This is a genomic window from Aeromonas simiae (assembly GCF_014892695.1).
Classification (GTDB): domain Bacteria; phylum Pseudomonadota; class Gammaproteobacteria; order Enterobacterales; family Aeromonadaceae; genus Aeromonas; species Aeromonas simiae.
This window is the reverse complement of sequence record NZ_CP040449.1, coordinates 2182046-2238203: the sequence shown is the minus strand read 5'-3', so window position 1 is coordinate 2238203 and position 56158 is coordinate 2182046. Positions and strand designations below refer to the sequence as shown.

The 56158-nt window shown below is 63.0% G+C and carries 55 protein-coding genes, 1 riboswitch and 1 other annotated feature (2 of these 57 cut by a window edge); of the genes, 36 read left to right on the top strand and 19 right to left on the bottom strand.

Annotated features, from left to right (window positions below; all coding sequences use genetic code 11):
* Nucleotides 1–57, top strand: partial view of a lipopolysaccharide assembly protein LapB gene (gene lapB, locus FE240_RS10595; RefSeq protein ID WP_193000806.1) — the 3' end only. 1110 nt of this gene lie to the left of the window's left edge; 57 of the gene's 1167 nt are visible here — the last part of the coding sequence; its start codon lies beyond the left edge, outside the window; the stop codon is at nt 55–57.
* Nucleotides 58–77: 20 nt separating this feature from the next.
* Entirely contained in the window at nt 78–782 is a 705-nt protein-coding gene (pyrF, locus tag FE240_RS10590) for an orotidine-5'-phosphate decarboxylase (RefSeq protein ID WP_193000804.1), read from the top strand.
* Here pyrF and rrtA read toward each other — a convergent pair.
* Entirely contained in the window at nt 754–1326 is a 573-nt protein-coding gene (rrtA, locus tag FE240_RS10585) for a rhombosortase (protein ID WP_193000802.1), read from the bottom strand. The genes pyrF and rrtA overlap by 29 nt on opposite strands.
* Here rrtA and FE240_RS10580 point away from each other — a divergent pair.
* From FE240_RS10580 to FE240_RS10560, 5 genes are read left to right on the top strand one after another with little or no spacing between them, the layout of a single operon-like run.
* Nucleotides 1217–1924, top strand: coding sequence for a tRNA-uridine aminocarboxypropyltransferase (locus tag FE240_RS10580; RefSeq protein ID WP_193000800.1), 708 nt, complete (start codon nt 1217–1219; stop codon nt 1922–1924). The two genes, rrtA and FE240_RS10580, sit on opposite strands and share 110 nt — an antisense overlap.
* A 1-nt stretch (nt 1925) precedes the next feature.
* Nucleotides 1926–2618, top strand: coding sequence for a 7-cyano-7-deazaguanine synthase QueC (gene queC, locus FE240_RS10575; protein WP_193000798.1), 693 nt, complete (start codon nt 1926–1928; stop codon nt 2616–2618).
* Nucleotides 2619–2653: 35 nt separating this feature from the next.
* A complete protein-coding gene (gene queE / locus FE240_RS10570; protein WP_226799137.1) occupies nt 2654–3325 on the top strand; it encodes a 7-carboxy-7-deazaguanine synthase QueE in 672 nt (223 codons plus the stop codon).
* Nucleotides 3325–3549, top strand: a complete 225-nt coding sequence (locus FE240_RS10565) for a DUF3820 family protein (RefSeq protein ID WP_193000794.1) — start codon at nt 3325–3327, stop codon at nt 3547–3549. The genes queE and FE240_RS10565 overlap by 1 nt, the downstream gene beginning before the upstream one ends.
* Complete coding sequence (locus tag FE240_RS10560) at nt 3546–4106, top strand: cob(I)yrinic acid a,c-diamide adenosyltransferase (RefSeq protein ID WP_193000792.1); 561 nt, start codon at nt 3546–3548, stop codon at nt 4104–4106. The genes FE240_RS10565 and FE240_RS10560 overlap by 4 nt, the downstream gene beginning before the upstream one ends.
* A 46-nt stretch (nt 4107–4152) precedes the next feature.
* Here the strand turns inward: FE240_RS10560 and FE240_RS10555 are convergent, their stop codons facing one another.
* Nucleotides 4153–4557 (bottom strand): H-NS family histone-like protein, encoded by a 405-nt coding sequence (locus FE240_RS10555; protein ID WP_193000790.1) that lies wholly within the window; start codon nt 4555–4557, stop codon nt 4153–4155.
* 301 nt (nt 4558–4858) lie between these two features.
* Nucleotides 4859–5030: riboswitch (Lysine riboswitch) on the top strand.
* Nucleotides 5031–5115: 85 nt separating this feature from the next.
* Between FE240_RS10555 and FE240_RS10550 the strand changes: the two genes are divergently transcribed.
* The 3 genes from FE240_RS10550 (at nt 5116) to mltB (ending at nt 8572) form a co-directional block, all read left to right on the top strand.
* Nucleotides 5116–6690, top strand: a complete 1575-nt coding sequence (locus tag FE240_RS10550; RefSeq protein ID WP_193000788.1) for a Na+/H+ antiporter NhaC family protein — start codon at nt 5116–5118, stop codon at nt 6688–6690.
* A 76-nt stretch (nt 6691–6766) separates the two neighbouring features.
* The gene (locus FE240_RS10545) at nt 6767–7351 is read left to right on the top strand and encodes a thymidine kinase (protein ID WP_193000786.1); all 585 of its coding nucleotides are present in this window, start codon (nt 6767–6769) and stop codon (nt 7349–7351) included.
* Nucleotides 7352–7495: 144 nt separating this feature from the next.
* Nucleotides 7496–8572: a lytic murein transglycosylase B gene (mltB, locus tag FE240_RS10540; RefSeq protein ID WP_193000784.1), complete on the top strand. Its 1077-nt coding sequence runs from the start codon at nt 7496–7498 to the stop codon at nt 8570–8572.
* Nucleotides 8573–8631: 59 nt separating this feature from the next.
* On the opposite strand, the gene FE240_RS10535 is transcribed toward mltB, so the two are convergent.
* The 10 genes from FE240_RS10535 to hisG form a co-directional block, all read right to left on the bottom strand.
* Entirely contained in the window at nt 8632–9603 is a 972-nt protein-coding gene (locus tag FE240_RS10535) for a pirin family protein (protein ID WP_226798788.1), read from the bottom strand.
* A complete protein-coding gene (locus FE240_RS10530; RefSeq protein ID WP_193000782.1) occupies nt 9604–9942 on the bottom strand; it encodes a GlpM family protein in 339 nt (112 codons plus the stop codon). It lies immediately after the preceding gene.
* Nucleotides 9943–10178: 236 nt separating this feature from the next.
* A complete protein-coding gene (hisIE, locus tag FE240_RS10525; RefSeq protein ID WP_042044666.1) occupies nt 10179–10796 on the bottom strand; it encodes a bifunctional phosphoribosyl-AMP cyclohydrolase/phosphoribosyl-ATP diphosphatase HisIE in 618 nt (205 codons plus the stop codon).
* Nucleotides 10797–10807: 11 nt separating this feature from the next.
* Nucleotides 10808–11581 (bottom strand): imidazole glycerol phosphate synthase subunit HisF, encoded by a 774-nt coding sequence (gene hisF / locus FE240_RS10520; protein ID WP_042044667.1) that lies wholly within the window; start codon nt 11579–11581, stop codon nt 10808–10810.
* On the bottom strand, nt 11581–12327 hold the full coding sequence (gene hisA / locus FE240_RS10515) for a 1-(5-phosphoribosyl)-5-[(5-phosphoribosylamino)methylideneamino]imidazole-4-carboxamide isomerase (protein WP_193000780.1): 747 nt from the start codon (nt 12325–12327) through the stop codon (nt 11581–11583). The genes hisF and hisA overlap by 1 nt, the downstream gene beginning before the upstream one ends.
* Nucleotides 12328–12332: 5 nt before the next feature.
* On the bottom strand, nt 12333–12935 hold the full coding sequence (gene hisH / locus FE240_RS10510) for an imidazole glycerol phosphate synthase subunit HisH (RefSeq protein WP_193000778.1): 603 nt from the start codon (nt 12933–12935) through the stop codon (nt 12333–12335).
* Nucleotides 12936–14045, bottom strand: a complete 1110-nt coding sequence (gene hisB, locus FE240_RS10505; protein ID WP_193000776.1) for a bifunctional histidinol-phosphatase/imidazoleglycerol-phosphate dehydratase HisB — start codon at nt 14043–14045, stop codon at nt 12936–12938.
* Nucleotides 14046–14054: 9 nt separating this feature from the next.
* Entirely contained in the window at nt 14055–15113 is a 1059-nt protein-coding gene (hisC, locus tag FE240_RS10500; RefSeq protein WP_193000774.1) for a histidinol-phosphate transaminase, read from the bottom strand.
* Between the two features lie 13 nt (nt 15114–15126).
* On the bottom strand, nt 15127–16413 hold the full coding sequence (gene hisD / locus FE240_RS10495; RefSeq protein ID WP_193000772.1) for a histidinol dehydrogenase: 1287 nt from the start codon (nt 16411–16413) through the stop codon (nt 15127–15129).
* A gap of 4 nt (nt 16414–16417) precedes the next feature.
* Nucleotides 16418–17314 carry an ATP phosphoribosyltransferase gene (gene hisG, locus FE240_RS10490; RefSeq protein ID WP_042044675.1) on the bottom strand — a complete coding sequence of 299 codons (897 nt, stop codon included), beginning with the start codon at nt 17312–17314 and terminating at the stop codon, nt 16418–16420.
* 24 nt (nt 17315–17338) lie between these two features.
* Nucleotides 17339–17465: a sequence feature (His leader region), on the bottom strand.
* A 222-nt stretch (nt 17466–17687) separates the two neighbouring features.
* Between hisG and FE240_RS10485 the strand changes: the two genes are divergently transcribed.
* The 7 genes from FE240_RS10485 to rnd all read left to right on the top strand — a co-directional run bounded on the left by FE240_RS10485 (nt 17688) and on the right by rnd (nt 25113).
* On the top strand, nt 17688–17951 hold the full coding sequence (locus FE240_RS10485) for a hypothetical protein (RefSeq protein ID WP_193000770.1): 264 nt from the start codon (nt 17688–17690) through the stop codon (nt 17949–17951).
* Nucleotides 17952–18082: 131 nt separating this feature from the next.
* Complete coding sequence (locus FE240_RS10480; protein WP_226799134.1) at nt 18083–19933, top strand: ATP-dependent DNA helicase; 1851 nt, start codon at nt 18083–18085, stop codon at nt 19931–19933.
* A 12-nt stretch (nt 19934–19945) separates the two neighbouring features.
* Nucleotides 19946–20635 (top strand): tRNA (adenosine(37)-N6)-threonylcarbamoyltransferase complex dimerization subunit type 1 TsaB, encoded by a 690-nt coding sequence (gene tsaB / locus FE240_RS10475; protein WP_193004530.1) that lies wholly within the window; start codon nt 19946–19948, stop codon nt 20633–20635.
* Nucleotides 20636–20671: 36 nt separating this feature from the next.
* Nucleotides 20672–21214, top strand: a complete 543-nt coding sequence (locus FE240_RS10470) for a Slp family lipoprotein (protein ID WP_226798787.1) — start codon at nt 20672–20674, stop codon at nt 21212–21214.
* Nucleotides 21211–22053, top strand: coding sequence for an alpha/beta fold hydrolase (locus FE240_RS10465; RefSeq protein WP_193000766.1), 843 nt, complete (start codon nt 21211–21213; stop codon nt 22051–22053). The genes FE240_RS10470 and FE240_RS10465 overlap by 4 nt, the downstream gene beginning before the upstream one ends.
* Nucleotides 22054–22249: 196 nt before the next feature.
* Nucleotides 22250–23929 (top strand): long-chain-fatty-acid--CoA ligase FadD, encoded by a 1680-nt coding sequence (fadD, locus tag FE240_RS10460; protein WP_193000764.1) that lies wholly within the window; start codon nt 22250–22252, stop codon nt 23927–23929.
* Between the two features lie 77 nt (nt 23930–24006).
* The gene (rnd, locus tag FE240_RS10455) at nt 24007–25113 is read left to right on the top strand and encodes a ribonuclease D (protein WP_042044684.1); all 1107 of its coding nucleotides are present in this window, start codon (nt 24007–24009) and stop codon (nt 25111–25113) included.
* A 67-nt stretch (nt 25114–25180) separates the two neighbouring features.
* Here the strand turns inward: rnd and FE240_RS10450 are convergent, their stop codons facing one another.
* From FE240_RS10450 to dusC, 4 genes are all read right to left on the bottom strand, one after another.
* Nucleotides 25181–25549: a TraR/DksA family transcriptional regulator gene (locus tag FE240_RS10450; protein WP_193004528.1), complete on the bottom strand. Its 369-nt coding sequence runs from the start codon at nt 25547–25549 to the stop codon at nt 25181–25183.
* Between the two features lie 80 nt (nt 25550–25629).
* Entirely contained in the window at nt 25630–26598 is a 969-nt protein-coding gene (locus FE240_RS10445; RefSeq protein ID WP_193000762.1) for a DMT family transporter, read from the bottom strand.
* A gap of 78 nt (nt 26599–26676) precedes the next feature.
* The gene (locus tag FE240_RS10440) at nt 26677–27501 is read right to left on the bottom strand and encodes an AraC family transcriptional regulator (RefSeq protein WP_193000760.1); all 825 of its coding nucleotides are present in this window, start codon (nt 27499–27501) and stop codon (nt 26677–26679) included.
* Nucleotides 27502–27557: 56 nt separating this feature from the next.
* Complete coding sequence (dusC, locus tag FE240_RS10435) at nt 27558–28502, bottom strand: tRNA dihydrouridine(16) synthase DusC (protein WP_193004527.1); 945 nt, start codon at nt 28500–28502, stop codon at nt 27558–27560.
* A 109-nt stretch (nt 28503–28611) separates the two neighbouring features.
* Between dusC and FE240_RS10430 the strand changes: the two genes are divergently transcribed.
* From FE240_RS10430 to FE240_RS10360, 15 genes are all read left to right on the top strand, one after another.
* Nucleotides 28612–28986 (top strand): YbaN family protein, encoded by a 375-nt coding sequence (locus tag FE240_RS10430; RefSeq protein ID WP_193000758.1) that lies wholly within the window; start codon nt 28612–28614, stop codon nt 28984–28986.
* A gap of 104 nt (nt 28987–29090) precedes the next feature.
* Nucleotides 29091–29636 (top strand): adenine phosphoribosyltransferase, encoded by a 546-nt coding sequence (gene apt / locus FE240_RS10425; protein ID WP_193000756.1) that lies wholly within the window; start codon nt 29091–29093, stop codon nt 29634–29636.
* A 212-nt stretch (nt 29637–29848) separates the two neighbouring features.
* Nucleotides 29849–32278 carry a DNA polymerase III subunit gamma/tau gene (dnaX, locus tag FE240_RS10420; protein ID WP_193000754.1) on the top strand — a complete coding sequence of 810 codons (2430 nt, stop codon included), beginning with the start codon at nt 29849–29851 and terminating at the stop codon, nt 32276–32278.
* Nucleotides 32279–32389: 111 nt separating this feature from the next.
* Nucleotides 32390–32719 carry a YbaB/EbfC family nucleoid-associated protein gene (locus FE240_RS10415; protein ID WP_193000752.1) on the top strand — a complete coding sequence of 110 codons (330 nt, stop codon included), beginning with the start codon at nt 32390–32392 and terminating at the stop codon, nt 32717–32719.
* Nucleotides 32720–32897: 178 nt separating this feature from the next.
* Nucleotides 32898–33380 carry a molybdopterin-dependent oxidoreductase gene (locus tag FE240_RS10410; RefSeq protein WP_193000750.1) on the top strand — a complete coding sequence of 161 codons (483 nt, stop codon included), beginning with the start codon at nt 32898–32900 and terminating at the stop codon, nt 33378–33380.
* A gap of 1 nt (nt 33381) precedes the next feature.
* On the top strand, nt 33382–35292 hold the full coding sequence (locus tag FE240_RS10405) for a putative bifunctional diguanylate cyclase/phosphodiesterase (protein ID WP_193000748.1): 1911 nt from the start codon (nt 33382–33384) through the stop codon (nt 35290–35292).
* A gap of 71 nt (nt 35293–35363) precedes the next feature.
* Nucleotides 35364–35966, top strand: a complete 603-nt coding sequence (recR, locus tag FE240_RS10400) for a recombination mediator RecR (RefSeq protein WP_193000746.1) — start codon at nt 35364–35366, stop codon at nt 35964–35966.
* Between the two features lie 160 nt (nt 35967–36126).
* Nucleotides 36127–38037 carry a molecular chaperone HtpG gene (gene htpG, locus FE240_RS10395; RefSeq protein WP_193000744.1) on the top strand — a complete coding sequence of 637 codons (1911 nt, stop codon included), beginning with the start codon at nt 36127–36129 and terminating at the stop codon, nt 38035–38037.
* 210 nt (nt 38038–38247) lie between these two features.
* Nucleotides 38248–38892 carry an adenylate kinase gene (gene adk / locus FE240_RS10390; protein ID WP_193000742.1) on the top strand — a complete coding sequence of 215 codons (645 nt, stop codon included), beginning with the start codon at nt 38248–38250 and terminating at the stop codon, nt 38890–38892.
* An 84-nt stretch (nt 38893–38976) separates the two neighbouring features.
* On the top strand, nt 38977–39951 hold the full coding sequence (hemH, locus tag FE240_RS10385; protein WP_193000740.1) for a ferrochelatase: 975 nt from the start codon (nt 38977–38979) through the stop codon (nt 39949–39951).
* A 31-nt stretch (nt 39952–39982) separates the two neighbouring features.
* Entirely contained in the window at nt 39983–40366 is a 384-nt protein-coding gene (locus FE240_RS10380; RefSeq protein WP_193000738.1) for an MAPEG family protein, read from the top strand.
* A 152-nt stretch (nt 40367–40518) separates the two neighbouring features.
* A complete protein-coding gene (locus tag FE240_RS10375) occupies nt 40519–41823 on the top strand; it encodes an inosine/guanosine kinase (protein WP_193000736.1) in 1305 nt (434 codons plus the stop codon).
* A gap of 152 nt (nt 41824–41975) precedes the next feature.
* Entirely contained in the window at nt 41976–43607 is a 1632-nt protein-coding gene (locus FE240_RS10370) for a methyl-accepting chemotaxis protein (RefSeq protein WP_193000734.1), read from the top strand.
* Between the two features lie 108 nt (nt 43608–43715).
* Nucleotides 43716–44081, top strand: coding sequence for a DUF2750 domain-containing protein (locus FE240_RS10365; RefSeq protein WP_042044707.1), 366 nt, complete (start codon nt 43716–43718; stop codon nt 44079–44081).
* Between the two features lie 101 nt (nt 44082–44182).
* Nucleotides 44183–46561 (top strand): DNA polymerase II, encoded by a 2379-nt coding sequence (locus FE240_RS10360; protein ID WP_193000732.1) that lies wholly within the window; start codon nt 44183–44185, stop codon nt 46559–46561.
* A gap of 5 nt (nt 46562–46566) precedes the next feature.
* On the opposite strand, the gene FE240_RS10355 is transcribed toward FE240_RS10360, so the two are convergent.
* On the bottom strand, nt 46567–46845 hold the full coding sequence (locus tag FE240_RS10355) for a peptidylprolyl isomerase (RefSeq protein WP_042044709.1): 279 nt from the start codon (nt 46843–46845) through the stop codon (nt 46567–46569).
* A gap of 57 nt (nt 46846–46902) precedes the next feature.
* Nucleotides 46903–47271, bottom strand: coding sequence for a hypothetical protein (locus tag FE240_RS10350; protein ID WP_193000730.1), 369 nt, complete (start codon nt 47269–47271; stop codon nt 46903–46905).
* 231 nt (nt 47272–47502) lie between these two features.
* Here FE240_RS10350 and tamA point away from each other — a divergent pair, with 231 nt between their 5' ends.
* The 3 genes from tamA to FE240_RS10335 all read left to right on the top strand — a co-directional run bounded on the left by tamA (nt 47503) and on the right by FE240_RS10335 (nt 53576).
* A complete protein-coding gene (gene tamA, locus FE240_RS10345) occupies nt 47503–49308 on the top strand; it encodes an autotransporter assembly complex protein TamA (protein ID WP_404800082.1) in 1806 nt (601 codons plus the stop codon).
* Nucleotides 49305–53012 (top strand): autotransporter assembly complex protein TamB, encoded by a 3708-nt coding sequence (tamB, locus tag FE240_RS10340; protein ID WP_193000728.1) that lies wholly within the window; start codon nt 49305–49307, stop codon nt 53010–53012. The genes tamA and tamB overlap by 4 nt, the downstream gene beginning before the upstream one ends.
* An 84-nt stretch (nt 53013–53096) precedes the next feature.
* Nucleotides 53097–53576 (top strand): VC2046/SO_2500 family protein, encoded by a 480-nt coding sequence (locus FE240_RS10335; RefSeq protein ID WP_193000726.1) that lies wholly within the window; start codon nt 53097–53099, stop codon nt 53574–53576.
* Between the two features lie 54 nt (nt 53577–53630).
* Here FE240_RS10335 and hpf read toward each other — a convergent pair whose 3' ends face one another.
* The gene (gene hpf / locus FE240_RS10330; protein ID WP_193000724.1) at nt 53631–53993 is read right to left on the bottom strand and encodes a ribosome hibernation-promoting factor, HPF/YfiA family; all 363 of its coding nucleotides are present in this window, start codon (nt 53991–53993) and stop codon (nt 53631–53633) included.
* Between the two features lie 608 nt (nt 53994–54601).
* Here hpf and FE240_RS10325 point away from each other — a divergent pair.
* A protein-coding gene (locus FE240_RS10325) for a putative bifunctional diguanylate cyclase/phosphodiesterase (RefSeq protein WP_449696244.1) crosses the window boundary here: on the top strand, nt 54602–56158 show its 5' portion. 1035 nt of this gene lie beyond the right edge of the window; only the first 1557 of its 2592 coding nucleotides appear in the window; the start codon lies at nt 54602–54604; its stop codon lies off the right edge, out of view.

Sequence of the window (56158 nt, the reverse complement as noted above, 5' to 3'; positions counted from 1 at the left end):
CCCTCCTGCCGGCAGTGGGGCACCATCAAGCCAGTCCGCGGTCTGGACGGCGAATGACAATACCCAAAGGAAGAGAGATGAACGATCCGAAAGTAGTGGTCGCGCTGGATTTTGCGCGCGAAGAGGATGCCCTGGCTCTGGTGGCACGCCTCTCCCCGGCCGAGTGCCGGCTCAAGGTGGGCAAGGAGATGTTCACCCTGTTTGGACCTGCATTCGTGCGTCGCTTAGTGGCGCAGGGGTTTGATGTTTTCCTCGATCTGAAATTCCACGATATCCCCAACACGGTGGCCAAGGCCATCGCCGCCAGTGCCGAGCTGGGGGTGTGGATGGTCAACGTGCATGCCAGCGGTGGCCGGCGCATGATGGAGGCTGCCAAGGCAGCATTGGCCCCCTATGGTGACAAGGCTCCCCTGCTCATCGCGGTGACCGTGCTCACCAGCATGGAGCAATCCGATCTGAACGAGCTCGGTGTGACCCTGAGTCCGGCCGAGCAGGTGCTGCGGTTGGCACGGCTGGCCAAGGATGCCGGTCTTGACGGTGTGGTCTGCTCCGCTCAGGAGGCTGAACTGCTCAAGGGTGAGCTGGGCGCCGGGTTCAAACTGGTGACGCCGGGCATCCGGCCGGCTGGCAGCGAGCAGGGTGATCAGCGCCGCATCATGACCCCCAGCCGCGCCGTGGCTGCGGGCTCCGATTACCTGGTGGTGGGCCGCCCCATCACTCAGGCGGCCGATCCAGCTCAGGTGTTAGCGCACATCAACGGCGAGCTGGCCAGCTTAGGCTGACCAGAGCGAGCACTAACCCCGCCATGCTTCCCAGCAGGTGGGACCCCACATGCACCCGGGCGCCGATCAGGGCGGCGCTCGGGCTATTCTCCCCGCCGCCCTGCCAGTCAAGCAGCAACTTGATAGCAAAACCCAGCAGCAGTAGCCGGGCGCCGCGCCGCTTGAAATAGAGATCCCGCACCAGCCCCCAGACAAACAGGCCGTGCAGTGCACCGGAGAGACCCATGTACCACTGGGTTTGCGGGCAGAGCAGCCAGATCCCGATGGTGACGCCCAATGCACCGCTGCCGAGTACCAGCAGAAGGCGGGCTGCATCGAGATCGCGACTAAACAGGGTGACCAGCACCCAGAGGCCGCAGAGGTTAAGTAGCAGGTGCCAGCCGTTGGTGTGAGCCAGGTTGCCTGTTATCATGCGCCACCATTGCCCGCCGGCGATGGCGGAGCGCTGGAACGAGATTGCATCGTTCGGCACCCAGATCCACAGCACCCATAACAGCAATGAAAGGGCGGCGGCTGCCACCCATCCGGATTTTTCAGTGAACACGACGCAAGGCTCCCGACAGGCTTCCAGCCGCTACTGTACCGATTGTCGGCGCGCACTCAAGGCTTGCCTGTGCGCGCACTTGCCCCGTATCGATAATCCGACGGCGCTGCTGGTGCTACAGCACCCCAATGAGGCGACCCACCCCAAGGGGACGGCGCATCTGCTGACGGGTAGTCTGCGGCGGGCCGAGCTGCGGGTGGGGGACGACTGGGAGCGGGATAATGCCCTGATGGCGGTGCTGACCGCGGCCCCTCACTATCTGCTGTGGCCGGATGAGACGGCGCAGCCGCTCAGTGCGCTGCCTGCCGAGCCGGCAGCCCGTTTTGTGCTGCTCGATGGCACCTGGCGCAAATGTTACCGGATGCTGATGGAGAACCCGACGCTGGCGGCGTTGCCACGGGTTGCGATTGCGCCCCGCCGCGGCCACTACCAAATTCGCAAGGCCCCCTTCAATGGGGCCCTTTCCACCCTGGAGGCGGGCTATCATCTGCTGTGCGAATGGGAGGGTGAGCCTGCACGTTATGCACCGCTCTGGCACCTGTTCGAGCGTTTCAATGCCCAGTGGCTCGCCTTCAGCCAAGCCAAACGAGGAGAATAAGATGGGAATTGCCGTCGTGGTATTCAGTGGTGGGCAGGACAGCACCACCTGTCTGGTGCAGGCATTGCAGCATTATGACGAGGTTCACGCCATCACCTTTGACTACGGCCAGCGCCATGTGGCCGAGATCGAGGTGGCCAAGGCATTGGCCGTGCGCCTCGGGGTCAAGGCCCACAAGGTGATGGATGTCTCCTTGCTCGGCGAACTGGCCCTCTCATCGCTCACCCGTGATGACATTCCGGTCAGTCGTGAGCTGCAAGACAATGGTCTGCCCAACACCTTCGTGCCGGGACGCAACATCCTGTTTTTGACCCTGGCCGCCATCTATGCCTACCAAGTTGGGGCCGAGGCGGTGATCACCGGGGTATGCGAGACCGATTTTTCCGGCTACCCGGATTGCCGCGATGAGTTCGTCAAGGCGCTCAACCACGCCGTGGCGCTGGGGATGGATCGGCCGGTGCGTTTCGAGACCCCGCTGATGTGGCTCGATAAGGCGGAGACCTGGGCCCTGGCCGACCGCTATGGCCACCTCGACACGGTGCGTCAGCACACACTCACCTGCTACAACGGTATCCAGGGGGACGGGTGTGGCGAGTGCCCGGCTTGCTTGTTGCGCGCCCGTGGCCTGAACGAATACCTAGAGCAGGGAGAGGCCGTCCGTGCCCGCCTTGCCACCAAGTTGGCGGCCGCCTGAGCCGTCCCTTCACTTTTTTCAGACAGACATTGATGATTCACTACCCGATCAACGAAATCTTCCAGACCATACAGGGGGAGGGGGTCAATACCGGCCTTCCCGCCATTTTTGTTCGCCTACAGGGCTGCCCGGTGGGGTGCCCCTGGTGCGATACCCGCCATACCTGGGTGGTCGATCCGGAGCGCCAAGTGGCGAGTCAGCAGGTGCTCGATCGCTCCAACGAGTCCGATGGCTGGAGCCCGATGAGCGCCCCTGAGGTGCTCGAGAGCTTCCGTCGCCTCGGTTACACGGCCCGGTTGGTGGTGATCACCGGTGGCGAGCCTTGCCTCTATGACTTGCGCGAACTCTCGACCCTGTTGCTGGGGGAGGGGTATGCGGTGCAAGTCGAGACCAGCGGCACCCACGAGGTACGGGTGCACGACGCCGCCTGGGTCACTGTCTCCCCCAAACTCGGTATGAAAGGGGGCTTTGCCGTACTGCCCCAGGCGCTGGCCCGGGCCAACGAGATCAAGCATCCGGTGGCCACTGAGCACCATATCGAGGAGCTCGACGAACTGCTGCATTTCGCCACGCTGCGTCCGGATGTGCAGATCGCCCTGCAACCCATCAGTCAGAAGCGGCGAGCCACCGAGCTGGCGATGAGGGTCTGTATCGAGCGCCATTGGCGGTTGTCTATTCAGACCCACAAGTATCTGGATATCGACTGATGGAGATGGATAGCCATATCCTGTTGCAACTCAATATGGCCATGCCCTATGGGAAATACCGTGGCCGGCGTCTGATTGAATTACCAGAGCCTTACCTGGTATGGATGGCACGGCAGGGATTTCCTGCCGGTAAATTGGGGCAGGCGCTGGCACTGGCCCACGAGATCAAAGTCAATGGACTGGAGCAGATGTTATTACCACTGCTCAATGGAAGAGCCCCATGAGAATATATACACGACAAGGTGACCAAGGTCAGACTCGTTTGGCCGATGGTTCCTGCTTGAGCAAAACCCATATTCGCGTCGAAAGTTATGGACTGGTGGATGAACTCAATTCCCAAATTGGTTTGCTAATTGCGAATCTGCCGGAAAATGCGACGGTTTTATCTCCCATGCTGCAATTAATTCAGCAAGAGATGTTCGATGTTGGGAGCGAATTGGCATTTCCTTGCGAGGCTCAGAATAGCGCCTTGTGGCAGGTATCGGAAATATGGACTCGGCGGCTGGAAGCGGAGATGGATCAATTTTCTGAGACGCTGCCCCCCCTGCGACAGTTCATTCTACCGGGCGGTTCACCGGCCGCGGCTCAGGCTCATGTGGTTCGTACTCTGACGCGGCGCTGCGAGCGGCAGCTGGTGCTGCTGAGTCAGCATGAGCCGCTCAATCCGGCCCTGCTGCCCTATATCAACCGCCTTAGCGACTGGTTTTTCGTGCTGGCCAGGGTGCTGCTGCAACGGGAAGGGAAAGCGGAGATCGTCTGGTGCAAGGCCAGCGAGCGCTAAAACAAAAAACCTCGCCATAAGGCGAGGTTTTTTCATGCAAAGGTACTCAGATGGCAAAATCTTCCAGTGATTTGCCCTCTTCATTAACGGCCTTAGCAATAGCAGAAGGCATGCGACCCTGGCCGGTCCAGGTTTTTTCTTGGCCGTTATCCATATAGCGGTATTTGGCCGGACGCGGTGCTCGTTTGCTACCTTTGGTTTTGCTAGGGGTGCTGGTCGTGGTGACCAGTTCACTCGGATCAATACCGGCTGCCTTCAGCATGTCGCTATATTCTTGCAGCTTGCGTTGATGTTCTTCGCGAGCGGCGCGTTCGGACGCTGCTTCCTGTTGGCGCTCTTCAATCACGCAGGTCAGTTTCTCCAAACCTTCTTGCAGTTGTTCCTGGGTCAATTCACGGCAGGCGGCGCGCAGGCTGCGAATATTTAAGAGAACCTTCAGAAAGTCGTTCATAGAGATACCACCTGATCTGTTATTGATAATAAGACTGACATATAGAGTGTCGTTTTGTAAAATTTAAACCGCCAGAATGTTTCTAGTCAAGTTAATAACTACCATCATGAAATATTTGAAATAGAAAGGGGAAATATTGAGTCGGTAGGGACGTGTTTAACCCTGAATTTGTGGAGTTATATGAGACACTTACGCTTTGGTGGTGTTTTACACTGCTTCTCGTTGTCTGGGTAGCAAATGCACAAGGGGTATCTTTATCGGTTGCGATTAATCGTCTGCTTGATAAAATGCCAACCGAATACCTTTAAGTAGAGGCGCGCTGCCTATGAGTATCCGAGCGGAGGGTGATGCCGTCGATGTTCGGGGAAAGGAGTCAGCGCCGAAGTGGCCAGGCCATCATACCGGGCTGCTGGTTCTGCATTTAAGAAGTGCAGGACTGCCATAGTCATCCACTATGGAGCGCTACCTGAAGGAGCTGAGGAGTATGCCCCCCACTGGGTCCTGTTTCTTTGATCCTACGGTAGATCTCCACCTTGTCTTTTTAGGTGTAAAGAGATCATGGACATCATTCATTTTGCGGACTCACCCTGGTCCGTGGTACCCCCGCTGCTGGCGGTCGCGCTGGCGATCACGACGCGCCGTGTGCTGCTCTCCCTTGGGGTCGGCATCCTGGCTGGCGGCCTGCTGCTCAATCATTTCTCCCCGCTCGACTCACTGCACTACCTGATGGGCACCGTGTTGAAGATCTTCTGGGTCGACGGCACCTTCAACCATGACAACATCAACATGATCCTGTTCATGTTCCTGCTCGGTGGGCTCATCAGCCTGATGACCGCCTCCGGGGCGACCCGCGCCTTTGCAGAATGGGCCGAGCGACGCGCCAAATCCCGTCAGGGAGCCAAGGCGCTGACCGGTCTGATGGTGTTTGCCTTCTTCATCGACGACTTCTTCCACAGTCTTTCGGTGGGGGCTATTTGCCGCCCGGTGACCGATCGCTTCCAGATCTCCCGCGCCAAGTTGGCCTATCTGCTCGACTCCACCGCGGCTCCGGTCTGCGTACTGATGCCGATTTCATCGTGGGGGGCCTACATCATCGCCCTGATTGGCGGCATCATGGCGGCCCACGGGGTCTCCGATGTGAGCCCCATCTCCGCCTTTGTGCAGATGGTGCCGATGAACCTCTATGCGGTCTTCACCCTCATCATGGTGCTGGTGGTGATTGCGTTTCAGCTCGACATCGGTGCGATGCGCCAGCATGAGCAGTGGGCCCTCGAGGGCAAGCTGTGGGATGAGTCTAAAGGCCGCCCCATCGGTCTGGACATGGAAGCGCCCAAGGATAGCCGTGGCAGCATGCTCGACATGGTGTTGCCGATCCTGACCCTGACCGCCGCCACCGTCTACTTCATGATTGACTCCGGCGCTGCCGTATTGGCCGAAAATGGTGAGCCGTTCAGCCTGCTCGGTTCGTTTGAGAACACCAATGTCGGCTCTTCCCTGGTCTATGGGGCCCTGTGCAGCCTGGCGGTCTCCATCGCGCTGGCCCTGCGCCTCAAGCTCGATGCCAAGACCTGGCTGCGTACTGCGCCGCAAGGGGTGATGGCAATGCTGCCGGCTATCAACATCTTGCTGTTTGCCTGGACCATCGGTGCCGTGGTGCGCGATGTGGAGACCGGTAAGTACTTAGCCAGCCTGGCCAACGGCAACCTGCCGATCGAGGTGCTGCCGGCCGTGGTGTTTGTGCTCTCCTGCGCCATGGCGTTTGCCACCGGTACCAGTTGGGGCACGTTCGGCATCATGCTGCCGCTGGCCGGTGACATGGCGGCCGCCAGCGACATCGCCCTGTTGCTGCCGATGTTGGCGGCGGTGCTGGCTGGCGCCGTGTTTGGCGACCATAGCTCGCCCATCTCCAGCACCAGCATCCTCTCCGCGACCGGGGCGGGCTGCCATCACATCGATCACGTGATGACTCAGTTGCCCTACGCCCTCTCGGTGGCCTTCGGGGCGGCGCTCGGTTACCTCGCCATGGGGCTGATGCACTCCGTGCTGGCCGGCTTCCTGATCAGTGCCCTGTGGTTTGTGCTGTTTTGCGTCTACCACATCCGGCGTAACCAGCCGGTGCTGGCGACCGCATAATGACGCGAGGGGGCCTTAAGGGCCCCCTCGCTTTTGTGATAGACTCCGCGGCTGAATTTTACTGGCGGGATCCCTGATGGCCTCTTTGCATTACAAATTTGCCGCGATGAACTCTGGCAAGTCGACCCAGCTTATCCAGGCTCACTTCAACTATCTCGAGCGCGGCATGCGCCCGCTGGCCATGACGCCAGCCATCGACGATCGCTTCGGAGTGGGGGTCATCTCGGCTCGGGTTGGCCTTGAACTGAAGGTGGAGGTGTTCAGTGAAAGCAGCGATCTGCTGGCGCTGATCCGTGAGCGCCATGCCCGCGAGCCCATCGATGTCTTCATCGTCGACGAGGCCCAGTTTCTTACCCGAGAGCAGGTCTACCAGCTGGCCAGCATCGTCGATGATCTCAACATTCCGGTCATCGCCTATGGCCTCAAGACTGACTTTCGCGCCGAGCTGTTTCCCGGCTCCTACCACCTGCTCTGCCTGGCCGACAAGGTCGAGGAGCTCAAGAGCATCTGCTGGTGTGGCAACAAGGCACACATGAACGCCAGGGTCAGTGAAGCCGGTGAGGTGATGCGCGACGGCGCTCAGGTCGAGATCGGTGGCAATGACCGTTATGTCTCCTTGTGTCGCAAGCACTATCTGGATGGCAAGGCCTATCTCGACTGACACCAAGGCTGAGGGGGGCGCCGTCGCGGTCGTTTATCATGGCGACGCCAGAAAATGGCAACTTCCCCCCTGAATCGGATTTGTTCGGTATCGACAATGCTTTACCATGATGCACTGTTCTTCTGCCAGCGTTATGAGTCCACCATGCGTCACCTGCTTTTTCTCTTCTCACTGACCCCTTTTCTCTATGCCTGCAGCAGTGAGCCGCAGCCGCCTGCGCCGCAGCAGCCACCCGCGGTGGTGAAGGGGGGCTTCTTGCTTGAGCCCTCCCATGTGCAGGGCACGCTCGGCGGCGACTTTGCTTTCAACCAGAATGCCAACCGCTTCATCGATAAGATGGTGCAAAAGCACGGCTTCGATCGCCAGCAGTTGCATGACGTGCTCTCGCAGGCCGAGCGGCTGGATTGGGTTATTCGCCTGATGGACAGGCAGGCCCCCACCACCCGGCAGCCGAGTGGCCCGACCGGCGCCTGGGTGCGCTACCGCAACCAGTTCATCACGCCGCAGCAGATCGCGCTGGGCAGTGACTTCTGGAACCAGTATGAGGATGCCCTCAACCGTGCCTATGCCGAATATGGGGTGCCGCCCGAGATCATCGTCGGCATCATCGGGGTTGAGACTCGCTGGGGACGGGTGATGGGTAAGACCCGCATCCTCGATGCGCTGGCCACCTTGGCATTCGACTATCCGCGCCGGGCGGCCTTCTTTGAAGGGGAGCTCGAGGTGTTCTTGCTGATGGCCAGAAACGAAGGGGTCGATCCGCTCGATCTGCGTGGCTCCTACGCCGGCGCCATGGGCTATGGCCAGTTCATGCCCTCGTCGTTCAAGGCCTATGCGGTCGATTTCAACCACAACGGTCACACCAACCTGTGGGACCCGGTGGACGCCATCGGCAGCGTGGCTAACTACTTCAAGGCCCATGGCTGGCGCAAGGGGCAACCGGTGGCGGTGCCCGCCAGCGGCCAGGCGCCTGGGCTCGAGCACGGCTTCCAGACCCGCTACAGCATGGCGACCCTGGCCTCGGCCGGCCTCACGCCGCAGGGCTCGACCGGGAGCTACAAGGAGGCGAGCCTGCTGCGCCTGGATATGGGCAGCGGCTACCAGTACTGGTACGGCCTGCCCAACTTCTACGCCATTACCCGTTACAACCACAGCACCCACTACGCCATGGCGGTGTGGCAGTTGGGCGAGGCGGTGCGCAAGGCGCGGTACGGCTACTGACACCAGCAGATGAGAAAGGGGCCCATAAGGGCCCCTTTTTTGTGGGGAGCAGCGCGGCCCTACTTCCAGGGGAGCGGCGGGGAGATAAGGCGCGGCCCGTCATAGCCGGGTACCGGGCCGAAACGGCGGCTGCCGCTGCGCCACTCTTCATCGGCCTGGGTGATGGCGGCGCGATCGCGGCTGACAAAGTTCCACCAGATGGTGGGCTCGAGGGCCAGCGGCTCGCCGCCGATGAGCAGCAGCCGGGCGCCGGGGGCGAGCTGCACCTCGACACTCTGTCGCTCGGGGGCCAGATAAGCCAGATGCTCGGCGGCCAGCGGGGTGCCATCAATGGTCACGCTACCCTCAAGGGGGAACAGGCCATGCTCGAAGTGAACGTTGAGGGGCAGGGTCAGCCGGGCGCCGGCCGGGGCGTGAATATCCAGCCCGATGAGGGGGGAGAAGGCGAGGGTAGGGGCCTGGTGGCCGTCGTGCTCGCCGATGAGCAGCGTCAGCTCGGCCCCCTGCTCCTGCCAGCGCGGCAGGGTCGGGTAGTGATCAAAGCGCGGCGCCATCTCTTCTTGCTCCGGCGGCAGCACCAGCCACAGTTGGGCGGCGTGCAGGCGCGCCGTGTCTGGCACCGACTCCTCTGTGTGAACAATGCCGTGCCCTGCGCTCATCAGGTTGACCTGGCCCGGTCGGATCAGTTGCAGACTGCCGAGGCTGTCTTTGTGCAGGATCTCCCCCTCAATCATCCAGGTGAAGGTCTGCAAGCGGATGTGGGGATGAGGGCCGACATCGAGGCCGCGTTCGCCCGGGGCAAACTCGGCTGGGCCGATGTGATCGAGAAAGCACCAAGGGCCTATGGTGCGCCGCTCCTTGACCGGCAGCACTCGGGCGACCGGGATGCCGCCCACGTCAGTGGTGCGCGGAGAGATGGATTGCCAGTGGGACATGAAGATCTCCGGGTAGTGGGGTTCGGCACCAGTGTAGCCGCTCTTGGTGCTCGATAACGGGATCTCTGGCGTACGGTGCGACAGTGGTGAACGCATTCAGGCCAGTCGTCCCCAGCCCCAGATGAGCAGAGCGGCGGCCAGCATCCAGATCAGAGTGGCACTGAGCAGGGTAACGGTGAGGCTGGTGCGCACCGACAGATACCAGACCGCCAGTAGATAGAGGGCGTAGGGGAGCAGGGCCGCCAAGCCGAACAGGGCGGTGCCTTGTAGTAGCGCCGGGCCCCGCTCACGGCCGACGATGGCGTGGGCGATCAGGGCGAAGGTGGGAAACAGCGGCACCAACCCGGCCAGCATGGCGTGACGGCTTTGGGAGAGCAGGGCGATGAGCAGCACGGCAAGGGCGCCGAGGGATGATTTCAACAACAGCGGGATCATGAGGCCTCCATGGCAGAGGGCTTATGCTAGCGCCGCACTTTCTCCCTCGCAATCGACCCTTCTTGCGGCGCCAAAGTGGTGATAGCCTCCCTAGCCTCCCTAGCCTCCCTAGCCTCCCTAGCCTCCCTAGCCTCCCTAGCCTCCCTAGCCTCCCTAGCCTCCCTAGCCTCCCTAGCCTCCCTAGCCGCCCTTGCTTGGGGTTAAAAAAACGGGCCTTGTGGCCCGTTTTATCTCTCTTATTTCTGGTGGCGCTGGTTGAGGCACTGCACCACGTCTTGCAGGGCCAGCCCCTCGTTTTGCAGCAGCACCGTCAGGTGATAGAGCAGATCCGCCGACTCGTTGATGAGCTCTTCCCGATCCTTGGCCATGGCGGCCAGCGCCACCTCGACCCCCTCTTCCCCCACCTTCTGGGCGATGCGCTTGGTGCCCTTGCCGTAGAGGCGAGCGGTGTAGCTGCTCTCGGGGTCGGCCCCCTTGCGCGCGGCCAGCAGTTGCTCGAGCTCGGCCAAGAAGCCCAGCGGCGGCACGGGGTGCCCCTCGAAGCAGGAAACGTTGCCCAGATGGCAGGTGGGGCCGACCGGCTCGGCGGCGATCAGCAGGCTGTCGCGGTCGCAGTCGGTGGTGATGGCCTGGAGGGCGAGCACGTGGCCCGAGCTCTCCCCCTTGGTCCAGAGCCGCTGCTTGCTGCGGCTAAAGAAGGTGACCTGGCCGGTGGCGAGGGTCTTTGCCAGGGCTTCTTGGTTCATGAACCCCTGCATCAGCACCTGGCCGCTGTGGGCGTGTTGCACGATGGCCGGGATCAGATTGTCACACTTGGCCCAGTCCAGGCTCTCGATAGCAAAAGCGATAGTCATGTCACGCCTCCTTAACTGCGAATGGCGATGCCTTGGCCCTTGAGCCAGGACTTGAGTTCGGGAATGGGGATGATCCCCTTGTGAAAGACGGACGCGGCCAGGGCGCCGTCCACATCAGCCAGGGTGAAGGCGTCGCGAAAGTGCTCCATGGCGCCGGCGCCGCCCGAGGCGATCAGCGGCACCTTGCACAGGGCGCGCACCGCCTTGAGCTGTTCGATGTCATAGCCCTGGCGCATGCCGTCCTGATTCATGACGTTGAGCACTATCTCTCCGGCGCCGCGTTGTTGCACCTCCTGCACCCACTCAGGAGTGGTCCAGGTGGTGGTGCGGGTGCGGCTCTCGTCACCGGTGAACTGCTTGACCTGATATTGGCCGGTTTGCGCGTCGAAATAGGAGTCGATGCCGACCACCACACACTGCACGCCGAAGCGCTCGGCCAGCCGGGTGATGAGGGTCGGATCGGCCAGGGCCGGCGAGTTGATAGAGACCTTGTCGGCGCCAAATTCGAGCACCTGGCGGGCATCCTCGATGCTCTTGATGCCGCCGGCGACGCAGAAGGGGATGTCGATCACCTCGGCCACCCGGCTGACCCAGCTCTTGTCGACCACCCGGGCATCGCTCGAGGCGGTGATGTCATAAAAGACCAGCTCGTCGGCCCCCTCGGCCGCGTAGCGGCGGGCCAGCTCGACGATATCGCCCATCACCTCGTGGTTGCGAAACTGTACCCCTTTGACCACCACGCCATCTTTGACGTCGAGGCAGGGAATAATACGGCGTGCCAGCATCAGCGTACCTCCTGGCTGGCCCAGCAGGCGATTGCCTCGGCCACGGTGAATTTCCCCTCGAGCAGGGCGCGCCCGAGGATGATGCCCCCCACGCCCGACCCCTTGAGGGCCTCGATGTCGGCGAGTGAGCCGATGCCGCCGGAGGCCTGGAAGGCCACCTGCGGGAAGCGGGCGCAGAGATCCCGGTAGAGCTCTACATTGGTGCCGGCTAGGGTGCCGTCACGGCTGATGTCGGTGCACAGCACGTGCTTGAGCCCGGCGGGCAGGAAGGTTTCGATGAGCGACTCAATCGTGGTGTCGCTCTGCTCCTGCCAGCCGGCCACCGCGATGCGGCGCACCCCGTCGGGGCCGATGTTGACATCGAGCGCGAGCACGATGCGCTCGGCGCCGTACTTCTCCATCCATCCCATTACCATGGCCGGGCTCTTGACGGCGGTGGAGCCCACCACCACCCGGTTGGCGCCGGCGTCGAGCAAATCAACCAGATCCTGCTCGCTGCGCACGCCGCCGCCGATCTGCACCGGCGCTGCGGTATGGGCCAGCAGCGCCCGGATCAGGGGCAGTTGGCGCGCCGCCGTGTTCTTGGCGCCGTCGAGATCGACTAAGTGCAGCTGGGCGGCGCCCTGTGCCACGTAGTCATCAAAGCGCCCCTGGGGGTCGCTCGAGTATTCGGTCTTCTGGCCGTAGTCCCCCTGATAGAGGCGCACCACCTGACCGTTAATCAAATCAATGGCGGGAATGATCATCCTTGTCACAGCTCCAGAAAGTTTTGCAAAAGGCGGGCACCGACGGCGCCGGAGCGCTCCGGGTGAAATTGCGCGCCGAAGAAGTTATCGCGCCCGGCGATGGCGGTGAACGGCTGGCCATAGTCGCAGGTGGCCAGGGTGGCCTCGGTCACCTCGAGGGCGTAGGAGTGCACGAAATAGAAGTAGCTGCCGCTTGGGATCCCCTTGAGTAGCGGGTGGGTCTCGTCGTGCCACACCTGGTTCCAGCCCATGTGGGGCAGGCGCAGATCGCCCACCTGCATCAGGCGGATCTTGCCCGGAATGATGCCAAGGCACTCGATGTCGGCATCACTCCCCATGCGCTCCTCGGAGGATTCAGCCAGCATCTGCATGCCGAGGCAAAAGCCGAGCAGCGGCTGGGTGGCCGCGCGAATGAGGGGCACCAGCCCCCGCTCGTTGAGATTGCGCATGGCCGCCACCGAGGTGCCGACCCCCGGCAGTACCAGCTTGTCGGCGGCGGCGATGACGTCGGCATCGCGGCTCACCTGCGGGGTGACGCCGAGGCGCTCGAAGGCCATGCGTACCGAGGCGAGGTTGGCGCAGCCCGTGTCGATGATCACCAGCTTCATTTACAGCACCCCCTTGCTGGAGGGGAGATCGTTGCCCTCGACCCGCACCGCTTGGCGCAGGGCGCGGCCGAAGCCCTTGAACAGGGCCTCCACCTGATGGTGGGTGTTGCCGCTGCCCACCTTCATCTGCAAGGTGATGGCCATGGCATCGGCCAGGGAGCGGAAGAAGTGCGGCACCATCTCGGTGGCGAGATCGCCCACCTGATCGCGGCCAAAGCCGGCAGGGCAGTCAAAGACGAAGTAGGGGCGGCCGCTTAAGTCGAGCGCCGTGCTCACCTCTTGCTCGGTGAGGGGACGGGCGTCGATGACCGCCTGCACCTCATCCATGGCGAGCACGAAGCCGAAACGGCCGATGCCGCGCTTATTACCGAGCGCCGCCTTGAGGGCTTGACCCAGGGCGATACCGGTATCCTCGACCGTGTGGTGATCGTCGATGTGCAGATCCCCCTCGACCGCCACCTCCATGTGGATGCCGGCGTGGGTGGCAATCTGATCGAGCATGTGGTCAAAGAACCCCAGGCCGGTGCTGATGCGGTTGCCGCCGGACTGGTCGAGATCCACCGCGATGCGAATGCGGGTCTCCTTGGTGTTGCGCTCCACCTCGGCCTGACGGCCACGACCGAGCAGCCGATCGCGGATGGCGAGCCAGTTGCACTCGCTCGGGTGGTAGCGAATGCCGGCGATCCCCATGTTTTCGGCCAACTGAAGGTCAGTTTCGCGATCGCCGATGACAAACGAGTTGCTGCGATCGAGGCGGCCCGAGGCGAGGTACTCCTTGACCAGCCCGAGGTGGGGCTTGCGGCAGCTGCACCCGTCGGTGGGGAAGTGGGGGCAGATCAGCACCTGCTCCCAGGTGACGCCCTGAGATTCAAACAGGTGCATCATCAGATCGTGGGGCGGCTGGAAGTGCTCCAGGGGCAGGCTGTCGGTGCCCAGCCCGTCTTGGTTGGTGACCATCACCAAGGTGTAGCCGGCGGCTTGCAGCTCGCGCAGCACCGGGATCACCATGGGCTCGAAGCGCAGCTTGTCGAGGCGGTCGACCTGCTTGTCGCTGACCGGCTCCTCGATCAGGGTGCCGTCGCGGTCGATGAAGAGAATGGGTGTGCTCATGGGGTCTCCTTACCGGATGTCACGCAAAACGTTGAGGACTGCATCCATCTCGTCCTGATAGCCGATGGTGATGCGAATGGCATCGGCCAGACCCGGCTTGCTGGAAAAATCGCGCAGTATGATGCCGGCCTGCTTCATGGCGGCGAAGACCCGCTCACCATCGCTAAAGCGCACCAGCACGAAGTTGCCCTTGTCCTCGAAGATCTCGGTGACACAGGGCAGGGCCTGCAACTCGGCCTTGATGCGCGCCTTCTGGGCGTTGAGCTCATCCACCCGCTCCTGCATCAGGGTCAGGCCGTTTGGCGAGAGGGCCTCGGCGGCGATCTGGGCCACCGGATCCGGGATGGGATAGGGGGCGATCACCTTGGCCAGCATGCCGATGACCTCCTGCGAGGCCAGAGTGAAGCCACAGCGGATCCCGGCCAGGGCGAACGCCTTGGAAAGGGTGCGGGTCACCACCAGGTTGGGATAGCGCGCGATGAGATCGACCACGCTCGCCTCGGGGCAGAACTCGATGTAGGCCTCGTCCACCACGATGAGGGCGCGGTCGGTGGCGGCCTCAAGCAGATTGATGAGGCCGTCGCGGCCCACCAGATCCCCGGTCGGGTTGTTGGGGGAGCAGAGAAACACCACCTTCACGTCGGAAAGGCGGCTCTTAATTTCGCTCCAGTCCGGCTGACGGGAGGGCTTGAGCGGCACCTCGACGATGCCGACCCCGCAGGTCTCGGCGCTGATGGCGTACATGCCGTAGGTGGGGGGGCAGATCAGAACCTGATCCTGCCCAGCTTCGCAGAAGGTGCGGATCACCAGCTCAATGGCCTCATCGGCGCCGCGGCTGGCCAGCACCTGCTCCGGCTGCACCCCGGCATAAGCGGCATAGGCGGCGATCACCTGGGGCGGCTGGCACTCGGGATAGCGGTTGAGGCGGGCCGGATCGATGGTGAAGGGGTAGGCGATGGGGGCCTCGTTGGCATTGAGCCAGACGTTGCCCTTGCCACCGATGCGGCGCGCCGACTGATAGGGGGTGAGGGCGCGCACTGCGCGCCGTGCCAAATCCTTGATACTCATGCGGTTGTCCTTATCACTTCAGTACGGCGAGGCGCAGGGTTACGGCATTTTTGTGGGCGCCGAGCCCTTCGGCCTCGGCGATGCGCTCGACCACAGGGCCCAGGCCCTTGAGCCCTTCGGCGCTTAGCTCTTGCACCGTGTAGCGGCGCTGGTAGTCGGCGAGCCCCAGGCTCGAGCAGGTGCGCGCATAGCCATAGGTGGGCAGGGTGTGATTGGTGCCGCTGGCGTAATCGCCAACTGACTCCGGCGTCCAGGGGCCGAGGAAGATGGAGCCGGCGTTCTCGAGCTTATCGAGCAGGGCGCGCGGCGCGCGTGTCTGCACGATGAGGTGCTCGGGGGCGTAGGCGTTGGAGATGGCGCACGCCTCGTCCAGATCGCGGCACAGCAACACCAGGCTGCCGCCGAGCGCCGCAGTGGCGATGTCGCGGCGATCCAGCGCCGCCAGTTGGCGGGCCAGCTCGTCCTGCACACCGTCGGCCAGGGCCGGCGAGTCGGTCACCAGCACCACCTGGCTGTCGGCGCCGTGTTCGGCCTGGGAGAGCAGGTCGGCGGCGACGAAGGCGGGATTGGCCGTCTCGTCGGCGATCACCAGCACCTCGGAGGGGCCGGCCGGCATGTCGATGGCAGCGCCGCGCACATCCTGGCTGACCTGGCGCTTGGCTTCGGTCACGTAGCTGTTGCCGGGGCCGAAGATCTTGTCGACCTTGGGAATGCTCTCGCTGCCATAGGCCATGGCGGCGATGGCCTGGGCGCCGCCGATGGCGAACACCTTCTCAACGCCACAGGCGCGGGCGGCAAACAGGATCTCGTCGCTGGCCGGTGAGGGGGTGCACAGCACCACTTCGCGGCAGCCGGCGATGGCGGCTGGGATGGCCAGCATCATGACGGTGGAGGGGAGCGGCGCGCTGCCCCCCGGCACGTAGAGACCGACCCTGGCAATCGGCTGGGTGCGCAGCTCGCACACCACGCCGGGCTGGGTTTCGAGGCGCAGCACCGGCTGGGCCTGGGCGGCGTGGAAGGCGCGAATATTGCCGATGGCCTGGCGGATGGCTGCTTTGATGTCGTCACCGAGGCGAGCCTCGGCGGCGTCGAATTCGGCAGCGCTTACGCGCAGGGTGTCGCGCGGGGCGCGCTCGAAGCGGGCGGAGAGCTCGCGCAGGGCGGCGTCACCCCGGCTGCGCACCTCGCTGATGATGCCGCGCACCGTGCTCTCGAGTGAGTCGGCATTGGCCAGCGCCGGGCGGGCCAGCAGGTCGCGTTGTTGCTCGGGAGCGAGCGTATTCCAGATGAGGGTCTGCATGGTCTTACTCCATCATCTTCTCGATGGGCAGCACCAGGATGGAGCTGGCACCGAGGGCCTTGAGGCGCTCCATGGTCTCCCAGAACAGGGTTTCGCTGGAGACTACGTGCAGGGCCACCTGGTTGGTGTCACCGGCCAACTGCATGATGGTGGGACGCTCGGCGCCCGGCAGCAGGGAGGTGATGGCTTCGAGCCGCTCTTTCGGGGCGTGCAGCATGATGTACTTGCTCTCACGCGCTTGCAGCATTCCTTGGATACGCGGCATCAACTTGTCGATGAGTTGCTGCTTGCTGCTTTCAAGCGGTTGCGCCGCTTGGATCAGGGCCGCCTTGGAGCGATAGATGACCTCGACCTCTTTGAGGCCGTTGGCCTCCAGCGTGGCGCCGGTCGATACCAGATCGCAGATGGCGTCAGCCAGTCCGGCACGCGGGGCCACTTCCACCGAGCCACCCAGCATCACGCTCTTGAAGGGCAGGCCTCGCTCGTCAAAGAAGCGTTGCAGCAGGCCGGGGTAGGAGGTGGCGATGCGCTTGCCGGCCAGGCACTCGGCGCCGGTGTAGTTCATCTCGCGTGGCACGGCGAGCGACAGTCGGCAGCTACCGAAGTCGAGCTGCTTCAATACCTTTACCTCGGCCGCCTGGCCGAGGGCCTGGCGACGTAGCTGCTCCTCTTCCAGTACGTTCTCACCGATGATGCCAAGATCGACCACGCCATCCATCACCAGACCCGGGATGTCGTCATCGCGTACTCGCAGAATATCGATGGGCATATTTTCAACGTGGGCAATCAGGCGCTGCTCGAGCAGGTTGATCTTGAGGCCACAGCTTTTGAGCAGGGCCTGGGAGTCCTGGCTGAGGCGCCCGGACTTTTGCATTGCGATACGCAGACGTTGAGTTTCCATTGCTTCTTTTTCCTTCGTATTTAAAAACAAAAACCCTCGAAAGCGGTGCTTCCGAGGGTTTGCAGATGTGGGGGTCTGCTTGGAAGTCACCTTTATTGGTCTTCCAGCAGCCAACCTCCTGAAAGACTATTCGGGATGATGGTGACGGTGGTGAGCTTTCAGCAGGTTGAACATGATGTAAATCTCTCTTTACTAATAGGGTTGCCGTTCTTTACGAACCGATGGCGTGGTTTTTAACTTACCTGTCTGGTTAAAAATTGCAACCCCGGCGAGAGAAAAGGGTGAAAAAATAAAGCAATCGTTTTTCCAGCCGATAGCCAGTTAAAGGTCAACCCGTTTTGTCGGTGTTGGGCACGGACGCAGGAGAACCGCCATGGCCAATCAGGATCTGATCTATTCCATACTGCCTCGTCCGCCCGCCGTACCAGGCAGCAGTGGGGTGGCCGGTGAGATCCGCCAGGTGCGTCAAGTCACCGGGCTCGACAAAAAATCGCGTATCGAGGCGAGCCGCGAGGACCCTGATCGGCGTCAGCAGCAGACGTCTCCCCCTGCGGCGACGGTCGCGCCTGCCGCGCCGGTTGAGACGGAAGGGGAGGTGCCGCCGGATCCGCCACATCAGATCGATCTCTTCGTCTGAGCGGTGCTTTTGGTATAATCGGCTTTTTCGCCGGAACGCCTGCCTTGACCACTGTCTCGACCCTGTTTGCCCCCGAAGGCCCCCTCTCGCGCCATATCGATGGCTTTGTCGCCCGTGCCCCCCAGTTGGAGATGGCCAGTGCGGTGGAGCGTGTCATCGACAGCCACGGCCGCCTGCTGGTGGAGGCGGGCACAGGTACTGGCAAGACCTATGCCTATCTGGTGCCGGCGCTGCACTCGGGTAAGCGCATCGTCATCAGCACTGGCTCTAAAAACCTGCAAGAGCAGCTCTATCACAGGGACTTGCCGACCATCATGGGGGCCCTCGACTATGCCCGGCCGGTGGCCCTGCTCAAGGGGCGCAGCAACTACCTGTGCCTGGAGCGCCTTAATAACCTGATGAGCGAGTCGCACCTGCAAAAGGCCGAGGTGCTGGCCGATCTGGTCAAGGTGAAATCTTGGTCGGGCACCACCAATACCGGGGACGTGGGCGACATTCCGGGCTTGCAGGAGAATGCCGAAATCCTGCCTCACATCACCAGCACCAACGACAACTGCCTCGGGCGCGACTGCCCCTATTACGAGGATTGCCACTTGGTGATCGCCCGTCGCCGCGCCATGGAGGCGCAGGTGGTGGTGATCAACCATCACCTCTTCTTCGCCGATCTAGCGGTGAAAGACACGGGATTTGGCGAGCTGGTGCCGGAGGCTCAGGTCTACGTATTCGACGAGGCGCACCAGTTGCCCGAGATTGCCACCAGCTATTTTGGTAAGTCCCTCTCCAGCCGCAGCGTGCAGGAGTTGGCTCAGGATATCCAACTGGCCTATCGCAGCGAGGCGCAGGACATGAACCAGCTCGGCAAGGCGGCGGATCGGTTGCAGATCGCCAGCCAAGATCTGCGCCTGGCCTTTGGCATGGAGAGCGGGCGCGGCAATACCCGTGACATGATGAAAAACAGCCACTGGGGGCAGGCGCTGGCGCGTCTGACCGATGCGCTTTCGCTCTGTTATGACGTGTTGAAGCTGGCGCTCGGGCGTGGCGAGCGGCTCGATCAGTGCTTTGAGCGGGTCAGTGAGGTGAAAAGCCGCCTCAGTGAGCTGCTCGCGCTCAATGAAACCGGCTGCTCCTACTGGTTTGAATGCACCCGGCTCCACTTTTCGCTCAACCTGACGCCGCTCTCGGTGGCCGAGCGTTTCAACGCCGAGGTGCAGCGCCCCGAGGTGAGCTGGGTGTTTACCTCCGCCACCCTGACGGTGGACGGCCACTTTGCCCACTTTGCCGGCGAGATGGGGCTGGCCGGCAGCGCCGAGCTGACCTTGGACAGCCCCTTTGATTACAGCGAACAGGCGCGCCTGTGCGTGCCGCGTTTTCTGCCCGAGCCCAATGCCTTCGGCCGCGGTGAGCGGCTGGCCGCCATGATGATCCCGCTTATTAACCGCACCCCGGGCGGCTGTTTCTTCCTCTGCACCAGCCATCAGGCGATGCGCCAGGTGGCCGAGGTGCTGCGCCGCGAGATAGGGCGCACCGTGCTGATGCAGGGGGAGGAGAACAAGTCGCAGCTGCTCAAACGCTTTGTCGAGAATGGTCGCGCCGTGCTGGTGGCCACCGCCAGCTTCTGGGAGGGGATCGACGTGCGGGGGGCGGCACTTTCGTGTGTTATCATCGACAAACTGCCGTTTGCCTCCCCGGATGACCCCCTGCTCAAGGCGCGGGTCGAGGATTGTCGCCTGCGCGGCGGCGATCCCTTCTCCGATGTGCAGCTGCCCAAGGCGGTCATAGCCCTCAAGCAGGGGGTGGGCCGCCTCATCCGCGATCGGGGGGATCACGGGGTGCTGGTGATCTGCGATCCGCGCATGGTCAACCGCGCCTATGGCGCCACCTTTATCAAGAGCCTGCCCGCCATTCCCCGCACCCGGGATCTGGCGCGGCTGGGTGAGTTTTTCCGCGAGGGCGATGGGCCCTCGATCGCTAGCAATGTTTAAGGAAACAGTGTGTTGAAGATCCTGGCCGTCGATACTGCCACCGAAGCCTGCTCTGCCGCCCTGCTGGTGGGCGAGCAGGTGTTTGCCCGTTATGAAGAGGCGCCCCGCGACCACACCCGCAAGATCCTGCCCATGGTGCAGTCCCTGCTCGATGAGTCCGGGCTAGCCCTGAGCGATCTCGATGCCATCGCCTTTGGCCGTGGCCCCGGCTCGTTTACCGGTGTACGCATCGGGATCGGGGTTGCCCAGGGGCTGGCGCTCGGCGCCGACAAGCCGCTCATCGGCATCTCGACCCTGGCCGCCATGGCGCAGGGGGCTTATCGCCGTGATGGTGCCGAGCAGGTGCTGGCCGCCATCGACGCGCGCATGAATGAAGTCTATTTCGGTCGCTTCACCCTGAGTGAAGGATTGATGGTGCCGCAGCAAGAGGAGTGCGTGATTGATCCCACTCTGCTGGCCGAGCAGACCTGCTTGGAGGGCCGCTGGCACACCATAGGCACCGGTTTTGTCACCTACGACGCGGTGTTGCAGTTGGCCAAACAGCAGGTGCCAGCCTCAGCCCCCTGCTTGCCGATGGCCGAAGATATGCTGCCGCTGGCGCGTGCCGCCTGGCTGGCTGGGGAGGCGGTAGCGGTCGAGGCCGCCAGCCCCGTATACTTGCGCGACAAGGTGACCTGGAAGAAGCTGCCGGGTCGCGAGTGATCCCGAGGGGGACTCCCCTCACAGCCGGAGGGGAATATGTCTCATCTGTCCATGAGGTTCACTAGCCGCACACTGTTGCTGGGGCTTGCCGCCTGGCTGCTCTCGGCCTGCGGCACCGTGCCGCGCGAGCTGGCCTACGAGCCCGAGTCGGCCCTGGTGCCGTTCGCTCCGGGGCTGTCCCAACCTGGCGCCATGGCGCGTTGGAGCGGGGTCATCGCAGCGGTGCATAACGAGCCGGCGCGCAGCGTCATCGAGGTGGTGGTGCTGCCGCTCAAATCCAACGGTGTACCGCTGCAAACCGAGCAGAGTCCGGGCCGTTTTCTCGCCATCATGCCGGGGTTTGTCGATCCCGCCCTCTATGCCAAGGGGCGCTCGCTGAGTGTGCTGGGTCAGGTGGCGGCGCCGGTCGATGGCAAGATTGGGGAGCACCCCTATCGCTTTGCCGTGCTCGATAGCGCCAAGAGCAAGCTCTGGCCACCGGTCAAGGAGGTCGAGGTGCGCTATGTCGACCCCTTCTTCCACGATCCCTTCTATGACCCCTACTGGCCGCGCCGACCGCTGCTCCCGTTACCGCGATGACGACGTCAGGGGAGATCCGGCTCGATGATGGGCGCCGCGTCGCCTACCTGAGCTGGGGCGAGCCGGAAGCGCCCCTGGTGCTGGCGCTGCACGGCTGGCTCGACAATGCCGAGAGCTTTCGGCCGCTGGCGGCCCACCTCAACGGCGTGCACCTGGTGGCCCTCGATCTGCCCGGTCACGGCCACTCGAGCCACAAGGCCACCCCCTATGTCTTTGTCGACTGGCTCGACGATCTCTACCGCATCACCCGCGCCGCGGGTTGGCAGCGCTTCATCCTGCTTGGTCATTCCCTCGGGGCGCTCATCGGCTCGGCCTATGCCGGGGTGTTCCCCGAGCAGGTCTCCCAGCTCATCATGCTGGAGGGGATGGGGCCGCTCAGCCAGCCCGATCATGAGGTGCCAGGCCAGATCCGGCGGGTGCTGGAGCGGCGCTCGCGCACCGCTTTACGCCGCCATCCGGGATTTGAGGAGGTGGCGCAGGCGGTGGCGGCCCGTTGCCAGGTCAGTGACATGCAGGTTGACGCGGCGCGCCTCATCGTGCAGCGCAATCTGGAGGAGCGGGAAGGGCGTTGGTACTGGCGCAGCGATCCGGCCCTGCGTGAGCGCACGCCGCTGCGCATGAGTGAGGGGCAGGCGCTGGCGCTGCTCTCGGCCATCACGGCGCCGGTACTGCTGCTGCGGGGCGAGCATGGCTATCCGGAGCTGGCGCAGCAATGGGCTGCACGGGGTGGGGCGATCGCGGCACTGGAGTGCGCAATGGTGCCGGGCGGGCACCATTTCCACATGGAAGATCCTGCGCTGACGGCACTTCATATCGAAAAATTCTGCCGACTTCGCTAGAATGCGTGCTCTACATCACTATTCTATCAATTCAATCCAGTCTCACTCTGTTAATTTGCTGTTAACTCGCGTTGCCTTGTGTCACCATATCGCAACCTTAGAGCTCATGCTCGAAACAGCTGATTGAATAACCCGGTGATCCAGGGACGGAGGGAACACAGTGAGCGCACAGGTCCTTTATATGCAGGAGAATCACGTGGAAAAAGTCTGGCTCAAGCGTTATCCGGAGGGCGTTCCCGCCGAGATCGATCCAGACAAGTACGGCTCTCTGGTCGAGATGTTCGAAGAGTCGGTGGCCAAGTTCGCCGACCTGCCCGCCTTCGTCAATATGGGGCAGACCATCACCTATCGCCGCCTTGAAGAGCAGTCACGGGCCTTTGCCGCCTACCTGCAAAACGAGTTGAAGCTGGAAAAGGGCGACCGGGTCGCGGTCATGATGCCCAACCTGCTGCAATACCCCATCGCCGTCTTCGGCATCCTGCGCGCCGGTATGACGGTGGTTAACGTCAACCCCCTCTATACCCCGCGCGAGCTGGAGCACCAGCTCAAAGACGCAGGCGCCAAGGCGATCGTCATCGTCTCTAACTTTGCCCACACCCTCGAGAAGGTGGTCTACGACACCCCGGTCAAGCACGTGATCCTGACCCGCATGGGGGATAACCTGGGCCTGGCCAAGGGCACCTTGGTCAATTTTGTGGTGAAGTACGTCAAGAAGCTGGTGCCGAAATACAATCTGCCTGGGGCCAGCTCCATGCGTCATGCGCTCGCCAAGGGGCGCTATCTGCAATACATCAAGCCCACCATTAAGAGTGGCGACATCGCTTTCCTGCAATACACAGGGGGAACCACGGGGCTCTCCAAGGGCGCCATGCTGACCCACCGCAACATGCTTGCCAACGTCGAGCAGTGCCTCGGGGTTTATGGCCCGCGCTTGCAGGAGGGCAAGGAGTTCGTGGTGACCGCACTGCCGCTCTACCACGTATTCGCCCTGACGGTGAACTGCCTGCTGTTCATGCGCATCGGCGGTTATAACCTGCTCATCAGCAATCCGCGCGACATCCCGGGCTTTGTCAAAGAGATCAAGAAGTATCCCTTTACCTGTATCACAGGGGTGAACACCCTGTTTAACGCCTTGAGCAACAATCCCGACTTTGCGGCTATTAACTTCGATCGCCTGAAGCTGACCATAGGCGGCGGCATGGCGGTGCAGCGCGCGGTGGCCGAGAAGTGGCAACAGATGACCAAGGTGCCCCTGCTCGAGGGCTATGGCCTGACCGAGTGCTCGCCGCTGGTGAGTGTCTGCCCCTACGATCTGGTGCAGTACAATGGCTCCATCGGCTTGCCGGTCTGCTCGACCGAGATCCGTCTGGTTGATGACGAGGGCAATGTGGTGCGCGAACTCGGCCAGCCGGGCGAGATGCAGGTGCGCGGCCCGCAGGTGATGGCCGGCTACTGGCAGCGTCCTGAGGCGACCGCCGAGGTGATCCAAGATGGTTGGCTCTGCACTGGCGATATCGCCACCTGTGATGAGCAGGGCTTTTTCAAGATCGTCGATCGTAAGAAGGACATGATCCTGGTCTCCGGTTTCAACGTCTATCCGAACGAAATTGAAGACGTGGTTGCCATGCATCCGAAGGTGATGGAAGTCGCCGCCGTTGGTGTGCCGCACAAGGTTTCCGGCGAGGTAGTAAAGCTGTTTGTGGTGCGCAAGGATCCCTTGCTCAGCGAAGAGGACATCATCGCCCATTGCCGCAAACATCTGACTGCCTATAAGGTGCCGAAACTGGTAGAATTTCGCGACGAACTACCCAAGACCAATGTGGGCAAGATCCTGCGCCGCGAACTGCGCGATGAGGAGCTTGCCAAAGCGCAATAAGGTCCCTGCCTTCCCGTGCGCCGTGGTTCCCACCACGGCGCTTTCGTTTCTGGGGCCGGCCACCACAAGGCAACACCATGCATTACCAATTGATTTCCAATCAGGCCGATCTTGCGGCCTACCTCTCCACCCTGGCCGAGGGTCCGCTCGCCGTGGACACCGAGTTCGTGCGTACCCGCACCTATTATCCCCAGCTCGGCCTGTTTCAGATCTACGACGGTCACCAATTGGCGCTGATCGACCCGCTGGCCGTCGACATGACGCCGCTGTGGCAAGTGCTGGGAGCGAAGGGGCGCCTCAGCGTGCTGCATGCTTCCGGCGAAGATCTTGAACTCATTCAGCACGAGGCCGGCCATCTGCCGGCCTTGATGCACGATACCCAGCTGGCCGCCGCCTTTCTCGGTTACGGGGTTTCGGTAGGTTTTGGCGCCCTAGTGAAGGATTTTCTCGGGGTGGAGCTGGTCAAGGATCAGGCGCGCACCGACTGGTTGGCGCGCCCTTTGAGCGCCCGTCAGCTCGATTACGCGGCGGCCGATGTCTTCTATCTGGTGCCCCTCTACCAGCAGGTGATGGCTCGCCTGGTTGAGAGTGGCAAACTGGCCTGGTTTGAGGAGGAGTGCCGCAGCCACTGCGCGCGCAAGGTCGCCATCAGCGATCCCTATCAGGCCTATCTTGATTTTGGCAACGCCTGGCAGTTGGGACGGCGTGAACTCGCCATCTTGCGCGAGCTGGCGGCCTGGCGCCAGCAGGAGGCGGTGCGCCGCGATCTGGCGGTCAACTTCGTGGTCAAGGAGCTGCACCTTTACAAGGTGGCCGAGCGTCGTCCGAGTTCGCTGCGCGATCTCAACGAGCTGGGGTTGCTGCCCATCGAGATCAAGATCCACGGTAAGCGTCTGCTCGATATCGTGGCCAAGGCCGAGGCCAGCGATCCGGATTCATGGCCCGAGCGCATCCGCCGTCTGGTGGAGTTTCCCCAGTACAAGGGCGAGCTCAAGCGGATCAAGGCGCTGGTGGAGGAGCAATCCAAGGCGTGTGGCGTGCCGCCCGAGCTGATTGCCAGCAAGAAGACCATCCACCAGTACTTTACCTGGAGCTGGCGTCTGAGCGACGAAGAGCGCGCCGCCGTCGAGCCGCCTGCACTGCTTACTGGGTGGCGTGGTGAACTGGTGGGACGTCTGTTGTAACGCAGTGGTTGAGGGTGGGGAAAGAGAAAAGGCCCCGCCCGATGCATCCTATCGGGGGGCAGGGGGGTCAGAGTTCGCGGGTGTGATCACCCTTGCGATAACGGGCTTCGCAGCGCGGGCAGCGCTGCATGGCGGGATCGTTGTCCAGCGCAATCGGGTCTAGGGGCTCCTCGCAGTCGGAGCAAAGGCCGTAGAGGCCGAGCTCCATCTGACAGAGGGCCGCATCCAGGTGCAGCAGCCGAGCGATCGGCGCCTCTACCCCTGGGCCAAGTACGGTTCTGGCCATGGCCACCAGCGACTCCACCTCACACTGAGCTGGACTGACGCCGATATCATCCAGACGGGCCGCCTCCAGCTCAGCTATCAGTTGCTGACGGATCTGTGTCCAGTCGGCTTCGAGTCGGCGTCGCCAGCCAGACAGCTGCTGCTCGCTCAATTCACACACAATGCCTCCAATAGCTTGCCAAAGAGTGGACTCAGTATAGGGAGGCAGCCTGCCGGGCAAGATGACATGCGTCAAGTTCGCCGTGCATTGGTCTCACTTTTGCTTTTCACCGTGGCGGGCTTGCCGCCCAGCAGATAGATCACCCCCAGCACCAGACTGGCCACCCCGAGCAGGGTGCTGGCCGGTGGCCACGCCTCGCGCAAGAGAAACGCATAGAGCAGCCCCGCCAAGGTCTCGAACACGATAAGCGGCCCCACCAGCACGGTGGGCAGCCGTTGGCTCGCCTCGTTCCAGCACAGGGTGCCGAGCCAGGAGCACAACAGCCCTAGCGCCCCCATCAGCAGCATGAAACGCAGCGGCGTCGGCCCCAGCGGTAGGGGGAAGGCCGGCGCCGTCAACGCCAGATGGCCGAGGCTGCCCAGATAGGCGAGCAGCGCCACCGGTAGGGTCACCAGTCCTTGGGCGGTGGCCCAGATGGCGGGGCTGCGCCCTGGGTGGGAGCGCAGCCAACGGGCGTTACGCAGGGGATACCAGGTCCAGCACAGCACGGCGACCACGGCCAGGGTAATGCCCATCACCTGTTGCGCAAGCGGTAGCGGCCGCCAGGCCAGCTCGGCCCGGTTGACGAGATAAAGGCCGGCCCCCATCAGCAGCAGGGCCGGATAGAGGCGGATACGGGAGAGCCGGCCGTCATGGCGCGCATAGAGGGCGTTGGCGGCCAGCGCCGTCACCACCGGCAGGGTGCCGATGATCATGGCGGCAAGCGGTGAGCCGATGCGCAAGATGGCCGCGGAGAGGCAGAAGTAGTAGAGCAGGTTACCCACCAAGGTGAGGGCCAGCGCCTCCTGCCAGTCGCGGCGGCCGAGTTCCGCCAGACGGCGGCGGGCCCGCCAGGCCAGCGGCAGAACGATGAGGCCGAAGGCGAGGTAGCGGCCGCTCGCCAGCAGGGAGGGCGGATAATCCGGCACCAGCAGGGGGGCGATGAAGATCAGCCCCCACATCAGGCCGGCCAGCAGAGCAAACAGGACACCAAGCAGCATGATACGCTCGCAGCAATGAAGAAGTGGAGTGAGCACGGTAGCCCGAAGCGGGCGACGCCGTATTGAACCAGATTGCGCTTATCGCAGGGCGAGCACCTGGCGTTGGTAGCGTACCGGCGTGGTGCCGTAGCGGCGTAGAAACGCACGGGTGAGGTGTGCCTGGTCGGCCAGCCCGCAAGCTGCGGCCACGTCGGCGGCGGGCATTCCTCCGGCCAGTGCGGCCTTGGCGCGTTGCAATCTTATCGCCATCAGCATCTGCTGTGGCGTGACGTGAAAATGCGCCTTGAACTTGCGCTGGAAATGATAGGGGCTCAGGTTCACCGTCGCGGCCAGCTCACCCAGCGTGATCGATTGGGCGAAGCAGGCTTGCAGGTAGTCGACGGCGCGCGCCAGCGGGTGAGGGGCTTCATCGGGGTTGGCACGGCCCAGCCCGTGGGGGAGCAGGGTCTCGCACACCGAGAGCAGCAGGCCGTCGGCCTCCAGCTTGCTGTCGCAGTGCCACAGGGCATCGAGCAGCCCTTGCAGCCGGCGGGCCGTGGCGGGGGCATGGCAGACCGCCTCGGGGAAGCTCCAGTCTCGCCGACCACTGATGGCGGTGAGGTGGGGGGCGGGCAGATAGAGCATGCGGTAGCGCCACCCCTCTTCGCTGGCCGACTCGCCCGTGTGCAGCTCGTCCGGGTTCATCAGCACCAGGCTGCCGGAGCCGGCCAAATGCTGGCTGCCGCGATAACGAAACCGCTCGGCGCCGTGCTCAATCACCCCGAGACTGAACCCCTCGTGGCTGTGGGGATCGAAGGTGTGGGAGCGGATGTGGGCGCGATACAGCTCGATATCCGGCTGTTGCGGCAAGGTGCGAAAATCGGCCCTGTCGTGCTGATGAGTAAATGGCGCTACGCCCTGCATCCTGACCTCCTGTCACTGGGCCTTCATCATAGGCCTAGCGAGGGCGGCGGCCAAGCTCAGGCCAACGTCATGCACTCGCGCTCGAGGGCGGCGCGGATCTCGTCTGCGGTCTTGATGGTGCGGATGCGGCGAAACAGCGCGTCGGCCTCGGCGTACTCGCGCACCACGTAGGAGAACCACTGCTTGATGCGGCTCGGGTAGTAGTCGGCCTTCTCGCCGGCCAAGTCCTGCTCGCTGTAGCGCACCATCAATCGCAGCACCTCGGGCCAGCTCAGGTGGGGGCAGTCCTGCTTCATCACGTTGGCAAGGTTGGGCAGCGACAGGGCGCCACGCCCCACCATCAGGCGATCGCAGCCTGACACCGCGCGGCAGCGCATGGCGTCGGCGTGGTTCCATATTTCGCCGTTGGCGGTGACCGGAATGGGCAGGGCGCGGCGGATGGCATCGACATATTCCCAGTGGGCGGGAGGGCGATAGGCCTCAACCTTGGTGCGGGCGTGCACCGCCAGCTCGTTGGCACCGCCCTGATAGACGGCGTCGGCGTTCTCCATGTGCAGCGCCTTGTCCTCGAAACCGAGGCGGATCTTGGCGCTCACCGGCAGATGGGCCGGCACCGCGTCTCGCACCGCCTTGACGATGGCGTGCACCGCCTCGGGGGTCTTTAGCAGCACGGCGCCGCCTTGGCTCTTGTTGACCGTGGGGGCCGGGCAGCCGAAGTTGAGATCGACCCCGGGCGAGCCCAGTTCGATGGCGCGCAGGGCGTTTTCGGCCATCCATTCGGGGTGCTGGCCCAGCAGTTGTACCCGTACCGGGGTGCCGGCACGGGTCTTGCCGCCCTGTTTCAGCTCGGGGCAGAGGCGGTGATAGACCTTGGCGGGCAGCAGCTGATCGACCACCCGCACGAACTCGCTGATGCAGAGGTCATAGTCGTTGACGGCGGTGAGGGTCTCACGCATCAGGTGATCTAGTACCCCCTGCATGGGGGCCAGGGTAATGTGCATGGCGAACGGCGTGGTGATAAAACGAAGGCGAGATTGTAGTGGCAAGGCGGCCTGCTGTCAGCCCGGATCTCTGCTAGGATGCTGGCAGTCATTGCGTTGGAGGTTGTCGATGAACGCCCTGTTGACCCTGCTCGGCTGGCTCAGCCTCATCACCGGCATCATCGGCATCGTGGTGCCCTTGCTGCCTACCACGCCGTTCGTGCTGCTCTCGGCGGCCTTGTTTGCTCGCTCTTCGCCGCGCTTTCATCGCTGGCTGCTGGCTCATCCGCAATTCGGGCCGCTTATCGACGACTGGCAACGCCACCGAGGGATCCGCCGCAGCGCCCGGCGCCGCGCCAATCTGCTTATCTTGCTCTCGTTTGGGGTGTCACTGCTGCTGGTGCCGTCCGTGTGGCTGCGCGTGCTGCTGTTGGTCATGATGGTGGGGCTGCTGGTGATCATCAATCGTTTGCCTCTGGTCGAGCCAGTTGCATTGAAGCAGTGAAGTGCCTAAGCTATCGCGGCAAAATGTAGTGGAGTTGGCCTGTCATTTTTGCAATGACAGGCCTTTTTGTTTGTCGCCGTAGCGATACGAATAACGGTCAAATCATGAATCCGGATACCCTGAAGTTTCTCGAAAGCAGCATCAAGACCATTCCCGACTACCCGAAGCCGGGCATCATGTTTCGCGACATCACCAGCCTGGTGGAAAATGCCGAAGCGTTTCGCGCCACCATCGATCTGCTGGTGAAGCACTATCAGGATCAGGGCATCACCAAGGTGGTTGGCACTGAGGCCCGCGGCTTCATCTTCGGCGCGCCGGTCGCCTGTGCCATGGGCGTCGGTTTTGTGCCGGTACGCAAGCCTGGCAAGCTGCCGCGCGAGGTGATTGAGGAGTCCTATGAGCTTGAATACGGCCAGGACACCCTGCAAATGCACACCGATGCCATCGTGCCCGGTGACAAGGTGCTGGTGGTCGATGATCTGCTGGCCACCGGTGGCACTGTCGATGCCGCCATCAAGCTGATCCGCCGTGCCGGTGGCGTGGTGGATGATGCCGCCTTCGTCATCTCCCTGCCGGCCCTGGGCGGCGAGGCGCGCCTCACCGCTGCCGGTGTCAAGGTGCTGACCCTGGTCGAGTACGACGGGGAGTAATTCCCGGCGTCGGCATAGTGACAAGAGAAGGGCTCCTGACGAGGAGCCCTTCTCTTTTGTGTTTTTGCCCTGCGTCAGCGCGCGTCCAGACCACCGGTGCGAGTGCCCGAAAACCCGCCATTCGCGCCGCTGCGCGCCCCTTCAAGGTATTGCCGCTGCGCCCTTTGTGTTAGCATCCGTCCCATTGTCTATGAGCCCCCCGATGGAGTGCGATGAGCTATCAGGTTCTGGCCCGCAAGTGGCGCCCCCGTACGTTTGAGCAGGTGGTGGGCCAGCAGCATGTGCTGACGGCCCTCACCAATGCCCTGGATCAGGGGCGGCTGCACCACGCCTATCTGCTAAGCGGTACCCGAGGGGTCGGCAAGACCACCATAGCCCGCATCCTGGCCAAGAGCCTCAACTGCGAGCAGGGGGTGAGCAGCCACCCGTGCGGCGTGTGCGACACCTGCCGCGAGATAGAGCAGGGGAGCTTCGTCGATCTGCTGGAGATCGATGCAGCCTCGCGCACCAAGGTGGAAGACACCCGCGAGCTGCTCGATAACGTGCAGTACCGCCCGGCCCGTGGTCGCTTCAAGGTCTACCTCATCGATGAGGTACACATGCTGTCGCGCCACAGCTTCAATGCGCTGCTGAAAACCCTGGAAGAGCCGCCCCCCTATGTGAAGTTTCTGCTGGCGACCACCGATCCGCAGAAGCTGCCCATCACCATACTGTCGCGTTGCCTGCAATTTCATTTGAAGAGCCTGGATCAGACCCAGATCGCCAAGCAGTTGGAATGGGTGCTCGATCAGGAAGGGCAACCGTTCGAGCCGCGTGCCCTGCTGGCCTTGGCCAAGGCGGCCGATGGCAGCATGCGCGACGCCCTGAGCCTGACCGATCAGGCGCTGGCCCACGGCAACGGCAGCGTGCATCTCGACAGCGTGCTGGCCATGCTCGGCACCCTGGATCACCGCCACCTCTATCAACTGCTGGAAGCGGTGCTGCGCCAGGATGCGCCGGCGGCCATCGCCAAGATTGAGGAGATGGCCACGCTTGGCCCCGATTTTGACCAACTGCACGCCGAGCTAGAGGCACTGCTGCACCGCATCGCCATGGCCCAGCTGCTCCCCTCCAGCGTACAGGAGGAGGGAGGCGATGCCGAACAACTGCGCCAGCTGGCCCAGACCATGAGCCCGGAAGAGGTGCAACTGTGTTATCAGATTGCCCTCAATGGTCGCAAGGAGCTGCAATGGGCGCCGGATGGCCGCAGTGGGCTCGAGATGACGGTGCTGCGCATGTTGGCGTTTTCACCGCGTCGGGTTGCTCTGCCGGCCGCCAGTTTTAGCGCTGCGCCCCAGGCGATGGCGCCGCTTGGCATGGCTGCCCCCCACAGTGCGCCGGTGGTCGCCGCCGTGCCGGGAAAGCCTCGGGAGGGGGAGCTCGCCCCTGAGCCCGAGGTAGCGCCTCAGGCCGATGAGCAGGCGCTCTTTGCTGAGCAGGCCGAATTGGTGGCTCAGGCCGAGCAGATGGGCTACGGTGCCGCAGCGCCGGCCATCGAGCCGGTGCCGGTCAGTGTACTGCTTCCCGAGCCGGCCAAGCCCGTAGCTGAGATGGTGTCAGTTCCCGAGCCACTGCCGGCCGAGGCGCCCGCCGCCGAGACGATGCCGCTTCCCGAGCCGGCCGTAGCGCCGGCCGCGGCCCCTGAGCCCCAGGTATCGGGCGCTCTGGCGCTGCTTGGTAAGAAGAATATGCTGCGCAGCCGCCTGCGCGCTGACACAGCGGTACCGACCCGTGAGCTGTCACCACGGCAGGCGCCGGCGCCTGCTGCTGCCAAGATGCCGAGCACACCGCCGGCTCCGGCGAAACCCGCGCCGGTCGCCGCCGAGCCGAGCCGCCCCGCACGCCGCCTCGATCCCGCCTTTGTGCCGCTCGAGGAGGAAGAGGAGGAGGGCGTCTCTTGGAGCGACTACGAAGCGGCCATGGCCAGTCGTGACTGGCCGCCGAGCACCGTCAGTGAGGTGGCTGCGGCCCCCGCTGCTGCGCCGGTAGCGACCGATCTGCCGCCGTGGTCGCTGGACGATGTTCCCGCCGCGCCTGCGGTGGTGCCCGCCGCCGAGGTCGCACCTGCTGCCGAGGTTGCGCCTTTGGCTGCCGAGCCGGTGCTGGAGGAGGCCCCTCAGCCGGAGCGGGCCACCATCGACTGGGATGAGCTGGAAGAGGCGCAAGAGGAGCAGGGCGATTTTGGTGAGCGCCTCATCCCCTCGAGCCTGCTGGCCCACTGCGGTGACGAGTGGGCCGAGCTTATCTCCCACACCCAGGTGGGGGGGCGGCTGCGCCAGCTTGCCATCAACTCGGTCATGCGCCGGGAGCCGGGAGTGTTGCATCTCACCCTCAAGCCGGAGCAGCGCCATCTGGTGAGCGAGAAAGCCTGCCAGGCGCTGGCCGAACACCTTGGGCCAGCCCTTGGCGAGAGCGTGAGGGTGGAGGTGGTGCTGGGCGTGGTGGAAGGCCATGAGACGCCGCTTGAGGTGGAGCATCGCCTCTATATGCAGACACTCGAGCAGGCGAGTCGGGATTTGCAGGGGGATCCCCATATCCAATTTATGCGCCAGCGCTTCGGAGCCGAATTGCATATCGACTCCATCGAGCCGCTGGTCGAATGATGCCGGGTTGACCGGCAACCGGTCCCCGGGTTGAAAAACCGCTTGCTGTCCCCATATTCTCCGGCAAGCCCCGCGGCCTTGGCCGTATCCGTTCAAGATGAGAGACGAACTATGTTTGGTAAAGGTGGAATCGGCAACCTGATGAAGCAGGCCCAGCAGATGCAAGAGCGCATGCAGCAACTGCAAGAGCAGCTGGCCGAGATGGAAGTGACCGGAGAATCCGGTGCCGGTATGGTCAAGGTCACCATGACCGGTGGCCACAGTGTGCGCCGCGTCGCCATCGACGAGAGCTTGATGGAAGACGACAAAGAGATGCTCGAAGATCTCATCGCTGCCGCTTTCAATGACGCGGTGCGCCGGGTTGAAGAGCAGAACAAAAGCAAGATGGCCGAGCTGACCGGTGGTATGCAGCTGCCGCCCGGCTTCAAGATGCCGTTCTAAGGCGAAGATGAACGAAGAGAGCCCCTAGGGGCTCTTTTTTTTTGCCGTGTATTGAGGCGTACCTTGCTACTGTGCACGATGTTGATAGCTGGTCTACCCTTGAACAGGTCTTTTTTTGAACTCAAAAGTATAAAAAATCAAAAGGTTAGCCTATTTAAACCACGACAAGGAGGGGCGGATGGGCGAACGTTTGTTGAAGGCGCTGATGCTGTGTAGTGGTCTATGGAGTGCCGTGGCGGTGGCGGGAGACGCTTTTTTGACCCTAAGTGGTACAGGGTGCTGCCAAGGGGCCGGGAGGGTGCAACTGACCCGTGCCGAGTTTGAGGCCTTGCCCCAGCATGAACTCAAGACCGAAACGCCGTGGACCGAGGGCTCCCATGTTTACCGGGGGGTGTTACTGCGGGATCTGATAGCGAGGTTTTCCCTCCCAGGAGAGACCTTAAAGGCCGTCGCCGTCAACGACTACTGGGCGGCCGTACCGGTCAACGATGCACTGACGTACCCCGTGCTGCTGGCCTCACACCAGGATGGTCAACCCTTGACCCTGCGCAGCAAGGGGCCACTGTGGATTGTCTACCCTCTCTCGGCGCATCCCGAGCTCGACAAGGAGCTCTATCACAGCCGCATGGTGTGGCAACTGACCCATCTAGAGAGTCATTAAGATGCCGCGCAGCAAATTTTTCGGCCTGCTGCTGATGGTGGCGGCCTTTCTCGGGGTGACGCTCTGGTCGGCCTGGAACTATGAGCGGGCCTTCAACGCCGTGACCCGCTACACCCAACGCTCGGCCTGGTCTCTTGCCCAGATGGAGCTAGAGCTGCGCGCCTTCCAGGGGGAGCTGGCACTCTACCGGCTGGGGGGAAGCTCGCCGCAGGCGTTGCAGCGGCGCTTCGATATCGCCTGGAATCGGCTCGATGTGTTCCTGCACGCCAAGGGCGGCGGTCAGAGCGAGGAGCTGCTCCCCATTTGGAAGGCGGTGAGCGATCTGCTGGCCTTGCTGCGACGCCATGAAGCCGATGTGGTGGCCGCCATGCCGGCCGATCCAACGCTGGCTCTCTTGTCCCGCGAACTGGAGCGGCATCTTGATGTGGTGCGTAAGGTGACCATCCAGAATTTCACCGGCCCCTCCGTCGTGACCCCCCGCGTGACGCTGGAGCGGGTCAGGGAGCAGAACTTTGTCGTGCTCGGTGTGTTGCTGCTGGTGACCATGGCGATGCTGCTGACCCTCTTTCTTGAGGTGCGGCGTCAGCATTTTCTCGCCTGGAATGACAGCCTGACCCGGCTACCCAACCGGGTGGCGCTGATGCATTTTTTGCGGCGCCACGTGGCGCGTGGTGGCCGCCGCATGACCGTCTGCCTGTTCGATCTCGGTCACTTTCGCGAGGTCAATGACAGCCTGGGTTATGAGGTGGGAGATGCCCTGCTGCGCGCCTTGGCCGCCAGGCTGCATGCCTTGCGCGGCCCGGCACTGTTTGTGGCCCGCACCGGCAGCGACGAGTTTGCCATCGTCATGATCGGCAGCATGCCCACCTATCTGCGCTTTCCGTTTCTCGAAAAGCTGCACGCCGAGCTGACCCAGCTAGCCTATGAGGCCGATCCGGCGCATCGGGTGCATGTCTTCATGGGGGTGAGCCAGTATGCTCCTTCGCTCAATTCACCGGAGGAGACGCTGCTGTTTGCCGACATCGCGCTCGAGAGTGCCAAGCGGCAAGATGCGACGCGCTATGTGATGTTCTCCTCTTCCATGTACCGGCACTATCGGCGCAACCGCCAACTCTCGGTCGAACTGCGTGAGCTGCTCGAGGGCGAGGACGAGCAGCAGTTGGCGCTTCATTACCAGCCGATCGTCTGTGAGCATGAAGCGACCCGGCTGGGGGCCGAGGCGCTGCTGCGCTGGCATCACCCGGAATATGGCTTTATCGCGCCACCCGATATCGTCGAGTTGGCAGAGGAAAATGGCCTCGGCCAACGGCTCGGAGCCTGGATCTTCCGGCGACTGCAACGGGATCTCGCCACCTTTCCCAGCGCATTGGTGGCGCGCCTTGAATTGTCGGTCAACCTCTCGGGCTCCATGTTCCACCATCGTCTGCCGCAACAGATCGAGGCGGCGCTGGCCGGAGGGCCGCTGCAACGCCAGCAATTGGTGCTGGAGCTGACCGAGAGCATCGCCATCGATGATCTGCCGCGCAGCCAGCATATCCTGCGTGGACTGCACCATATCGGCGTGCGGGTGGCTCTGGATGATTTTGGCACCGGCTGGGCATCGCTCTCTTATCTGCGTGCGCTCTCGTTTGACAAACTCAAGATTGACCGCTCCTTCATCACGGCGATCGACAGCGATGAGCGGCAGGCGCTGTTTGTCGGGATGATCACCGATCTCTCCCACCAACTCGGGGTACAGGTGGTGGCCGAGGGGGTGGAGCGGTACGAGGAGTGGCGGGCGGTGCTGCGTCTCGGGGTCGATGAGGTGCAAGGCTATTTTTATGCCAAACCGTTGCCAGCCGCGGCGTTTCACGCCTTCTGTGACGACTATTTCGGGCCAGAACTCATGTTGACCGAGGTGGCCTGTGGCTGAAGGGAGCCCATGACAAGGCCCCCCACCTTTGGGTATAGTCCTGCCCCTGTTCCTGTCTGATTGAGAGCGCGATGAAATTCAGCCCCCTGCTTGACGAGATGATCAAGGCCCTGCAAGTGTTGCCCGGCGTGGGCCCCAAGTCGGCCCAGCGGATGGCGTTCCAACTGCTCGAGCGCGAGCGCAGCCGTGGCGTGCGGTTGGCCCAGACCCTGACCCGGGCGCTGACCGAGATTGGCCATTGCAGCCAGTGCCGCACCTTCACCGAAAATGAGCAGTGCGAGCTGTGTGCTAGCCCCAAGCGCGCCGAAAACGGCCTGCTCTGTGTGGTGGAGAGCCCGGCCGACGTGGCGGCCATCGAGCAGACCGGTCACTACAGCGGCCGCTACTTCGTGCTGATGGGTCACCTCTCGCCGCTCGACGGAATTGGCCCGCAAGAGTTGGGGCTGGAGATCCTCGAGCAGCGGCTGCGCGCCGAGCAGATAGAGGAGCTGATCCTCGCCACCAACCCCACGATTGAGGGGGATGCCACCGCCTACTACATCGCCGAGATGGCCCGCGCTGCCGGGGTCAAGGTGAGCCGTATCGCCCACGGCGTGCCGGTGGGCGGTGAGTTGGAGCTGGTGGATGGCACCACGCTCTCTCACTCCCTGATGGGGCGCCAGCCCCTGATCTGAGTCTTGGCTGACGCGACAGTGTGAGTGTGCAAGCCCTGCCTTTGGCGGGGCTTGCGGGTCTTTGGCGCGTGGAAAATTGCATCCTCCCCCTTGAAACCTCGGCACCTGTCCCCATCTTCCTTGTCGAATCCGTTCAACCTGAATCGTCAAGGAATTGCCGATGACCCAAGCCGTTCATGCCGAAACCCACGGGTTTCAGACCGAAGTGAAACAGCTGCTGAGCCTGATGGCCCACAGCCTCTACTCCAACAAAGAAGTGTTCCTGCGCGAGCTTATCTCCAACGCCTCCGATGCGGCGGACAAGCTGCGCTTCAAGGCGCTTTCCGAGCCTTCCTTGTATGAGAATGACGGTCAGCTGCGCGTTCGTCTCATCGTTGACAAGGAGGCCCGCACCCTGACCATCTCCGACAACGGGATCGGGATGAGTCGCGACCAGGTGATCGAGCACCTGGGCACCATCGCCCGCTCTGGCACCGCCGAGTTCTTCAAGAACCTCTCTGGCGATCAGAGCAAGGACTCCCAGCTGATCGGTCAGTTCGGGGTCGGTTTCTACTCCGCCTTCATCGTGGCCGACAAGGTGACCGTGGTCTCCCGCGCCGCCGGCGAGCCGGTTGAGCGCGCCGTGCAGTGGGAATCCGCTGGGGAAGGCTCGTTCACCGTGGCCGATGTGACCAAGGAGAGCCGCGGTACCGATGTGATCCTGCATCTGCGCGCCGAGGAAGAGGAGTTCCTCGACGACTGGCGCCTGCGCTCCGTGGTGGGCAAGTACTCCGATCACATCTCAATCCCGGTTGAGCTGTACAAGGAGGGCACCCCGGATCGGGAAGAGGAGGGCGAGACCGTCGTCGGCACTCCGGGCCAGTGGGAGCAGGTCAACCGCGCGACCGCCCTGTGGACCCGCAACCCGAAAGAGATCAAGGACGAGGAGTACCAGGAGTTCTACAAGCACATCGCCCACGACTTTGAGGACCCGCTGTTGTGGGGCCACAACCGGGTGGAAGGGGCCCAGGAGTACACCAGCCTGCTCTATGTGCCGGCCCGCGCCCCGTTTGATCTCTACAACCGCGAGCAGAAACACGGCCTCAAGCTCTACGTGCAGCGCGTCTTCATCATGGACGACGCCGAGCAGTTCATGCCGGCCTACCTGCGCTTCGTGAAAGGGGTGCTGGACTCGGGCGATCTGCCGCTCAACGTCAGCCGCGAAATCCTGCAAGACAACAAGACCACGGCGGCCCTGCGCAAGGCGTGCACCAAGCGGGTGCTCACCATGCTCGGGAAGCTGGCCAAGGACGATGCCGAAAAATACGCCACGTTCTGGACAGAGTTCGGCAACGTGCTCAAGGAAGGCCCGGCCGAGGACTACGCCAACCGCGAAGAGATCGCCAAGCTGCTGCGCTTTGCCAGCACGGCCGGTGACGGCGAGGCCCAGAACGTGTCGCTGGAGGACTATGTTGGCCGCATGAAGGAAGGTCAGCAGAAGATCTACTACATCACCGCTGACTCCTACGCCGCCGCCAAGAACAGCCCGCATCTGGAGATCTTCCGCAAGAAGGGCATCGAGGTGCTGCTGATGTGGGAGCGGGTCGACGAGTGGCTGATGAGCCACTTGAGCGAGTTCGACGGCAAGCAGCTCATCTCGGTCACCCGTGGCGAGCTGGATCTCGGGGATCTGGAAGACGAAGCCGACAAGCAGGCCCAGGAGGCCTCCGAGAAGGCCAACGCCGGCCTCATCGAGCGGGCGAAAAAGAGCTTAGGTGAGGCGGTCAAAGAGGTGCGCGTCACCCACCGCCTGACCGACTCGCCGTCGTGCATCGTCACCGACGCCTACGGCATGAGCACCCAGATGATCAAGCTGATGCGCGCCGCCGGCCAGCCGGTGCCGGAGCAGAAATATATCCTCGAGCTCAATCCTGAGCATCCGTTGGTCAAGAAGCTCGACGGTATCCAGGACGAGAGTCTGTTCGGCGAGTGGGTCTCCCTGCTGCACGAGCAGGCCCAGCTGGCAGAGCAGGGCGGTCTGACCGACCCGGCCAGTTTCGTGGCTCGCATCAACCGGTTGCTGCTGGGGTGATGCCCGGAAGGCCCGCTTCGGCGGGCCTTCGCATTTATGCTGCATTTTCACGCAGTGGATGCCTGCCACCTCAGGCTGGACAAGGGGCCTGCAAGCGGGCGGCACTGGCGGCAAAATGGCCGGTTGTCCCGCTTTGGCTTGTGGAAGCGGGGGAAAGCGTGTAATTTTTCCCCCGCCAACGATTTGAATAACCAATCAATAGGAGCGTGTATGCGCATTGTTCTGCTCGGGGCACCGGGTGCCGGCAAGGGTACTCAGGCTCAGTTCATCATGGAAAAACACGGTATTCCGCAGATCTCCACCGGCGACATGCTGCGTGCCGCGATCAAGGCGGGCACCGAGCTGGGCCTCAAGGCCAAGGCGGTGATGGACGCGGGTCAACTGGTCTCCGACGAGATCATCATCGGTCTGGTCAAGGAGCGTATCGCTCAGGCCGATTGCGCCAACGGTTTCCTGCTGGACGGTTTTCCGCGCACCATTCCCCAGGCCGAGGCCATGAAGGAAGCTGGTGTGAGCGTGGACTTCGTGCTCGAGTTCGACGTGCCGGACGAAGAGATCGTCAAGCGCATGAGTGGCCGCCGCGTTCACCCGGGTTCGGGCCGTACCTACCACGTGGTCTTCAACCCGCCCAAGGTGGAAGGCAAAGATGACGTGACTGGCGAGGATCTGGTGATCCGCGCTGACGACGAAGAGACCACGGTGCGCAAGCGTCTCGACGTCTACCACACCCAGACCGCTCCGCTGGTGGGTTTTTACAAGCAAGAGGCCGAGGCTGGTCACACCCAGTACCACAAGATCGACGGCACCCAGAGCGTCGATGCAGTAAGTCAGCAACTGGCTACCCTGCTGGGTTAAAACCTGCTAAAAAAGAGGGCCCGACTAGGGCCCTTTTTTTATGGCGATTTTTATGGTGATGCTACACCACCACAGAGAGGCACAGTGACAACCAAAACCGGCATTCTGCTCGTCAATCTGGGTACGCCGGCGGCACCGACCACGGCCGCCGTCAAGGCGTTTCTCGGCCAGTTCCTGCACGACCCCAGGGTGGTCGACTTGCCTCGCGCCCTCTGGTGCCCGCTGCTCCACGGTATTATTCTGCCAACCCGCTCACCGCGGGTAGCCAAGCTCTACCAAACGGTCTGGACGGCGGAAGGATCGCCCCTGATGGCCATCAGCGTGCGCCAGCGCACGGCGCTCGAGCAGGAGCTCACGCGCGAAGGGGTCGATGTGCCGGTGGCCTTGGCCATGACCTACGGCAGCCCCTCCATGAGCGAGGGCTGGGCGCAGCTCAAGGCGCAAGGGGTCAATCGCGTCATCATCTTACCCCTCTATCCCCAATATTCGGTGAGTACCACGGCCAGCGTGTTCGACGCCTGGGCCAAGGCGATGAAGCGCGAGCGCAATTTGCCGGTGATGCGCCTCATCCGTGACTATCACGCTCACCCTGAGTACATCCAGGCGCTGACCCAGAGCGTGCGGCGTCACTGGGAGCGGCATGGCCAGGGCGATCACCTGCTGATGTCGTTTCACGGTATTCCCGAGCGTTATGCCCGCGAAGGGGACCCTTACGGCGATCAGTGTCGTCACACCGCCTCTTTGCTGGCGGCCGCGCTCAGTCTGGAAGAGGGGCGTTGGAGCCTCACCTTCCAGTCTCGCTTTGGCAAGGAGGAGTGGCTCAAGCCCTATACCGACGAGACGGTGGCGAGCCTGCCCGGTCAGGGGGTCAAGCGCCTCGACGTGATCTGCCCCGGTTTTGCCGCTGATTGCCTGGAAACGCTGGAGGAGATCGACGGCCAGAATCGCGAGCTGTTCCTCGAGCATGGTGGTGAGGCGTTCCACTTTATCCCCTCGCTCAATGACGAGGCGGCCCACATCCGTATGATGGTGTCGCTCATCTGCCGTGAGCTGGCCTGATCACACGGCATTACCCTAAGGAAGGAAAGTCATGCTGCATATAACCCTGCTCTATGCTGGCCTGCTCGGCCTGCTGTTTCTCGCGCTGTCGGTGTGGGTCATCTCGCGCCGCTTTAAGTTTCGCGTCTCGCTCGGCGAAGGGGAGTCTCCCGAGCTGCGCGCCGCCGTGCGTGCCCACGGCAATTTCGCCGAGTATGTGCCGCTGGTGCTGCTGCTGATGGGCGGGTTGGAGCTGGTGGGGGCCGGCGCCCTTTGGCTGCATCTCATCGGTGGCTTGCTGCTGCTGGGCCGCCTCTCCCACGCCATCGGTATTCAGATCCCCAAGGCCCCCAACCCCTATCGTCTGGTCGGGATCATGGCCACCTTCATCGCCTTGTTGCTGGGGTCGCTGCTCGCCCTCGTCCACGCCTTTTAAGGGGACTGGTATCCCGCTGGGGGAGGGCAAACGTTTCCCCTCCCGACCGGGCACATATACTAGGAAGAATCTTGGGTGCCGCGCCTTTTCGCCCTCCGCTGGTGTGGTAGAATCGCGGCCCCTTCGTTCCTCCTCAGCTAAAGATCAGTGCCATGAAATTTCCCGGTCAGCGTAAGTCCAAACACTACTTTCCGGTGGATCGCCGCGATCCCCTTCTCTCCCAAAACGCGGCGCTCGCCGATCGGGGCAAGGCTTACGTGGTCGGTATCGATCAGACCCTGGTCGACATCGAAGCGCACGTGGATCGGGCCTTTCTCGAGCGTTATGGCCTGAGCTGTGGCCACTCTGTGGTCATCTCCGACGAGGTGGCTGAGCGAGTCTACGACGAGCTCAAGAGCAACGACATGGTGGTGAGCGAGTTTGCTGGCGGTACCATCGGCAACACCATGCACAACTATTCGGTGCTGGCCGACTCCCACTCCATCCTGCTCGGGGTCATGAGCCAGGACATTCGCATCGGCAGCTATGCCTACCGTTATCTGTGCAACACCTCGTCGCGGGTCAACCTCGACTATCTGCAACCGGTGGCCGGCCCCATCGGTCGCTGCTTCACCTTCATCACCGAGGGGGGCGAGCGCAGTTTTGGCATCAACGCCGGCAAGATGGATCACCTCGACGTGGCCCACATCCCCGAAGCCATCATCAAGGAGGCCTCGGCCTTGGTCATCACCGCCTATCTGGTGCGCGGTGAAGATGGTACGCCGATGAAAGAGGCGGCCATGGCGGCGGTGCGTTATGCCCGTGAAGCCGGAGTCCCTGTGGTATTGACCCTGGGCACCCGCTTCGTCATCGAGTCCGACCCCCAGTGGTGGCGCGATTTTATCAGCGAGAACGTCACCGTGCTGGCCATGAACGAAGAGGAAGGGGAGGCCCTGACCGGTTTTGCCGATCCGCTGGCCGCCGCCGACAAGGCGCTCGACTGGGCCGACATGGTGCTCTGCACCGCCGGGCCGGTCGGGCTCTACATGGCGGCTTACACCGATGACGATCACAAGCGCCAGACCTCCTTGCCGCTGCTGCCTGGGGTCATCCCCGAGTTCAACATGTATGAGTTCAGCCGCCCCATGATGCGCCGCCGCTGCCGCAAGCCACTGCGTATCTACTCCCACATTGCCCCTTACATGGGGGGCCCTGAGAAGATCAAGAACACCAACGGGGCGGGGGATGGCGCCCTCTCGGCCCTGCTGCACGACATGGTGGCCAACGCCTATCATCGCAGCGCCGTACCCAATTCGGCCAAGCACATGGCCGATTTTCTCACCTACTCCTCCCTGGCTCAGGTGTGCAAGTATGCCAACCGGGTGAGCTACGAAGTGCTGGCCCAGAGCAGTCCGCGCCTTTCTCGGGGGCTGCCCGAGAAGGAAGACAGTCTGGAAGAGGTGTACTGGGAGCGGTGATCCGCACGCGGGGGCCATCGGCCCCCGAATTTTTTAAGGGGGCGTGAGGCACCTCACCAAATTACGGATTTGCGACCCAGGTCGGATAGACAGCTCCCCCTCTTTTCACCTAGCGTGATCCTCACTCATCAAGGAATGAAGAGGATTTCACCGTGCTGACCCGCCTTTCGATCCGCCACCGCCTGCTGTTGATCACCCTGCTGGCTCTGCTTTCCCTGCTGCTGCTGACCCTGGTGGCGGCCGAGCAGTACCGCCGCAGCCTGCTCGAAGAGAAACAGTTGCAGACCCGCCATCAGGTGGAGACGGTCTGGAGCCTGGTCGATGGTTTCGCCCGGCAGGTCAGCGAGGGGACGCTCTCCGAGGCGCAGGCCAAACAGGCGGCGCTCAAGGCCATCGCCGCCCTGCGCTACGGCCATGACGACTACTTCTGGATCAACGACAGCCGCCCCTTCATGGTGATGCACCCGATGAAGCCCGAGCTCGACGGCAAGGATCTGACCGCGATCGCCGACCCGGATGGCAAGCACCTGTTCGTTGCCTTTGTCGAGGCGACCCGCCACGCCCCGCAGGGGGCGCAGGTGGCCTATCAGTGGCCCAAACCCGGCTCGGCGCAGCCGGTGGCCAAGGTGTCGTTCGTCAAGCGTTTTGCGCCATGGGACTGGATCATCGGCACCGGCATTTATGTGGATGATGTGGAGCAGCAGTACCAGCAGGTACTGCTGCGCCTGCTCGGTGTTAGCTTGGTGATCCTCACCCTGCTGGCCCTGCTCTCAGGGTGGCTAGGGCGCTCCATCGTACAGCCGCTGGAGGCGGCCTCCCGCGCCCTGGCAGTGCTGGCTCGTGGTGAAGGGGATCTGCGCGCCCGGTTGCACGAGCGGGGGCGAGACGAGCTCTCCGCGCTGGGGCGTAACTTCAACCGCTTCGCCGATCAGATGGTGACCCTGGTGCAGCAGGTTCAGGGGATCGCCCGGGACAATGACGGCGCGGCCGAGCGCTTGGCCGAGGTGGCTCACAACCACCACCGGCTGGCGAACGAGCAGGTGGCCGACACTGAACGGGTGGCGAGCGCCATGTCGCAGGTGGCCGCCAGTTGCCAGGAGATAGGCGAACATACCCGTGAGGCGGCGGGCTCGGCCTCTCAGGCAATGGCGATGGTACATGACGGCGAGGCGTTGATGCAGCGCTCGGCCGAGGTGGTACAGCGGCTGGCCGAACAGTTGGGGGCCTCGGTGGCCTCGGTCGAGCAGCTCGGCGCGGACAGCCAGAAGATAGACGGGGTGCTCGAGGTGATCCGCGGGGTGGCCGAGCAGACCAACTTGCTGGCGCTCAACGCCGCCATCGAGGCGGCCCGGGCCGGGGAGCAGGGACGCGGTTTTGCTGTGGTGGCCGACGAGGTGCGTACCCTGGCCAATCGCACTCACGCATCGACCGATGAAATTCGCAACATGATAGCCAGCGTGCAGCACGGCACCGATCAGGTGACGGCGCAGATCGGCCAGTTGCAGGGGCTCTCCGATGCGGCGGCGCACTCGGTCGCACAAATGGAGAGCGTCATCGCCGAGCTGGCCAGCCTCATCGACCAGATTGGGGGTATGAACGGCCAGATAGCCAGCGCCGCCGATCAGCAGGTCGCGTCGGTGGCGGGGATCAACCACAACATGGAGACCATTGCCCGCGCCGCGCATCGGGCGCTGGAGCATAACGAGCAGACCGAGCAGGCGGTGGCGGCATTGGAGGCGGGCGGGCGTCAGCTCTCGGCACTGGTGGATCGCTATCAAACCTGAATGATGGCCGCTTTTTGACGCTTGTCCTTGAGTCGGTAGGGGTTTTGGGAGACCATCTGCTCCAGGCGGCCATCCTGGGCCCGCGCACTGTGCAAGAGAGATCTCCCAATGAGCAAGCTAACTGACAACCTTGACGCCAATTTTCAACTGTTTATCGAAGAGGTCCGTGAAACGGGCCAGTTGTGGGGGCTGCGTTACGGTGAAGATTGGGTCGTTTGCCAGTCGGCGGAGTTTGAGGACGCAGACGTGATGCCGCTGTGGTCCAATGAGGCGGATGCCCGCTTGCACTGCGCCGAGGAGTGGGTGGACTACCAGCCGGATGCCATCGATCTGGAGGAGTTCCTCGACGTGTGGGTCAACGATCTGGACGAAGATGAAGTGCTGATCGGCCCGAACTGGAACAGCGAGTTGGAGGGGGCAGAAGTCGAGCCCATCGAGCTGGCTAAGGTGCTGGTTGAGGTCGATGAAGCCTGAACCGATCGGGTTCTGCATTGAGAGGGGCTGCCGTGAGGCGGCCCCTCTTCGTTAACGGGAGCAGCTTGCCGCTCACCACTGTACAAACGTACAATGGTGCCATGAGCGCGACGCCTTCCACGCAACCAAGCCCCCCAAGCGAGGGCTTCATCCTTACCCGCCACGCCCGTGACCATGGCGGCCGTACCGAGATCATCCTCTGGCTGTGGAGTCCAGAGGGGCCGGTACGGCTGGTGGTTGAGGGGCAGGAGCCACTCTTTTTCCTGCCGCTGGCTCAATTGAGCGAGGCGATGACCCTGTTTCGTGCCCACGGGGTGCGCGGGCGTACCCGTCGTCTGCCGCTGCACACCTTCGACGGACGGGCGGTGGCGGGGGTCTATTTCCCGACGCTGGCGGCGTTTCACAAGGCGGTGGAGCTGCTGCTCATCAAGGGCATTGAGCACTTTGAGGCGGACATTCGCCTGGCCGAGCGCTACCTGATGGAGCGTTTCATTACCGCCGGGGTCAAGTTCCAGGGCGCCGTGCAGCGGCGTGCAGGCAACTGGCAGGTGGGGCGCGCGCGCTGTGCTCCTGCCACCATCACACCGCAGCTCTCTTGGGTATCGCTCGATGTGGAGTGCGCCATGGACGGCACCCTCTTCTCGGTGGGGTTGTCGAGCCCCATGGACGAGCGGGTCATCATGATTGGCGAGCCCGAGGAGATGGCGACCCCGGTGGAGTGGGTGAGCGATGAGCCGGCCCTGCTTGCGGCGCTGGAGCGCTGGTTCCAGCGCTTCGATCCGGATCTGGTGATGGGCTGGAACGTGGTCAATTTCGATTTTCGCCTGCTGCTGCGCCGCGCCGATCTCTACAAGCGGCGGCTGCGGCTCGGCCGTGGCCGTGAACTCGCCTTCTGGCGCGCCTCGCGCCAAGACCCCCAGAGCGGCAATGTGACCTTGCCGGGGCGCATGGTGCTCGATGGGATCGATACCCTCAAAAGCGCCACCTGGCAGTTCCCAAGCTTCAGCCTCGATGCGGTGGCAAGCGATCTGCTCGGGCGCGGCAAAGATATCGAGGACGTGGCCAACCGTGGCCAGAAGATCACCGAGCTGTTTCACTCCGACAAGGCGGCGCTGGCCCGCTACAACCTGGAAGATTGCCGCTTGGTGCACGAGATTTTTGCGCATTGCGATCTCATCGCCTTCGCGGTGGAGCGGGCATCACTCACCGGCCTTGAGCTCGATCGCATCGGCGGCTCGGTGGCGGCTTTCACCAACCTCTATCTGCCGCGTTTGCACCGGGGGGGCTATGTGGCGCCCAACCTGCCCCAAGGGGGCGGGCTGGCCAGCCCGGGCGGCTACGTGATGGATTCGAGCCCCGGCCTCTATCGCCACGTGCTGGTGCTCGATTTTAAGAGCCTCTACCCGAGCATCATCCGTACCTTTCGCATCGATCCCATGGGGCTGGTGGAGGGGTTAAATGCCTCGGAGCACGCCATTCCCGGTTTTCGCGGGGCGCTGTTCTCCCGTGAGAGGCACTTTCTGCCCGCCCTTATCGAGGGGCTGTGGCAGGCGCGCGATCGGGCCAAGGCGGCGGGCAACAAGCCGCTTTCTCAGGCCATCAAGATCATCATGAACTCGTTTTATGGTGTGCTGGGCTCGGGGGGCTGCCGCTTCTACGATCCGAGGCTGGCCAGCTCCATCACCTTGCGGGGTCACGGCATCATGCAAACCACCCGAGAGTGGATTGAAGCGCAGGGGTATCAGGTGATCTACGGCGATACCGACTCGACCTTCGTGCACTTGGGCAAGGCGGTGAGTGCGGGGGAAGCCGATGCCATCGGCCATGGTCTGGCGGATCTCATCAACCAGAATTGGCGCGAGAAGATCCGCGCCGAGTTTGACCTTGAGAGTGCCCTCGAGATCCAGTACGAGACTCACTACCGGCGCTTTTTGATGCCGACCATCCGTGGCCTCGAGAAGGGCAGCAAGAAGCGCTACGCCGGTCTGGTGGGGGAAGGGGAGGCGGAAAAACTGGTGTTCAAGGGGCTCGAAACGGTGCGCACCGACTGGACTGTGCTGGCCAAAGAGTTCCAGTCAGAGCTATTTAACCTGGTGTTTCACGACCGCTGTCCGCGCGATTTTGTGCGAGAGACGGTGGATGAGACCCGGCGCGGGCTGCGTGATGAACAGTTAGTTTATCGCAAGCGGCTGCGCCAGCAGCTCGAGGAATACCAGAAGAATGTGCCGCCCCACGTGCGCGCCGCACGGCTGGCCGACGATGAGAACCGTCGCCGCGGCTTGCCGCTGCGCTACCAGCATCGCGGCACCATCGCCTACGTCATGACGGTCAGTGGCCCCGAGCCGCTGGAGTACCGGCGCAGCGCCATCGACTACGAGCACTATGTGGAGAAGCAGCTAAAGCCGATCGCCGATGCCATCCTCCCCTTCGTGGGGGAGTCGTTCGAGCGGATCTGCGGCCAGCAGCTCAAGCTGTTTTAAGCGGATCAGCGGCGGTAGAGCACCTTGATGAGGTGAAAGCCGAACTTGGTGCGCACCGGGCCGAGCACGCTGAGCAGCTCCCCCTTGAAGACGGCATCATCGAACGCCTTGACCATGTCGCCCCGGGAGAACTCCCCCAGATCGCCGCCGCGCTTGCCCGAGGGGCAGGTGGAGAAGCGTTTGGCCATCTGGCCAAAATCGGCCCCCTTGGCAAGCTTGTCGCGGATCTCGAGGCACTGGCGTTCGGTCTTGACCAAGATGTGCAGGGCGCAGGCGGTTTTCATGAGGGGGCTCCTTGAGGGGCAAAAGGGTCGCAAGGGTACCCGAAATCGGGCGCCGCGTCAGCGGGTCGCCAGCCGCAATTGATTGGCACGGGCTTGCCACATCACCTCGAGTCCCATCAGGCCATAGACACACCAGACTGCGATCGGCGTGATCCAGCTGGCGCCGAGCCCCATTACGGTGAGGGCGGCGCCGGTCAGCAGTAGGGTGGTGCCGAGCAGCCGCCAGTGGAAAGCCAGAGGAGAGAGCAGGCCAAGCCCGACCAGCAGCAGTAGCCCGATGGGCAGGTTGAGGGCGGTGAAAGCCAGTGCCCGCTCCCCCTCCATGCCGGTCAGCAGCGCCATCAGTGCGCTGACGCTGGCCAGAAAGGTCAGAAATTCGATGCGGTCGGCGATGAAGTCCGCCATCTTTTCGCTGGTGTGGTGCATGTCATCTCTCCTCTAGCAATGTGATCAGTGTCGCCTTTCTGTGGCGTGAGCGGCAGCGTAATTAATCGATTGGTGCAACAGAGTGAAGCGAAGGGGAGGGTGAAGCGTATTTGTGCAAGTTGCGACAGAACTGGACAAGTTTGCGACAACTCACTCATATCTCACGCGATTTACTACCTGACAGGGGCGGCTCGGCAAATCTGACTGTGCTAGCATGACCGCCTAGGCTCAATATGGGCCTGTTACAGTTCAGTCATGATGAGGATAACAAGCTTGAGCGACACGCATGCACAAAGAGGAACGCTGCGTGCCGGTACCCGGTCTGGCCATGGAGCCCTGCTGCTCCTGTGCGCCGGACTGTTGCTGGCGCCTTCTGCCTGGGCGGCCAAGATCACCTACAAGGTGGAAGGCCTCAAGGGCGAGCTCAAGGACAATGTGACGGCCTACCTCAACGGCCTGCCCACCTATCAAGATCGCCAGTTCCGGGCGGCCCGCGATCGGATCCAGGAGGCGGTGAGCCAAGGGTTACAGGCCACCGGCTACTATCAGCCGAAGATTGAGATCATCCGCCAGCGCGAGACACCGAGTAAGGTGGTGATCAAGGTCGAGAAGGGGGAGCCGGTCATCGTCACGTCCCTTGACGTGTTGCTACGTGGCGACGCCGGTCAGGACGAGGCCTACAGCCGGTTGCTCGACGACTTGCCCCTCAAGGAGGGGGAGGTGCTGCACCACGGCAAATACGAGAGCATCAAGTCGAGCCTGGGGAATCTTGGTCTGGCGCGCGGCTACTTCGATGCCCGCCTGCGCAAGAGCCAGGTCAAGGTGCTGACCGACAAGAACGAGGCGCAGATCCTCATCGTCTATGACTCGGGGCAGCGCTACCGCTACGGCGAGATCCGCTATCAGGCGACCCCAGAGGCGGTCTCGCTGATCCGCCCGCTGGTGACCATTCACAGCGGTGAGCCCTATCAGGCGCTGACCCTGGCCGACATGTCTCAGGATATCTCCTCGACCCGCCTGTTTCGTGAAAGCGAGATCCGTCCACTGGTCTCTGAGGCCGAGGACGGCGTGGTGCCGATGCAGGTGACCCTGACCCCGCGCGACAAGCACGAGATCGAGGTGGGTCTGGGCTTCTCCACCGACGAAGGGCCGCGCATGAGTGGCAGTTGGGAGAAACCCTGGATCAACCGCCACGGTCACCGCCTCAAGACCGATCTCAAGATTTCCCAACCTCAGGCCGAGCTCAGCCTCGATTACCAGATCCCGGTGGGTAACCCGCTGCAGGATTACTACTCGGTGCTGGCGGGCTTTAAGCACGAGGACTACAAGGACACCCGCTCCGATCTCAGCACCATAGGTATCCACCGCTGGAAGAAGCGGCCGGATGGCTGGGATCGCGACGTCTTCGTGCGCGCCCTTTATGAAGATTACGTACAGGGTGAGGATGCCGGTAACAGCTTGCTGCTGCTGCCGGGGGTCTCTTGGTCGCGGCTGCGCATCCGCGGCAACCTGGTGCCGGAGTGGGGCGATCGTCAGCAGTTGCTGGTCGAGGTTTCCGATACCCACTGGGGCTCGGACATGAACTTTGTGCGTACCTGGGGGCGAACCAAGTGGCTGCGCACCCTGGGTGACAACCACCGCTTCCTGCTGCGTGGCGAGCAGGGGGCCATCATCGGTGACAGCTTCGCCCAGGTGCCCTCTTCACTGCGTTTCTTCACCGGGGGCGATCAGACGGTACGTGGTTTCAGTTACGAGTCTATCTCGCCGCGCGACAGCGAGGGGCGGCTGCTCGGTGCCCGCTACATGTCGGCGGCGAGTCTCGAGTATGACTATCGCTTCAGCAACAGTTGGCTGGGGGCCCTGTTTGTCGATGGCGGGACCGCCACTAACGACTACTCCGAGGCCTGGAAGATTGGCACCGGCGCCGGGGTGCGCTGGGTGACGCCGATCGGCATGGTGCGCCTCGATCTGGCGGTGGGGATCTCGGAAGATGACAAGCCCCTGCGCCTCCATTTTGCTCTGGGACCGGATCTATGAAGTGGATAAAACAGGCCCTGTTGTGGCTGCTCGGTCTGCTCTTTTTGCTGCTCATCCTGGTCAGCCTGCTCGGCTTTACCCATGCGGGCAACCGCTTCCTGTGGCAGCAGGCCAAGGCCTCTTTGCCCCAGCTCAAGGGGGAGCTGGTGGCCGGCCAGCTTGGCTATGGCTGGACGCTCGACGATCTGGCGTGGCAGGACGAGCTGGTTGACGTGCAGGTGCGCCGGGTGGTGCTCGATTGGGATCTCGGCCAACTGCTCAAGGGGCGGCTCTGGATCAAGCGACTCGAGGCCGATCAGCCAGTGATCAAGGTGGCCGAGAGCCAGAGTGAGCCTGAGCCCGATGATGGCGAGCCCTTCGTTTGGCGTCCGCTGCCGCTGCGCATCGATGTGGATGCGTTGGCGCTGCACGGCATGCAGTTGGCCTTGCCTGACATGACGCTGGCGATCAAGGAAGGGGATATCGGCGCGCATCTGACCCGTGATGGACTGACGCTGCGCGGCCCGCGCTTAGACGGACTGCATCTGACCATGCTGCCGGCCACGACGGCGGCGGCCGCGCCAGCCCCGGCGCAACCGAATGAGCCGACCGGCCCCATCACTCTGCCCGAGGTGAAGCTTCCTTTCCCGGTGCGTATCGAGGGGCTTGAGCTGACCGACACCCAGTATCGCGATGGTGAGCTGCATGAGGTGGTCAGCCGCCTGACCCTCGATGCGGGCGCCGAGGGGGAGGTGGTCACGCTCGATGCCCTGACGCTGGCCCACGAGATGGCCGAGGCCCGCCTGAGCGGCCACCTCAGCCTTACCGGGGATTATCCGCTGGCTCTGGTGCTGGACGGCATCCTTGGTAAGGGGCTGCTGGAGGGGGAGCTCAAGGGGGAGACCCTCAAGCTGGCACTCGATGGCAGCGTGGCCGACCTGGCGCTGGCGCTGGAGGCCAAGGGGCCGGTTGCGGCCACCTTCAAGGGCAAGCTGGCGCCGCTCGATCCGGCCTTGCCGTTTGACGCCTCCCTCTCCTGGCCCGGGTTGCAGTGGCCGCTGCACAAACCGGCCGCGCAGGAGGCCAGCTATCGCCTGAAAAAAGGGAGCCTGACCGCCAAGGGATCGCTCGATGATTATCGCTTCGCGCTGGCCAGTGCCGGTGAGGGCACCGATCTGCCGCCCTTTACCCTGGATCTGAAAGGGGAGGGGGACATCAACCAGCTGCGCAAGATAAACCTGACGCTCTCGGCGCTGGAGGGTTCTCTCGGTATCGACGGCAAGCTCGGCTGGAGCAAGGGGGTGCAGTGGCAAGGCAAGGCGCAGTTTGCCAACCTCAATCCCCATGCTCTGGTGCCCGAGCTCAAGGGGGCGCTCTCGGGGCAGATTGATAGTCGCTTCAATCTCGATGAGAAGGGGGGCTGGGCGCTGGCGCTGCCGACGTTGAAGGTTGATGGCCGCCTCAACCAGTACCCGCTCTCCTTGCAAGGGGAGCTCAAGGGTAATGACAAGATGCAGTGGCAGTTGCCCGCGCTCTCCTTTACCTCGGGCCCGAACAAGGTGACGGCCCGTGGTGAGCTGCGCCCCGAGCGCTGGCAGCTCGATGCCACGCTGGCCGCCCCTCAGTTGGCGAGCCTTTATCCCGGCCTCAAGGGCGATCTCAACGGTGAGGTGCGGCTGCGCGGCAGCGAGGCTCGCCCCGAGCTGAGTGCTCAGTTGGCCGGTGAGCGTGTCTACTTCGAGGGGATTGACCTGCGCGGGGTGGCGCTCGATGGCAAGGGGACGCTGGGTGAGCAGCCCGCAGGTGAGGTGAAGCTCAATGTGGCCTCCCTCAAGCAGGAGGGGGTCGAGCTGAGCGAGCTGGCGTTGGCCCTGCAAGGGGATGCGCCGCGTCACACCCTCACCCTTGGTTTTAAGGGGGAGCCGGTGGCGAGCCAGCTGCGCCTTGAGGGGGGGCTCACCAAAGAGCTCTGGCGTGGCCGCCTGACCCAGCTTGATCTTGACACGCCGCTGCGCCGCTGGGGGCTCAAGCAGCCCTGGGCTCTCGATGTGAATACCCAGACTCTGCTGGCTCGTCTCGGTGAGCTCTGCCTCACTTCGCGTGGCGCCGATCTCTGCCTGCATGAAGGGCAGGCCTCACCGCAGCAAGGGAGCCTTAATCTCACGCTGGCCAACTTCAACCTGAGCCGGCTGCGCCCTTGGCTGCCTGACAACTTCCAGTGGCAAGCGGTGCTCTCGGCCGATGCCCGTGCCAGTTGGAAGGGGGATCAGCACGAGCTGCATGCCAGGGTCAGCACCCCGCCCGGCACGCTGGTGACCGACGACATCAAGACCCCTTATCGCACCTTGGCGCTGGCGGTGGACATGGACTCGCGCCAGGCGAAGATCGATGTCGAGTTCGATTCGGAGCAGCTCGGTGGCCTGCGCACTCAGGTCGAGGTACGCGATCCGCAGGGGCGTGGTCAGTTGGGCGGGCAGTTGCTGCTGCGCGATCTGAAACCGGATGCCTTTGCGCCGCTTATCCCCGAGGTGCGCGAGCTAAAAGGGGTGTTGGCCGGTCAGGCCCGCTTTGACGGCACCCTCAAGCGCCCACTGCTCTATGGAGAGCTGCGGCTGCGGGATGGGGAGGTGCAGACCACCTCGGACATGGTGACCCTGACCAAGCTCGATACCCGGCTGCGCATTGAAGGGGAGCGCGCCGATATCGACGGCAAGGTGCTGGTGGGTAAGGGGCCGCTCAATCTGGGGGGCTCCCTGAGCTGGGCCAGCCAGCCCATGGTGGGCCGCCTGACCATACAGGGCTCCAACCTCGAGGCGCAGTACCCCGGAATGGGGCGCCTGCGGGTGACCCCTGACATCCAGGTGAGCCTTGGCGAGCAGACCGAAGTGACCGGTACCATCACGGTGCCGTGGGCCCGGATCGTGGTCAAGAGCCTGCCAGAGAGCGCGGTCAGCCTCTCCGATGACGTGGTGATCGTGCGTGATGACGCCCCCCTGCTGCCGGAGGCTGCGGCGCTGCCGCTTAAGTTGCGGATGCAGGTGGCGATCGGCCCTGATGTGCAGCTCGATGCCATGGGGCTTCGCACCAAGTTGGTGGGCCAGTTGCGCCTGAGCCAGGACGAGGGCAAGCCGCTGGCGGGGCGGGGGGAGATCGTGCTCAACGATGGCCGCTTCCTCGCTTACGGGCAGAACTTGTTGATCAAAGAGGGCAAGATCACCTTCGGCGGGCCGCTCGATCAGCCTTACCTGAACGTGGATGCGATCCGTAATCCGAGCACGGTGGAGGACAACGTCACCGTCGGGGTCAAGGTGACCGGACTGGCCAGCAAGCCCAAGCTGACCGTGTACTCGGACCCGACCATGTCGGAGTCGGAGCGTCTTTCCTACCTGCTGCGCGGCAAGGGGCTGCAAACCAGCGGTGAGGATGGCGGTTTCAACGGCCTGCTGGTGGCGGGGGCGGTTGGTCAGGCCAATGGCGTGGTCTCGGACATTGGGGAAACCCTGGGGCTGAGCGATGTCTCGCTCGATACGGCCGGCAGCGGAGATGACACCCAGGTGACCCTCTCGGCCTATCTGTTGCCGGGCTTGCAGTTGCAATACGGGGTCGGGGTGTTCAGCCCGATTGCCGAGTTCAAGCTGCGCTACGAGCTGATGCCCCGCCTTTACTTGCAGGCGGTGACCGGACTGGCCCAAGCGGTCGATATCTTCTACCGCTTCGAGCTGTGACCCATGAGGGAGGCCTAGGCCTCCCTCAACTTTCTGTGGCGCCGGCCGATAGCTAGGACAGGTTCCTCAGCGGCGTAGCCATCGATGTCCACCTCTTCGCTTCACTTTCCCCTTATCGACGAGCGCCGGCTTGGCGAGCACCTCAATGGCTCCTTGCAGCAAGGGGACAGGGCGGATTTTCGGCTCTGGCTCTCTTTACTCAACCCGCGCATCGACGAGCAGCCTTGGATTGGGGAGGCGCCTCGCTCGCCTGAGCCCGCCATCGACTGGCGAGCGCGCTTTGAGCTGCCCCCGAGGGCGGCGTTGCAGGGGGAAGATAGCCTGGCGTCGCAGGCGCTGGGACGGATGCTGCACGCAGGGACGCTAAGTGATCTGCGTCTGGCGCTGGCGTTGTGGCCAGCGCCACTGTGCGCTCCGACGCCTATGTTGCCGGCCGATGTGGAAGATAACGTGCCACCCCATGCCCGCGCCAGACTGGCGGGGGCGGTGCAGGAGAGAGAGGGGGAGGTGTGCGATCCGGTATTGCTGCTCAAGGTGGTGGAGGGATTGTCACTGGCGGCGTAGCGCTCAGACATGAAAAAGGGGCGGATTGCTCCGCCCCTTCCCCGTCATGTTCAATTATTCGATGATTTCCGTCTCTTCTACATCGGCATCGACATCGCTACGGCACTGATCTTTACCAGAGCGGAGCCCGCGATGGGCATTGGGCTTGTCGATATGACGATTCAGTTGGCGTTCCAGCTTCTGGCCCATTTCGGTGACGGCAGCGTAGAGATCCTCATGCTCGGCCTGGGCAAACAGGGTACCGTGGGGAATCCCGGTGGTGGCTTCAACGACGTAGATCTGACCCTCCTTGCGAATAACCACGCTGGGGTTGATAAGGGGTACCTGCAGACGCTCGAGCTTGTCAAAACGAGTTTCAATGCGCTCGCGGATGGCCGGGGTAATTTCGATGATACGGCTGTTCACTGCTACTTTCATAAAACCCCCTTTGGGTCGTCTTGCTTCTCTTGTACGTCTTCAGATTACCCCCTTGGTTTCTTAAAAACATGATCAAAATCAAAATTAATGCCCAAGCAGGGGGACGCAGCTGGCAACTGTGATCCCGGCGGGCATTCGCTGGAAAAACTGCTTGAGCTTGCCGGATCGGGCAGGCAAACTGGGAAAAGTAGATCGATTCTGTCCCTGTGGCAGCGTCTTCTCTCGACCTGTTTCAGGTCTTCTTTCATTCGATCCGAGCCGATGTGTCAACCTGATCCTGGATCAGTCCGTTGGCCCGTGACCCGTTGTACGGGCAAAGCAGTCCGGGGTTATACATGAGTGTCCATGCCACTCGCTTGACGTGGTTTTTCGATGGGGTAAAGGGAGCCGGCCTCTGGTCTCCTGATACCGTGGCACACGCATTGGGATCGGCCTTGCCCGATACGCGGGCCTTGCAGGCGCTGGCGCGTCAGGCGCTACAAGCCGGTCACTCGCTTGCCGCCTCTCTGCCCTCCCGCCTAGGGGACGCGTTGGACGTAACCGCGCAGCCCTGTGGTGCGGATGCGGCGCTACTTCACCTTGATGTGACCCCCCTCTGTGCAGCCGGCATGGCGCCGCTGGAGCAGGTTCAATCCCTGCTGGCGCTAAGCTGCGAGCTGTCGCGGCAAAAGCACCTCGGCGAGGTCTGGGCGGTGCTCACCTCCTGGCTGCATCAAGCCGGAGCCGGTCGTTGCCAGCTCTGGCTGGGAGAGACGCAGTTACAACGGCGCCTAGATACGGCGCAGGCCCCTCCTGCCACCCTGAAGACGCAAGAGCATGAGGCCTTGCTTGCCCTGCTGCGCCAGCCCACCCCGCTGCTGCTGCCGGCGGCGCACCCGCTGGCGGCCCGGCTCCCCTCCCTGTGCCAGGGAGAGATGACGCTCTGGTTACCGGTCGCACTGACCCAAGGGGGGATGGCTCTGCTGCTGTGTGAGTGGAACGAGCCGCAGGCTCCGGCCACCTTGAGCCACATGGCGCTACTTGCCAGCCTCACTACCTTGCTGCGTCATACGCTGGATCGGGAGCGCACCCATGGTCTGGAGCTGGACAGCCATCGCCGGTCACAGCAAGTTGAGCGCGTCTCGCAGGCGCTGTCGGCCCGTACCGGCATGGAGTTTCTCGATGCGCTGATCAACCAACTGCTGGTGACGTTCAGCCTGGACGGTGCATGGCTGGCTGAGCGCAGCGGGCATGGCCGAGCGCGCCTGCTGGTCGGCAGGGGCGAGCACCCGGATCAGGATTACCCGCTGGTGGACAGTCTGTGCGAGCCGGTCTATCTCGGCCAACCCGTGCTGACGCCGCTGGCAGCGGCGCGCTACTACTACGGGCTGCCACTGCATAACGGCCATGGCATGGTGTGCGGTCATCTCGCCTTGGTCGGATCGGATGCCTCGCGCCTGCCCGATATCGAGTCGCTGCTACAGACTCTCTCGAGCCGGATTGCGGCCGAGCTGGAGCGCTTGCAGGTCGAGGCGCAGCTGCGTCTCTCTGCCGTGGCGTTCGAGACTCACGAGGGGATCATCATCACCGATCCCGCCTTCACCATATTGCGGGTCAACAAGGCGTTCACCCAGATCACCGGCTACGAGAGCCGCGAGGTGCTCGGTTGTGTGCTCGGGGAGGGGATATGGCAGCGCGGTGGGCTCGATTATCGGCTCGATCACCTCAACCGCTGGCAAGGGGAGACCGAGCGGCAACGGCGTGATGGCAGCAGCTGTGCCCAGTGGGAGAGAGTGACGCCGGTACCGGATGAGCGCGGTCACATCACCCATTTTGTCATCTGCTTTGAAGACATCTCCGAGCGCAAAGCCGCCCAGCGCACGATCCAGGATCTCGCCTATTACGACGAACTGACCGGCCTGCCCAATCGCAGGCAGTTGCAGGAGTCATTGGCCGGCGCCTTTGAGCAGGCCAAACAGAGCGAGAGCATCGGAGCCCTGCTGTTTATCGATCTGGATCACTTCAAGACCATCAATGACTCGCTCGGCCACGCCACCGGGGATTGGCTGCTGCGCCAGGTGGCCGACCGGTTGCAGCGGTTGATCCGCCAGGAGGATATCCTGGCCCGCCTCGGCGGCGATGAATTCGTGCTGCTGTTGCCGCGCCTGTCGACCAGCCCGCCGCAG

Excerpts from the sequence above, each read along its gene's own strand:
- FE240_RS10550 (WP_193000788.1), top strand. The coding sequence starts at position 5,116 with ATGGACATCATTCATTTTGCGGACTCACCCTGGTCCGTGGTACCCCCG.
- hisA (WP_193000780.1), bottom strand. The coding sequence starts at position 12,327 with ATGATCATTCCCGCCATTGATTTGATTAACGGTCAGGTGGTGCGCCTC.
- FE240_RS10480 (WP_226799134.1), top strand. The coding sequence starts at position 18,083 with ATGGCCAGTGCGGTGGAGCGTGTCATCGACAGCCACGGCCGCCTGCTG.
- apt (WP_193000756.1), top strand. The coding sequence starts at position 29,091 with ATGAATCCGGATACCCTGAAGTTTCTCGAAAGCAGCATCAAGACCATT.
- tamB (WP_193000728.1), top strand. The coding sequence starts at position 49,305 with ATGAAGTGGATAAAACAGGCCCTGTTGTGGCTGCTCGGTCTGCTCTTT.
- FE240_RS10430 (WP_193000758.1), top strand. The coding sequence starts at position 28,612 with ATGAACGCCCTGTTGACCCTGCTCGGCTGGCTCAGCCTCATCACCGGC.
- FE240_RS10465 (WP_193000766.1), top strand. The coding sequence starts at position 21,211 with ATGACGACGTCAGGGGAGATCCGGCTCGATGATGGGCGCCGCGTCGCC.
- recR (WP_193000746.1), top strand. The coding sequence starts at position 35,364 with ATGAAATTCAGCCCCCTGCTTGACGAGATGATCAAGGCCCTGCAAGTG.
- dusC (WP_193004527.1), bottom strand. The coding sequence starts at position 28,502 with ATGCACATTACCCTGGCCCCCATGCAGGGGGTACTAGATCACCTGATG.
- FE240_RS10335 (WP_193000726.1), top strand. The coding sequence starts at position 53,097 with ATGTCCACCTCTTCGCTTCACTTTCCCCTTATCGACGAGCGCCGGCTT.
- FE240_RS10440 (WP_193000760.1), bottom strand. The coding sequence starts at position 27,501 with ATGCAGGGCGTAGCGCCATTTACTCATCAGCACGACAGGGCCGATTTT.
- FE240_RS10365 (WP_042044707.1), top strand. The coding sequence starts at position 43,716 with ATGAGCAAGCTAACTGACAACCTTGACGCCAATTTTCAACTGTTTATC.
- FE240_RS10530 (WP_193000782.1), bottom strand. The coding sequence starts at position 9,942 with ATGATCCCGCTGTTGTTGAAATCATCCCTCGGCGCCCTTGCCGTGCTG.
- FE240_RS10445 (WP_193000762.1), bottom strand. The coding sequence starts at position 26,598 with ATGCTGCTTGGTGTCCTGTTTGCTCTGCTGGCCGGCCTGATGTGGGGG.
- FE240_RS10580 (WP_193000800.1), top strand. The coding sequence starts at position 1,217 with ATGGCGGAGCGCTGGAACGAGATTGCATCGTTCGGCACCCAGATCCAC.
- adk (WP_193000742.1), top strand. The coding sequence starts at position 38,248 with ATGCGCATTGTTCTGCTCGGGGCACCGGGTGCCGGCAAGGGTACTCAG.
- hisC (WP_193000774.1), bottom strand. The coding sequence starts at position 15,113 with ATGAGTATCAAGGATTTGGCACGGCGCGCAGTGCGCGCCCTCACCCCC.
- FE240_RS10485 (WP_193000770.1), top strand. The coding sequence starts at position 17,688 with ATGGCCAATCAGGATCTGATCTATTCCATACTGCCTCGTCCGCCCGCC.
- dnaX (WP_193000754.1), top strand. The coding sequence starts at position 29,849 with ATGAGCTATCAGGTTCTGGCCCGCAAGTGGCGCCCCCGTACGTTTGAG.
- FE240_RS10380 (WP_193000738.1), top strand. The coding sequence starts at position 39,983 with ATGCTGCATATAACCCTGCTCTATGCTGGCCTGCTCGGCCTGCTGTTT.
- hpf (WP_193000724.1), bottom strand. The coding sequence starts at position 53,993 with ATGAAAGTAGCAGTGAACAGCCGTATCATCGAAATTACCCCGGCCATC.
- queC (WP_193000798.1), top strand. The coding sequence starts at position 1,926 with ATGGGAATTGCCGTCGTGGTATTCAGTGGTGGGCAGGACAGCACCACC.
- FE240_RS10565 (WP_193000794.1), top strand. The coding sequence starts at position 3,325 with ATGGAGATGGATAGCCATATCCTGTTGCAACTCAATATGGCCATGCCC.
- FE240_RS10355 (WP_042044709.1), bottom strand. The coding sequence starts at position 46,845 with ATGAAAACCGCCTGCGCCCTGCACATCTTGGTCAAGACCGAACGCCAG.
- FE240_RS10535 (WP_226798788.1), bottom strand. The coding sequence starts at position 9,603 with ATGCGTTCACCACTGTCGCACCGTACGCCAGAGATCCCGTTATCGAGC.
- hisB (WP_193000776.1), bottom strand. The coding sequence starts at position 14,045 with ATGAGCACACCCATTCTCTTCATCGACCGCGACGGCACCCTGATCGAG.
- hisD (WP_193000772.1), bottom strand. The coding sequence starts at position 16,413 with ATGCAGACCCTCATCTGGAATACGCTCGCTCCCGAGCAACAACGCGAC.
- FE240_RS10555 (WP_193000790.1), bottom strand. The coding sequence starts at position 4,557 with ATGAACGACTTTCTGAAGGTTCTCTTAAATATTCGCAGCCTGCGCGCC.
- FE240_RS10410 (WP_193000750.1), top strand. The coding sequence starts at position 32,898 with ATGGGCGAACGTTTGTTGAAGGCGCTGATGCTGTGTAGTGGTCTATGG.
- hisF (WP_042044667.1), bottom strand. The coding sequence starts at position 11,581 with ATGCTGGCACGCCGTATTATTCCCTGCCTCGACGTCAAAGATGGCGTG.
- rnd (WP_042044684.1), top strand. The coding sequence starts at position 24,007 with ATGCATTACCAATTGATTTCCAATCAGGCCGATCTTGCGGCCTACCTC.
- mltB (WP_193000784.1), top strand. The coding sequence starts at position 7,496 with ATGCGTCACCTGCTTTTTCTCTTCTCACTGACCCCTTTTCTCTATGCC.
- FE240_RS10375 (WP_193000736.1), top strand. The coding sequence starts at position 40,519 with ATGAAATTTCCCGGTCAGCGTAAGTCCAAACACTACTTTCCGGTGGAT.
- FE240_RS10415 (WP_193000752.1), top strand. The coding sequence starts at position 32,390 with ATGTTTGGTAAAGGTGGAATCGGCAACCTGATGAAGCAGGCCCAGCAG.
- htpG (WP_193000744.1), top strand. The coding sequence starts at position 36,127 with ATGACCCAAGCCGTTCATGCCGAAACCCACGGGTTTCAGACCGAAGTG.
- hisG (WP_042044675.1), bottom strand. The coding sequence starts at position 17,314 with ATGGAAACTCAACGTCTGCGTATCGCAATGCAAAAGTCCGGGCGCCTC.
- FE240_RS10360 (WP_193000732.1), top strand. The coding sequence starts at position 44,183 with ATGAGCGCGACGCCTTCCACGCAACCAAGCCCCCCAAGCGAGGGCTTC.
- hisH (WP_193000778.1), bottom strand. The coding sequence starts at position 12,935 with ATGAAGCTGGTGATCATCGACACGGGCTGCGCCAACCTCGCCTCGGTA.
- FE240_RS10405 (WP_193000748.1), top strand. The coding sequence starts at position 33,382 with ATGCCGCGCAGCAAATTTTTCGGCCTGCTGCTGATGGTGGCGGCCTTT.
- FE240_RS10545 (WP_193000786.1), top strand. The coding sequence starts at position 6,767 with ATGGCCTCTTTGCATTACAAATTTGCCGCGATGAACTCTGGCAAGTCG.
- FE240_RS10350 (WP_193000730.1), bottom strand. The coding sequence starts at position 47,271 with ATGCACCACACCAGCGAAAAGATGGCGGACTTCATCGCCGACCGCATC.
- FE240_RS10470 (WP_226798787.1), top strand. The coding sequence starts at position 20,672 with ATGTCTCATCTGTCCATGAGGTTCACTAGCCGCACACTGTTGCTGGGG.
- pyrF (WP_193000804.1), top strand. The coding sequence starts at position 78 with ATGAACGATCCGAAAGTAGTGGTCGCGCTGGATTTTGCGCGCGAAGAG.
- hisIE (WP_042044666.1), bottom strand. The coding sequence starts at position 10,796 with ATGACTATCGCTTTTGCTATCGAGAGCCTGGACTGGGCCAAGTGTGAC.
- FE240_RS10560 (WP_193000792.1), top strand. The coding sequence starts at position 3,546 with ATGAGAATATATACACGACAAGGTGACCAAGGTCAGACTCGTTTGGCC.